35 protein-coding genes and 1 tRNA gene (1 of these 36 cut by a window edge) are annotated in these 47,521 nt (G+C 44.6%); 12 read left to right on the top strand and 24 right to left on the bottom strand.

Annotated elements, in window-relative coordinates:
- Positions 1–64 precede the first annotated feature (64 nt).
- Positions 65–1,873: a DUF3413 domain-containing protein gene (locus AB4384_RS01680; RefSeq protein WP_017063450.1), complete on the bottom strand. Its 1,809-nt coding sequence runs from the start codon at positions 1,871–1,873 to the stop codon at positions 65–67.
- 28 nt (positions 1,874–1,901) lie between these two features.
- Complete coding sequence (locus AB4384_RS01675; RefSeq protein ID WP_004734063.1) at positions 1,902–2,129, bottom strand: YejL family protein; 228 nt, start codon at positions 2,127–2,129, stop codon at positions 1,902–1,904.
- 84 nt (positions 2,130–2,213) lie between these two features.
- On the opposite strand from AB4384_RS01675, the gene yejK reads away from it, so the two are divergent.
- The 3 genes from yejK to AB4384_RS01660 all read left to right on the top strand — a co-directional run bounded on the left by yejK (position 2,214) and on the right by AB4384_RS01660 (position 5,982).
- Positions 2,214–3,218 (top strand): nucleoid-associated protein YejK, encoded by a 1,005-nt coding sequence (gene yejK, locus AB4384_RS01670; protein ID WP_017061190.1) that lies wholly within the window; start codon positions 2,214–2,216, stop codon positions 3,216–3,218.
- Positions 3,219–3,323: 105 nt separating this feature from the next.
- A complete protein-coding gene (locus AB4384_RS01665; protein ID WP_372128753.1) occupies positions 3,324–4,727 on the top strand; it encodes an Hpt domain-containing protein in 1,404 nt (467 codons plus the stop codon).
- Between the two features lie 76 nt (positions 4,728–4,803).
- Positions 4,804–5,982: a chemotaxis protein gene (locus AB4384_RS01660; RefSeq protein ID WP_372128752.1), complete on the top strand. Its 1,179-nt coding sequence runs from the start codon at positions 4,804–4,806 to the stop codon at positions 5,980–5,982.
- Positions 5,983–6,086: 104 nt separating this feature from the next.
- Here the strand turns inward: AB4384_RS01660 and nhaC are convergent, their stop codons facing one another.
- Positions 6,087–7,523: a Na+/H+ antiporter NhaC gene (gene nhaC / locus AB4384_RS01655; protein ID WP_017063453.1), complete on the bottom strand. Its 1,437-nt coding sequence runs from the start codon at positions 7,521–7,523 to the stop codon at positions 6,087–6,089.
- A gap of 500 nt (positions 7,524–8,023) precedes the next feature.
- Between nhaC and asd the strand changes: the two genes are divergently transcribed.
- Positions 8,024–9,142, top strand: coding sequence for an aspartate-semialdehyde dehydrogenase (gene asd, locus AB4384_RS01650; protein ID WP_017061186.1), 1,119 nt, complete (start codon positions 8,024–8,026; stop codon positions 9,140–9,142).
- 152 nt (positions 9,143–9,294) lie between these two features.
- Here asd and AB4384_RS01645 read toward each other — a convergent pair whose 3' ends face one another.
- Both AB4384_RS01645 and AB4384_RS01640 read right to left on the bottom strand, forming a co-directional pair.
- A complete protein-coding gene (locus AB4384_RS01645) occupies positions 9,295–10,137 on the bottom strand; it encodes an ion transporter (protein WP_029235134.1) in 843 nt (280 codons plus the stop codon).
- 149 nt (positions 10,138–10,286) lie between these two features.
- Positions 10,287–10,925, bottom strand: a complete 639-nt coding sequence (locus AB4384_RS01640) for a YchE family NAAT transporter (protein ID WP_017061184.1) — start codon at positions 10,923–10,925, stop codon at positions 10,287–10,289.
- 638 nt (positions 10,926–11,563) lie between these two features.
- Here AB4384_RS01640 and adhE point away from each other — a divergent pair.
- Positions 11,564–14,269 (top strand): bifunctional acetaldehyde-CoA/alcohol dehydrogenase, encoded by a 2,706-nt coding sequence (gene adhE, locus AB4384_RS01635; protein WP_017061183.1) that lies wholly within the window; start codon positions 11,564–11,566, stop codon positions 14,267–14,269.
- A 186-nt stretch (positions 14,270–14,455) separates the two neighbouring features.
- On the opposite strand, the gene AB4384_RS01630 is transcribed toward adhE, so the two are convergent.
- From AB4384_RS01630 to sodB, 3 genes are all read right to left on the bottom strand, one after another.
- The gene (locus AB4384_RS01630) at positions 14,456–15,139 is read right to left on the bottom strand and encodes an SDR family oxidoreductase (protein ID WP_017061182.1); all 684 of its coding nucleotides are present in this window, start codon (positions 15,137–15,139) and stop codon (positions 14,456–14,458) included.
- A 278-nt stretch (positions 15,140–15,417) separates the two neighbouring features.
- Positions 15,418–15,921: a VC2046/SO_2500 family protein gene (locus tag AB4384_RS01625; protein WP_276605511.1), complete on the bottom strand. Its 504-nt coding sequence runs from the start codon at positions 15,919–15,921 to the stop codon at positions 15,418–15,420.
- A gap of 247 nt (positions 15,922–16,168) precedes the next feature.
- Complete coding sequence (sodB, locus tag AB4384_RS01620) at positions 16,169–16,753, bottom strand: superoxide dismutase [Fe] (protein WP_004734050.1); 585 nt, start codon at positions 16,751–16,753, stop codon at positions 16,169–16,171.
- 269 nt (positions 16,754–17,022) lie between these two features.
- On the opposite strand from sodB, the gene AB4384_RS01615 reads away from it, so the two are divergent.
- Positions 17,023–17,361, top strand: coding sequence for a Grx4 family monothiol glutaredoxin (locus tag AB4384_RS01615; protein WP_004741702.1), 339 nt, complete (start codon positions 17,023–17,025; stop codon positions 17,359–17,361).
- 98 nt (positions 17,362–17,459) lie between these two features.
- Positions 17,460–18,089, top strand: coding sequence for a DsbA family protein (locus tag AB4384_RS01610; protein ID WP_017061180.1), 630 nt, complete (start codon positions 17,460–17,462; stop codon positions 18,087–18,089).
- Positions 18,090–18,279: 190 nt separating this feature from the next.
- On the opposite strand, the gene AB4384_RS01605 is transcribed toward AB4384_RS01610, so the two are convergent.
- Together AB4384_RS01605 and rnt are read right to left on the bottom strand one after the other, a co-directional pair.
- Positions 18,280–19,605 (bottom strand): Na+/H+ antiporter family protein, encoded by a 1,326-nt coding sequence (locus AB4384_RS01605; RefSeq protein ID WP_029235135.1) that lies wholly within the window; start codon positions 19,603–19,605, stop codon positions 18,280–18,282.
- Positions 19,606–19,670: 65 nt separating this feature from the next.
- Positions 19,671–20,315, bottom strand: coding sequence for a ribonuclease T (gene rnt / locus AB4384_RS01600; RefSeq protein WP_017061178.1), 645 nt, complete (start codon positions 20,313–20,315; stop codon positions 19,671–19,673).
- A 188-nt stretch (positions 20,316–20,503) separates the two neighbouring features.
- On the opposite strand from rnt, the gene motY reads away from it, so the two are divergent.
- A complete protein-coding gene (gene motY / locus AB4384_RS01595) occupies positions 20,504–21,385 on the top strand; it encodes a flagellar protein MotY (RefSeq protein ID WP_017063457.1) in 882 nt (293 codons plus the stop codon).
- Between the two features lie 95 nt (positions 21,386–21,480).
- Here the strand turns inward: motY and AB4384_RS01590 are convergent, their stop codons facing one another.
- Together AB4384_RS01590 and gloA are read right to left on the bottom strand one after the other, a co-directional pair.
- A complete protein-coding gene (locus tag AB4384_RS01590; RefSeq protein ID WP_004734047.1) occupies positions 21,481–21,915 on the bottom strand; it encodes a DUF2753 domain-containing protein in 435 nt (144 codons plus the stop codon).
- Between the two features lie 200 nt (positions 21,916–22,115).
- Entirely contained in the window at positions 22,116–22,532 is a 417-nt protein-coding gene (gene gloA, locus AB4384_RS01585; RefSeq protein ID WP_004734046.1) for a lactoylglutathione lyase, read from the bottom strand.
- A gap of 765 nt (positions 22,533–23,297) precedes the next feature.
- Here gloA and AB4384_RS01580 point away from each other — a divergent pair.
- Positions 23,298–26,051, top strand: a complete 2,754-nt coding sequence (locus AB4384_RS01580) for a cation-translocating P-type ATPase (RefSeq protein WP_372128751.1) — start codon at positions 23,298–23,300, stop codon at positions 26,049–26,051.
- 180 nt (positions 26,052–26,231) lie between these two features.
- On the opposite strand, the gene nth is transcribed toward AB4384_RS01580, so the two are convergent.
- From nth to AB4384_RS01525, 11 genes are all read right to left on the bottom strand, one after another.
- Complete coding sequence (gene nth, locus AB4384_RS01575) at positions 26,232–26,867, bottom strand: endonuclease III (RefSeq protein ID WP_017061172.1); 636 nt, start codon at positions 26,865–26,867, stop codon at positions 26,232–26,234.
- A 164-nt stretch (positions 26,868–27,031) separates the two neighbouring features.
- Positions 27,032–27,724, bottom strand: a complete 693-nt coding sequence (locus AB4384_RS01570) for an electron transport complex subunit E (RefSeq protein ID WP_012603531.1) — start codon at positions 27,722–27,724, stop codon at positions 27,032–27,034.
- Positions 27,724–28,353, bottom strand: a complete 630-nt coding sequence (rsxG, locus tag AB4384_RS01565; protein WP_017061171.1) for an electron transport complex subunit RsxG — start codon at positions 28,351–28,353, stop codon at positions 27,724–27,726. Before rsxG ends, AB4384_RS01570 begins: the two co-directional genes overlap by 1 nt.
- A gap of 13 nt (positions 28,354–28,366) precedes the next feature.
- Positions 28,367–29,413 carry an electron transport complex subunit RsxD gene (gene rsxD, locus AB4384_RS01560; RefSeq protein WP_017063459.1) on the bottom strand — a complete coding sequence of 349 codons (1,047 nt, stop codon included), beginning with the start codon at positions 29,411–29,413 and terminating at the stop codon, positions 28,367–28,369.
- A complete protein-coding gene (gene rsxC / locus AB4384_RS01555) occupies positions 29,413–31,995 on the bottom strand; it encodes an electron transport complex subunit RsxC (protein ID WP_372128750.1) in 2,583 nt (860 codons plus the stop codon). Before rsxC ends, rsxD begins: the two co-directional genes overlap by 1 nt.
- 7 nt (positions 31,996–32,002) lie before the next feature.
- Entirely contained in the window at positions 32,003–32,596 is a 594-nt protein-coding gene (gene rsxB / locus AB4384_RS01550) for an electron transport complex subunit RsxB (protein ID WP_004734040.1), read from the bottom strand.
- Between the two features lie 2 nt (positions 32,597–32,598).
- Complete coding sequence (rsxA, locus tag AB4384_RS01545) at positions 32,599–33,177, bottom strand: electron transport complex subunit RsxA (RefSeq protein WP_004734039.1); 579 nt, start codon at positions 33,175–33,177, stop codon at positions 32,599–32,601.
- Positions 33,178–33,445: 268 nt separating this feature from the next.
- Positions 33,446–34,450, bottom strand: a complete 1,005-nt coding sequence (locus AB4384_RS01540; RefSeq protein WP_086775400.1) for a substrate-binding domain-containing protein — start codon at positions 34,448–34,450, stop codon at positions 33,446–33,448.
- 299 nt (positions 34,451–34,749) lie between these two features.
- Complete coding sequence (locus tag AB4384_RS01535; RefSeq protein WP_372128749.1) at positions 34,750–37,851, bottom strand: beta-galactosidase; 3,102 nt, start codon at positions 37,849–37,851, stop codon at positions 34,750–34,752.
- 121 nt (positions 37,852–37,972) lie between these two features.
- Complete coding sequence (locus AB4384_RS01530) at positions 37,973–38,875, bottom strand: MalM family protein (RefSeq protein WP_372110616.1); 903 nt, start codon at positions 38,873–38,875, stop codon at positions 37,973–37,975.
- A 107-nt stretch (positions 38,876–38,982) separates the two neighbouring features.
- Entirely contained in the window at positions 38,983–40,227 is a 1,245-nt protein-coding gene (locus AB4384_RS01525; RefSeq protein ID WP_102321134.1) for a carbohydrate porin, read from the bottom strand.
- Between the two features lie 831 nt (positions 40,228–41,058).
- On the opposite strand from AB4384_RS01525, the gene AB4384_RS01520 reads away from it, so the two are divergent.
- The gene (locus tag AB4384_RS01520; RefSeq protein WP_372128747.1) at positions 41,059–43,176 is read left to right on the top strand and encodes an alpha-galactosidase; all 2,118 of its coding nucleotides are present in this window, start codon (positions 41,059–41,061) and stop codon (positions 43,174–43,176) included.
- Between the two features lie 475 nt (positions 43,177–43,651).
- Complete coding sequence (gene melB / locus AB4384_RS01515; RefSeq protein WP_102394332.1) at positions 43,652–45,025, top strand: melibiose:sodium transporter MelB; 1,374 nt, start codon at positions 43,652–43,654, stop codon at positions 45,023–45,025.
- 170 nt (positions 45,026–45,195) lie between these two features.
- Here melB and AB4384_RS01510 read toward each other — a convergent pair.
- Positions 45,196–45,271: transfer RNA gene (locus AB4384_RS01510), tRNA-Asn, on the bottom strand.
- 508 nt (positions 45,272–45,779) lie between these two features.
- On the opposite strand from AB4384_RS01510, the gene uvrB reads away from it, so the two are divergent.
- Positions 45,780–47,521 carry the 5' portion of an excinuclease ABC subunit UvrB gene (gene uvrB, locus AB4384_RS01505; RefSeq protein WP_017066592.1) on the top strand. 289 nt of this gene lie beyond the right edge of the window, so 1,742 of the gene's 2,031 nt are visible here — the first part of the coding sequence; it begins with the start codon at positions 45,780–45,782; its stop codon lies off the right edge, out of view.

The following is a 47,521-nucleotide window of genomic DNA, read 5'->3' as shown; positions in this document are numbered from 1 at the left end:
GCTAATCCGCGATGAACCATAAAAAAGGGAAGCCATTGGCTTCCCTTTGCTGTTTGCTGATTATTTAGTCATTTTTTGTGTAGAAACGCTGTAGCTCTGTCAGGCCTTGCATCAACACAGGTAAGCGAGGGCTTACGTTTTTCAGGCGCTTGTAATTTTGGTCGTACAATTTGTAGTTACCAAATTTATCCAACACCGTTGTTTGCTGGTCAGTAACAAGAGCAAGTTCACGAGAGTCGCCCGCGAGAATCCACTTTCTGTTACGTTCATTAAACAGGCTGCGACCACTACTGAAATCTGTTGGGTTCGAAGATACACCCAATAGCTCTTGCATCAGTGTTACTGACACGTCTAGATGACTAGAACGGTGGGTATATTCAGAAGCAGACTTGCCAGGCCAGCTGATAAACAGTGGTACTTGTAACTGATAACGACTGTAGTTGGAGTTTGCACCCCAGCTGTTGGTTTTGGTTTCGTTAAACTCAGTACCGTGGTTAGAGGTAATGATAACCACCGTGTTATCGGCAAGCTCTAAGCGTTCCAGTTCAGCGTAGATAGTTGCTAGCTGAGCATCGGCCGCTGTCGCCGACTTTTGATAGTCTGCTGCAAAACGCTCTGCTGTCGTTAGCGTAGAGTCCGACTCTGAACTTGAATCGTAGCTGGCGAAGTTATCCAGTGTGGTTAATTCAATAAAGTTAAACCAAGGGCGTTTAGCTTGCGGTGATTGAATCCAGTTAGACCAAGCTTTTATGGCACTCTGGTCATCATAAGTTGCTTGCTCTGGCATCACATCACGGCCTCGGAAGATGATATCCGAGTACAGTGCATCACTAAAGTTGTCGCCACTGAAAGCAGCGAACTTGTAATCGTGATTCTCTAAAACATCGAGCAATACTGCGCTTGACCCCTGAGCTTCAATGCTGCTTGCGTAGCTGCTCGGTAGGCCGTAGAACAAGCCAAAAATACCAAACATATCGTTACTTGAACTGTAGTGGTTGGTGAAGTTGATCGACTGTTGTGCGTAGGCATAGCTGTTTGGCATCGCTGTCGCATTAAGAGCGTCAGAGCGAAGGTTGTTCACACTCACCATCAGGATATTAAGATCATCACTGCGGCGGTTGTATTGAATTTTTTCTAGCGGGTAGCTAACTAGGTTTACATTCTCTTTGTTCGCTTCTAAACGCTCAAGGTACTCTTCACGGTCTAATAGGCCATGTTTTTCCATAAAGCTTTTCGCTGTCATAGGGTAAGACAGTGGGAAGTTCGCTTTCTGGCTAGTAATTGGGTTATAGAAGTACGCATCAGCCCACATGTAGGTCAAGTGGCTGCTGATGAAACACAAGAAGAAGACGGCAGTAATCGGACGGCCAATGTGTTTATGAGACAGTTTACGCTGCTTACGCCAAACCCACTCAGACAGACCAAGCTGTAGTAAGAAGATAAATGGCATAACAATGAAGAGGTGCTGCAAATCAGACGTGAATGCAGATTCCTCTCCACTGAATAAAACCTCCCACACGACAGGCGTCAGGTGGAGGTTTATATTTTGATACGTTTGGGTATCAATCAGTAGGACAGTTAAACCTATGGTCGCGAAGATAACGGCAACCAAACGTAATAACTTCCTCGACGGAAGAATAAAAGTGAGCGGGAACAGCACTAATAGATAGAGCGCGAACACTAAAAAGCCAAAATGACCAACCCACGATGCAGCCAAATAGAATTGGCCTAGCAAGGTTTCTGGCCAAGCAGATTGAGTAATATAACGAGTACCAATCAACATCGCAGCAATGATGTTGAAAAATGCAAACCAGTGACCCCAACCAACCAGTCGAGATACACGATCGCTATATGAGTTTGCGCTGTCTACCATTTATAATTCTTTTATCCGTCAATCAAATTTAGTGAGACTTTTTATCTTCAAGAGAAGAAATTAAAGCCTCGGCAAATTTTTCAGCAATTCCTTTGCGTTGTGAAGCAGCAACATTCTGATTTAAGACATTGGTTGCGATATTTCCAGCGATCATCAGTGAAAGTTCTGGCGAAGCTTTGTGCTTAGTTAGTACAGCACCTACTTCAGCTAGGATTTTTTCAACTTGATCATCTGTGTATTTAGATATAATCGGCATAAGGACTCTAATAATGATAGTAAAAGCGGCTTATGATAACCTACTATGCACGACAACTGAAACCTGAACGGTAATATTTTCACTATGAGCCTTCACCTTTCCAACGTAATTTTACACCAGCTGAGCAAGAACGATCAGGATGAGCTGATTGTTAACTATCGTGCTGAATCTCTAGAAAACGATGCTTCATCTGAAAGCCTAGTTGCTGAACTTCACCGTGTTTTTAATTCAAAAGCAGGCAAAGGGTTTGGTTCTTTCAAATCTGACAGCGAATTCCAGCAGTGGTTGCATCAACTTCGTGCTGGTGAGACAAACTTTTACGATTTTTCTCAAAAGAGTGCGCAACGTCTAAAAGACGAACTATCAAAGTACCCATTCGCTGACGAAGGTATCTTGGTAATGGCTGAATATCAGTCACTTGCAACAGATTACCTTTTCATTGGTTTATTGCCTTCAAACCAAAGCCTAAAGGTAACTGAAGGGCTTGATATTAGTGCGACTGACTACCTTGATATCTCAAAAATGGATATCGCGGCTCGTCTAGACCTTTCAACTTATGAGACTGATAAAGAGTCAAACCGTTACTTAACTTACATTAAAGGACGTGTTGGCCGTAAAGTCGCGGATTTCTTCTTAGATTTCTTACAAGCTGAAGTTGGTTTGGATGCGAAACAGCAGAACCAAGTACTGATGCAAGCGGTAGAAGACTTCGTTTCTGACTCTAAATTAGAGAAAGAAGAAGCGATCAGCTACAAAAAGCAGGTTGCGGATTACTGTAACGAGCAGCTTAAAGCGGGCGATGAAGTACAAGTTCGTGAACTTTCTGGTGAGTTGCCAGCAAGCACAGATGGCACAAGCTTCTTTGACTATACTAGTGAGCAAGGCTACGAGTTAGAAGACAGCTTCCCAGCCGATCGCGCAACTATGCGTAAACTAACAAAATTTGTTGGTGCTGGTGGCGGTTTGAATGTTAGTTTTGATAGTCTGCTTCTAGGCGAACGTATCTTTTACGATCCGGAGACAGACACGCTAACGATTAAAGGCACTCCACCGAACTTACGTGACCAACTGACTCGCAATAAGTCATAGTCCGAAGTTAACGGATAAAAGCGGCAGCAGGACGTTGTCGCTTATTTTGTGCTTAATCTTTTAGCTACGGTCATGGCTTCAAGTTAACACGCACAAGGAATATAGATGGAACAATCAGTAGCAAAGCCCAAACGCTTTAAAAAACCAGCCACCTTTTTGGTTGTGCTCTTGGCTCTGTGGTTACTTCCTTCATTGGCTCTTCTTAATCTAAGCCGTTCCTACACCAATTCTCTAGCTCAAATCGAAGAGCTCGGTATTCGAGTCAACGAATTGAGGCAATCGCTTTATTTCTCAGAACCGCTTCGAGTCTCTCGTATCAATGATCTCGCACTCGATGCTCAGTTGGTTTATTCGATCCGACTGCAGATTGAATCTGATTTCCAACACGCCTTGTTTCGTCCTGATGTCAACCAACTGTTGTACGTAGCTGATCAGTTCCTAGAAAAGTTCGATGAGTTCATTCCAATAGAAAGCCAAGTTCAAGACATCGTTGATAACATTAAGATCTTGCGTGCTGATAAAGAGCTTTCCCCTCAGCTAAAACCGCTCCTCAACGAATACGGTGTTGTGGTATTTGAAGCCATGTATTCTGAAAATCAAAGTTCGTCAGCGACTTATCGCGCCTTTGATTCCATTCTAGAAAAATCTTATTCCTTAGAAAACGAAGAACAAGATGCACTCCAACAACTACTGGCTGATGCGTCAGCATTGTTGAGTGATTACGCTCAGCTTAACTATTTGGTTGATAAGATTAAGAAAAACTCAGTAAATGAACAGATCATAAAACTCGAAGCTGAGTTCCATGATCGTCAATTCAACCTATTGTTGGTGATGCTAGGCTTAAGCTTGGTGGCGATGAGCGGGATAGTGTTTTGGGGCGTTAGGTCCACAAAAACGATGAAAGAAGCAGACCAAGAACTCAGCTCTGAACTAGAAATTAATTCAAGTAAGGAAGACGCTTCTTATAGCGATGTTGTTTCCTCAGCAGTGAAACAAGCAGATAGTGACGCTTATGTATCCGAGAACAGGCCAACGCGCCAGTCTTCCGACTCTCAACCTCCGCAGAGCGTTAACGTTACAAGCCAACCCGTTGTACCGCAATACTCTATTCAGCAAGTCCCTGAACAGGCGCCAGTAGTAGAGAAACACGTTGCCAGTGTCACAGATTCAAAGCCTGCGATTGATATCGAAGACATGTTAGAAACGCTCGATGGTGATGCTGAGTCTGTCGAACTCTTGCTTGGTGTGTTTGTACAAGACCACGCAGGTGACTACGAGAAGTTTAAGTCTTTGTTGACCAAAGATGAAACCTCCGCGGCTCGCATTGTACATAGCTTAAAAGGCGTGGCTGGCAGTATTAAAGCGTCTCGGTTAGCCATCATTGCCGCAACCATTGAAATGACAATGAAGCAGTCCAGAGCGATCAGTGAACATGATTTAGCTGAACTAGAGCAGGCTATAAAAGCCTCTGTGGATTCTGCTCATGAATATTTAGACAGTCAGCGTTAACTTTTACAGGATTTTTGACAATACTCTGACGAAGCGCTCATACAATCAGCGCCCTTAGTCTTTGTCAGAGGTTTATATGTTACGAGTTTCGAGTCGAAGTTGGATGGTGTTGGTGCTTAGCATTGTGCTAAGTGGTTGTTCTCTCTTAGAAGTTAAGTTAGATAGTCAAACGACGCCTCTCACTCAACAAGAGTTAAATGCTCGGCTCATGACGCGTGAATACGCCAAGATGTTTTTTACACGAGTAGAAGACTCGGCTGATTTAATCGCGCAATTTTATCCTGCTGATGACACTTTACATCAATCTTATGTGTTGCTTTGGAAGATCCATGCAGAGCAGGGATTACAACAAGCGGCTTACCAAACTTCCCCAATGTCTGCGTTAATTGACTCGTGGGTTTTCACTGCCCAAATGAATCGGTTTTATAGCCAAGGCGATGGCGCGGACCTATTCGCGACGGATGATGCGGTAGAGGCTGCTCGTTTTCTTGACCAAGAAGCAGATAAATTGGCAAAGGGTGTATTGAACTCCAGTGATTTCAAAAAAAGCAAAGCGTTCGTTGCTCAGTTTGCTGCTAGCCACCCATTTAAAGACCTCACATTCAGAAGCACACCAGCTTACCGTGAATGGCTAAGTTACCTTGGTAAAGACGAATCGCAAATCGTTCAGAGCTTAGGCACCATGCCAGAAGCCATGAGTGACGCATCTGATCGTTTAAGCCTTATGGCTGACCAGACACCGAAACTGATGTCGTGGAAGGCGGAGCTGGTTGCATTGAATAGCTCGCTAACGGGTGAAGACCTATCGATGACGCTGGAAAGCCTTCGTCAAACATCAGCAAGCATGCAAGACTTCATTGAGAACAACCCGGAGTACATGCAAACACTGGCTTCTATTATGTCGACAGAAATGCAACCATTGCTCAACGACCTCAGTGATAAAACCGACCAAAAATTAGCGATGCTGAGTGATGAACGTGTGGCATTAGAAAAAATGGTGACACGTGAGAGAGAAGCTCTAGTAGAGATGATTGCGAAAGAGCGCATCGAGATTGCCGGCATTGTGACTTCAGAAAGAGAACTGTTCACGCAAGACCTTGATCGCGTCTCTCAAGAGGTGGTGGTACTGGCGATTGATAAGCTAATGGAGTTAATCAAAGGTGTGATTATCTACTTCATCCTGTTTATCTTAGTAGTGTTCTTTGCACCGTTAGGCATCGGTTACTGGTTGGGTAAACGAACCGCCAATAAATAGATAAATAAGTAAATCAGCAGATCAAAAAAGAGCGCTCTAGGGCGCTCTTTTTGCATTTATCCATTAACGTTTTGAGTTACGTTCGAAAGCGTTAGCTCCTGAACTTAAGCTTGTTGCTTGCTTAACTCGGTCGCTTCTTCAGCTTCAAACGCTGGTGCTGTTGGTTCACACTTATCAACGAACCAACCCATGTAAGATGTCACGATAGTCACGATGATACAGATGAAGCTTAACCACATGAAGGGTGCGTAAGACAGCGTCGCAACACCAAGAATACTCGCCATGTAGATACCGTTATCACTCCAGGGAACCATACCCGACGTTAGCGTGCCACCAAACTCAGCATTACGAGATAGGTTCTTACGCTTGTAGCCTAAACGGTCGTAGTTTTTCGCACAGATTTTTGGCGTAAGGATTAACGATACGTACATTGCAGAACCGAACACGTTACCCATGAAGGCCGTACCAATTGTGCTCGTCGCTAGTGAGCCTGCGCTGTTTACGCGGCGCTCAAACACCTTAGCGATTGTCTCTAGTACGCCCACTTTATCCAGTAAGCCACCGAAACCTAGACCAAATACGATAACCGCAACTGAACCTAGCATTGAAGACATGCCGCCACGGTTAAGAATCGAATCAATAAACTCTACGCCAGATGAGATTGAGAACGGTGCCCAAGCAGTGTTGAATGCCGTTAGGAAGTCGATATCTTGGATCATGACTGCCCAGATAATACCCAGCAGAGAACCAAAACTGATGACCGGGAATGAAGGCATACGGAAAGCCAACAGACCAAGCACGATAAGTACCGGAACGAATGAGTAAGGCGTGATGTAGAACTGAACTTCCATTGCTTTGATTACAGAGTCTACTTGGCTCATGTCAACGTTGCCCGCGTAGTGGAAACCAAACGCAGTAAACATGATGCCTGTAATCACGTAGCTGATTAACGCAACTGGAAGCATGCCCTTGATGTGTTCAACCACTTCAACACCAGACATTGAAGAAGCCAGAATCACTGAATCAGAAAGAGGAGACATCTTGTCACCGAAGTAACAGCCTGACAGCACGGCACCTGCAGTAATCGGTGCTGGAACACCTAGGCCTTGGCCGATACCCATCATCGCGATACCTGCTGTACCCGCAGCACCCCAAGAAGTACCGGTCGCCAATGCAGTTAGAGAACAGATGATCATGGTCGCTAAAAGGAAGATAGAAGGGTGGATAGCTTTCAGACCATAGTAAATGATAGTAGGTACGATCCCGCCTGAGATCCAAGTACCAACAAGAGCGCCAACGGCTAAAAGTATTAAAACCGCGCCTAAGCCATTGGATATTCCTTTGAGTGCTGCTTTTTCTAAGTCTTTGTATTGGTGTCCAAGACGAATACCAAGAACCATGATAATGAACCAGCCAATATACAAGGCAAGTTGAATTGGAAGGTCAAGCTTTGCAGTAAAGGAAAAAGCAAGGGATAGAAATAGTCCTAACGCGATGAATACCTGCAATAGGTTCGGTAGGCGAGTTTTACTCTGCTTCATAAAAGCCTCTTGTGATTTCGAGCATTTATAGTGCTTCGTTATAGTGTGTGGTGCAAAACGGACACTACAGTAATTAGTTTATTATATCGAAAAAATACGCCTAAGTTGTGATATTTGACTGTTAACTCAATCAATTGTGGTTTCATAATCTAAATTTTTGTTACATTCATGATTGTTACATGTTGAAATCTGTCGCGCGTTGTTTTCGTTTTGTAAAATAAAACTCTGATTAACCTTGGTTTAAAAGAGGGATTTACTGTTTGTGATGAGCGTCGATTGAATCGACTTTGGCGATGTAAATGTTTGAATTTGACGATAATGGACGCTTAATCAATGAGGTGGAGATGGAATGTCGATACAGAGATAACTGCACGATTCATTACGTTCACTTAAAAGAAACGAAAAAGTTACACTTTTTGACAAAAAGCACTTGAGTTCTGTTTCTGAAAAACTTATAGATGGGGGAGAGCAATTTTTAATTTATACATGGAGAGTGAGCGATGAGAGTAGGTCTAGTTGGTTGGCGCGGTATGGTTGGTTCTGTACTGATGCAACGTATGGTTGAAGAGAAAGACTTCGACTTGATTGAGCCTGTTTATTACAGCACATCTCAGATTGGTATTCCTGCCCCTGTTTTAGGTGGTAAAGATGCGGGTCTACTTCAAGACGCTTTTGATATTGATAGCCTAAAACAGCTTGATGCTGTGATTACCTGTCAAGGCGGCGATTACACATCAAAAGTATACCCAGCACTGCGTCAAGCAGGTTGGAAAGGTTACTGGATTGATGCAGCATCTACTCTGCGTATGGATGCTGATTCAATCATCACTCTTGATCCTGTTAACTTGGCTCAAATCCAGCAAGGCATTCACAGCGGCACCAACACGTTCGTTGGCGGTAACTGTACTGTGAGCTTAATGCTTATGGCTCTAGGTGGTCTGTACGAGAAAGGCATGGTTGAGTGGATGAGTGCCATGACTTACCAAGCAGCTTCTGGTGCGGGTGCTAAGAACATGCGTGAGCTGATCTCACAAATGGGTGTGATCAACGACAGCGTAAGTTCTGAGTTAGCAAACCCTTCAAGCTCAATTCTTGATATCGATAAGAAAGTGGCTGATACGATTCGTTCATCTTCATTCCCAACAGACCAATTTGGTGCTCCGCTTGCAGGCTCACTGATTCCTTGGATCGATGTGAAGCGTGAAAACGGTCAGAGTAAAGAAGAGTGGAAAGCCGGTGTTGAAGCGAACAAGATTCTTGGTCTAGATGGTCAGCCAATCCCAATTGATGGTACTTGTGTACGAATCGGTGCAATGCGTTGTCACGCTCAAGCACTAACGATCAAGCTTAAGCAAGACGTGCCAATGGACGAGATCGAAGAGATCATCGCAACGCACAATGATTGGGTTAAAGTGATTCCTAATGACCGCGACATCACGGCACAGGAGCTAACACCAGCGAAAGTAACAGGCACAATGTCTGTACCTGTCGGTCGTCTGCGTAAGATGTCGATGGGTAACGACTTCCTAAACGCCTTCACGGTTGGTGACCAACTACTTTGGGGGGCTGCAGAACCACTACGTCGTACTCTACGCATTATCCTTGCTGAGAAATCGTAATAGGCAAGATTGCTTAAATTCTATTAGCTGATAAACCGAAAGGGTTGACGACAAACGTCAACCCTTTTTAGTTTATTGCTACCTCGTTATTCGGCCCTCGAAACTGCCCTTAAATCTCTTCGCATCTCGCTACTCGAATCTCGTGTCTGCTTTTATTTCTCGTCGGTGACGACACGCTTGTCTGGATCCGCTAATTCGCTAGCACAGTGCTTGCAATACATGGCGTCTGAATCATGACCCGCTCGGTTACAGTTCGGGCACTTAACCAATTCTTTGTGCGAGTTCATCTCATTACTGAGTTCTGCAGTAATGATCCCGGTTGGCACTGCTAAGATAGAGTAACCCAATAGCATGGTCAGTGATGCTATGGCTTTACCAAGCGCGGTCTGCGGCACCATGTCACCATAACCTACCGTAGTGATAGTCACGATGGCCCAATAGATACTGTGAGGAATACTGGTGAAGCCATTGTCAGGACCTTCAATAACAAAGATCAAGGCGCCAAAGATAACCACCAAGATGCCGACGGTGCTAAAGAAGATCAGTATCTTTCGTCGTGCCATTAATAGTGAGCGCAACAGAATATTGGAATCTTGCAGGTAGCGAACCAGCTTTAGAATTCGGAAGATACGCATCACACGCAGCAGTCTCACCACACCCATAAATGAAGCGCCTGGGAAGATGATTGCTAGGTAGGTCGGAAGAATCGCCAATAGGTCAACGACACCATAAAAACTGGTGGCGTAAGATTTTGGCTTTGGGGAGCAATAGAGCCTTAACAAATACTCAAGAGTGAAGAGTGCAGTGAAGGTGTATTCGATATAACGCAGCTGTTGTGACCATTCGGTCATCACATTAGGGATGGATTCTAAGATCAGAACCAACAGCGAAGCCAAGATTGCAACGATCAGAGTTATATCAAATGCACGTCCGGCTGGCGTGTGAGTACCAAAGATAATGACGTACAAATGATGCTTGAGTGGCTTGCGTGACATAAGGAGAGGTTCGTCTTCTGTTAAATGCATTAACAGTCATTATACAAGCTTCATAATAACGAGGCGAGTGAAAGCCCAATTGCTTTACTCGCCTCATCTATATTTCAATATTGTTGCCCTTTATAGAGCAACCGAAATGTTGTTAAACGTTATGCCAAGCCTGGGAACAGATTACGTAGGCCATTGGCGATGAACTCGATGCCCAATGCGCCAAGAATCAGACCCATGATACGAGTGATCACGTTGATACCCGTTTGACCTAAAAAGCGAACGATAACCGGCGCTGAACGGAACAAAAGCCAAGAGCACGTTGCGAATGCGATGATGCTAATGCCGATGCCGACCGTATCAATAGCAGCAGGGTAGCGAGAACCATAAACAATGGTCGAGCTGATTGCACCTGGGCCTGCCATTAGCGGCATAGCAAGTGGAACAACGCCGATCTGCTCTTTGCTGATGTATTCAGACTTCTCTTGTTTGTTCTGCTTATCTTCACCGAGCTTACCGCTCATCATCGAAAATGCGATGCTCAATAACAGTAAGCCACCAGCAACGCGGAATGAATCCAACGAGATGCTAAACATATCAAGAAGCATTTGCCCTGCAACAAGTGACATAATCAAGATCACGGCAACAGCAATATTTGCTTGTAAGGCTGTCCTGTTCCTCTCTTCTGGCGGCATATGAGCAGTAAGAGAAACAAAAACAGGCATGATGCCGATTGGGTTTACGGCAGCAACAAGCCCAAGGAAGAATTGCATAAAAATTGCGAGTTCTAAGCCTTGCATGAGAGCGATCTCCAGTTAGCGTACTTAAGGTTGAAGGGTTGATCTGTGAATAGTTTAGGCGCGTAATGTAAGGGACAAACTCAATTTACGCGAATGAAAAAAACTAACTTGAAATGGGTGATTCTTTTTAGAAAAACTAATTGAATCTCACTTTTGTTTCAAGCCTGTTGCAAGCTAGTTGGTAGTGTTTCATTTTGTAATTTATTATTGAATAACTGTTAACCGACGCACGAAATTAATAAAAATTATGTCAGAATCTAGCCCGTACAACGCTATGGATATACTCTCAGTAGCACGAATATAGCTGTATACATGTAATTTAACGGACTAAAAATGAAACTTTTTTACAGTTTATTACGCTATGTAGAAAAAAGTTGTCTGTTTGCTTGTTTTTTGCGCGAACGAAAAGTGTGAGTTTAATCTATATAAATCATGCTCTTAAGTTCATTTTTGCGATTGCCTTACTACTTTCTGGTTAATTCTTTTTGGGTAACTGATCTGGGTCAATTTTTTTCACACAGTGAAATAATATACTCAGCCCTGAAAGCAATTTACTAAGAACGCTGGTGTTTAAGGTTAACGGCAAGCAGCGAATTTAATAAAAAGTTTTTAATATTTATTATTTTAGGAGATCCACCATGCCTGTAACTAACTTAGCGGAACTTGATGCTCTAGTAGCTCGCGTTAAAGCAGCACAAGAAGAGTTTGCAACATTCTCTCAAGAGAAAGTAGACGCAATCTTCCGCGCAGCTTCTCTTGCTGCTAACCACGCTCGTATTCCACTTGCTCAACAAGCAGTTGCTGAATCTGGAATGGGTATTGTTGAAGATAAGGTTATCAAAAACCACTTTGCATCTGAATTTATCTACAACAAATACAAAGACGAAAAAACATGTGGCATCTTAGAAGAAGATGACAACCTAGGCACAATGACTATCGCTGAGCCTGTAGGTATCATCTGTGGTATCGTTCCAACAACGAACCCAACTTCTACAGCAATCTTCAAATCTCTAATTTCTCTTAAGACACGTAACGGCATCATCTTCTCGCCACACCCACGTGCAAAGAACTCAACTAACGACGCAGCGAAACTAGTTCTAGACGCAGCTGTTGCAGCGGGTGCTCCACGAGACATCATCGGTTGGATCGACCAACCATCTGTAGAGCTTTCTAACGCGCTTATGAAGCACGACGGTATCGCACTTATCCTTGCTACTGGTGGTCCAGGCATGGTTAAAGCAGCATACTCTTCTGGTAAGCCTGCTATCGGTGTTGGTGCTGGTAACGTTCCTGTCGTTATCGATGAAACAGCTGACATCAAACGTGCTGTAGCATCTATCCTTATGTCTAAGACTTTCGATAACGGCGTAGTATGTGCTTCTGAGCAAGCTGCAATCGTAGTTAGCGAAGTATATGACGAAGTTAAAGAGCGTTTCGCTTCTCACAAAGCTCACGTTCTATCTAAAGCTGACGCTGATAAAGTACGTAAAGTTCTGCTTATCGACGGCAACCTAAACGCTAAAATCGTAGGTCAACCTGCTCCAGCAATCGCTGAAATGGCTGGTGTTAAAGTTCCTGCTGATACAAAAGTACTTGTAGGTGAAGGTCTTGGTAAAGTTTCTTACGATGACGAATTCGCTCACGAGAAACTATCTCCAACTCTAGGTCTATTCCGCGCAGATGACTTCGAAGACGCAGTTGCTCAAGCGGTAACTATGGTTGAAATCGGTGGTATCGGTCACACATCTGGTCTTTACACTAACCAAGATACTAACGCAGACCGCATCCGTTACTTCGGTGACAAGATGAAGACTGCTCGTATCCTAATCAACATCCCGACTACTCACGGTGGTATCGGTGACCTGTACAACTTCAACGTTGCACCTTCTCTAACTCTAGGTTGTGGTTCATGGGGTGGTAACTCTATCTCTGAGAACGTAGGTCCTAAGCACCTTATCAACAAGAAAACTGTAGCGAAGCGAGCTGAAAACATGTTGTGGCACAAACTACCTAAGTCTATCTACTTCCGTCGTGGTAGCCTTCCAATCGCAATGAGCGACCTAGAAGGTAAGAAACGCGCATTCCTAGTAACTGACCGTTTCCTATTCAACAACGGTTACGCAGATGACGTAGTTAGCTTGCTTAAAGCACAAGGCATCGAAGTTCAAACTTTCTTCGACGTAGAAGCGGATCCAACGCTATCTGTTGTTGAGAAAGGCGCTGAAGCAATGAAGAGCTTCCAACCTGACGTAATCCTTGCTCTAGGTGGCGGTTCTCCAATGGATGCTGCTAAGATCATGTGGGTTATGTACGAGCACCCAGAAACTCACTTCGAAGAACTAGCAATGCGCTTTATGGACATCCGTAAACGTATCTACAAGTTCCCTAAAATGGGTCAAAAAGCTGAGCTTGTATGTATCACTACAACTTCAGGTACAGGTTCAGAGGTTACTCCATTCGCTGTTGTTACTGACGACAAGACTGGTGCTAAATACCCACTAGCTGATTACGAAATCACGCCAAACATGGCTATCGTTGATGCGAACCTAGTAATGAACATGCCTAAGTCTCTAACAGCGTTCGGTGGTTACGATGCAGTAACTCACGCTCTTGAAGCTTACGTATCTGTTCTAGCGAACGAGTACTCAGACGGTCAAGCTCTTCAAGCTCTTAAGATGCTTAAAGAATACCTACCATCAAGCTACAAAAATGGTGCGGCTGACCCAATAGCTCGTGAGAAAGTACACAACGCAGCAACTATCGCTGGTGTAGCATTTGCGAACGCATTCCTAGGTGTGTGTCACTCAATGGCTCACAAAATTGGTGCTGAGTTCCACCTACCACACGGTCTTGCTAACGCACTACTTATCTCAAACGTTGTACGTTACAACGCGAACGATAACCCAACTAAGCAGACTGCATTCTCTCAGTACGACCGTCCACAAGCACGTCGTCGTTACGCTGAAGTTGCTGACCACCTAGGCCTAAGCCAAGCTGGTGACCGTACAGCTCAGAAGATTGAACGTCTACTGACTTGGTTAGAAGAGCTTAAAGTTGACCTAGACATCCCACTATCTATCCAAGCTGCGGGTGTTAACGAGTCTGACTTCATCGCTAAACTAGACGAGCTAGCTGTTGAAGCGTTCGATGACCAGTGTACAGGTGCTAACCCACGTTACCCTCTAATCACTGAGCTAAAAGAAGTTCTAACAACTTCTTACTTCGGCCAACCATACGTTGAAGGCGAAACTTTCGAAGGTACTACAGTTATCCTTAAGAAAGCAGACCAAAAGCCAGCTGAAGCGAAAGCGCCAAAAGCTAAAAAAGAAAAAGCTAACGCATAATAAGTAAGCATTAGTTTTGAGATAAGTTTTCGCTAGCACGATACTTATCTATCGGGAAAAGATGAAAGCCCCAGTCGAGAGACCGGGGCTTTTTTTATGTTTGGTTCGTTTGTAAAACGGATTGAGAGGCAATAGCTCTGCTACTTAATATGAGCTGAGCCAGTCATGTTCAATTGGAATAGGGAGTTAAACCTCTGCCGCGACAACTCGCCCACTGAAGTAGTCATTCGAGACAATGTATTCGGTTGTTCTGGTCAGCTCGTCTTGCAGCTGCGCCCAGTGACATCGGTTGAGCTTGCCATCGGAGTTATGAACGGCGGGAACAACGCCACCGACTCGAATGCCAAAGGGAGTCAGCTCTTTCGCCCAACTATGGGTAAAGCCAGTGATCATTGAGTTTGCGCTCTCTAAGCCAGACACATCGTGAAAGTCATCATGAGATATCACATTCACAATCACGCCTTCCTTATCTTCCTCTCGCAATCTCTCAGCACTGATTTGCCCAAATGCGAACAGGGTCGATGCCATCGATGAGAGATCATTAATAAAGCTGCTCACAGGCTGATCGCCAATTAGGCTAGGCATTGGGGAGCTTATCCAGTTATTGACCAGCACATCGGGTGTCGTGTTGAAGGTGGTTTGAATAAAATCATATACGCTGAGAATCGCTTGGCTGTCATTGCCTTTGAGCGTGTAGTGGTAAACAGAGTCAGAAAACCGGGCACACTGTAGATACGTCGCTTTAAGTGCTTCCGTGTCTTTATCACAAAGGATGACGGTGGCTCCAAGGTTAACAAAGTGGTTCGCAATCGCCCCCCCCAGTCGCGAGCCGGCAGATGTCACCAATATGATTGAGCTTTTTATTTCCATCCCAGTACCTAAACAAATCGTCCATGTCGGATAAGGATGGGTTAAAATTTATACAGCGGGTGTGAATTGGTTCAAACTAAGGTGTGCCAATTAATAAGTTTTTATGAACTTAGTGGCACGTCACATTTTGTAGTAACTTCAAGCGGTAACCGACATCAGGTGTTTTTAGGTTGCCTAAGGCTAGTGGTTCATATCATTCGTGTGAATACTTTGAAGTGTGCGAGTTAGTCGAAGAAGAGCTATGGATAGACAGCGAAAAAGGGAAAGGTAGGCGACCGCTATACTTGAGCTTGAATTTGATACTGACGTTGCGCGGTGGTTAGCTCATTGTAGAGCGTGGCATGTGGCAAATCAGGTAAATGCTTGTTTGCGAGTTTGCGTCGGTCATGACCAGAAAGGTTTTGGTAAACCTCTTCGGGTAAGTCGGCTGTATCTTCAGGCATGAAGGCAAGCGCTTCAGGTTTCAAGTAATGGCTGAGCTTGGCGCTGGCAAGGCTAGCTTGATGAAAATGATTAGATTGCTGAGCTGAAATCTCATATGAAGACTGGTTTGAACGCAGTTGTTGAGGTTCTGCTACGCCAAATTGTTTGCGCAGGCGATCTTCATTTGTCTCTGTGATTTCAATGGTGTCAATTGGCGTGCAATCACGGACATCATTAGAAAACATAGATAACAGCAACGCGAAATCTGCACGGCGACCTTGCTCAACCGCTTGGCTGATCCCGATGCCGAACTTCAGTTCGTTGATGATTCCTGGTTTGTCTAAAGTATGTATTTGCATGTCGCCTCTCATTGGATACACCTTTAACGGCATGGAGTCGGCAAACTTTAGTGTTTAATTACAGGCAAATAGAGAATTTATGTAGGGTTGGGAAGAAGGCTATCAATAGTTCGAGAAGTAAGCGCTATTGGCGGGTTTATTACGAAATGTTTAGATTTTGTGGAACACGACAGATACAAAAAAGCTCACGCCGAGGCATGAGCTTTCAATAGATAACTCGCTATAAATAGCGCAGCGTAAGCAATAATTACTTAGCTAGGTTCTCTTCTACGAAAGACCAGTTTACTAGGTTCCAGAATGCAGCCATGTAGTCAGGGCGAACATTGCGGAAATCGATGTAGTAAGCGTGTTCCCATAGGTCAACAGTTAGAAGTGGAGTAACACCTTCTTCTGTTAGAGGAGTAGCAGCGTTAGAAGTGTTAACGATGTCTAGAGAACCGTCAGCTTTCTTAACTAACCAAGTCCAAGAAGAACCGAAGTTGTTGATTGCTGAATCAGTGAATTTCGCTTTGAATTCTTCGAAAGAACCGAATGCAGCGTTGATAGCTTCTGCAACAGCGCCAGTTGGTTCGCCGCCCGCTTTAGGAGCAAGACAGTGCCAGTAGAACGTGTGGTTCCAGATTTGAGCAGCGTTATTGAAAACACCACCAGTAGAAGTCTTAACGATCTCTTCTAGTGTTTTGCCTTCAAACTCAGTACCTGGGATAAGGCCGTTTAGCTTAACAACGTAAGTGTTGTGGTGCTTACCGTGGTGGAAATCTAGCGTTTCTGCTGAGATGTGTGGTTCTAGCGCGTCTTTCGCGTAAGGAAGAGCCGGTAGTTCAAATGCCATTGCTCAATTCTCCATTGATATGAAAGAGTTAACTCTTTCGATTGCTTCCAGTGATATTATTATTCATGGCTCGCTATACTGCCAACCATGGTCAATTTGCTGACTTGCGATATAGTTTAGCAAGTTTTTACTTTATTAAAAGCTTATTTCATTACTTTTGTGTGAATTGTTAGCTTAGCTTGTTAACCGCTTTTTTTATATGGTTTTTATTCTTTTAGTTTGGGGTAGAATAAAGGCAATAAAAGCCGTAATCCATTAACGAGGAAGCAATGGAAACTATCGATAAAATCAAACAGCAAATTGAAGAAAACACTATTCTACTGTACATGAAAGGTTCTCCTAAGCTACCTAGCTGTGGTTTCTCTTCTCAAGCGTCTCAAGCTCTAATGGCATGTGGCGAAAAATTTGCTTACGTAGATATCCTACAAAACCCTGATATCCGTGCAGAGCTTCCTGCTTACGCACAGTGGCCAACTTTCCCACAACTTTGGGTTGAAGGTGAGCTAATCGGTGGTTGTGACATCATTCTTGAGATGTTCCAAAAAGGCGAACTTCAGCCAATCATCAAAGAAGCAGCGGCTAAAGTTGCTGGCGATGACGCTGAATAAGTTCTAGCCTTTGCGCTGAATAGTTAAAATGAGGGGCCTTAATCAGGCTCCTTTTTTGTTTGAATTGATCGAATCATTGACTCGATAAGGAATGAACAATGAACGTAAAACTTCATTATGTGCATGATCCAATGTGCAGCTGGTGTTGGGGTTACAAGCCAACACTTGAGTTATTGAAACAACAATTGCCTGCGAGCATTGAGTTTAACTATGTAGTGGGTGGTTTGGCCCCGGATTCTGATGAGCCAATGTCAGAAGAGATGAAAGGCAAGCTGCAAGCGATTTGGAAGCAGATCGAAGCTAAGTTGGGTACTGAGTTTAACCATGATTTTTGGACAGAGTGCCAACCTGTTCGCAGTACTTACCCTGCGTGCCGTGCCGTGATTGCTGCAGGTTTTCAAGACCACTACGAAGCGATGCTTGAAGCGATTCAACATGCTTACTACCTTCGTGCGATGTTGCCACATAGCCAAGACACACATTTGCAGTTGGCTGAAGAGCTAGGTATGAATGTTCAACAGTTTGAAAATGACCTTTCTAGCAAGTTATTGGAAAGTGAGTTAGATGACCAGCTAGGCTTTAAAGAAGCGATGGGTGTATTTTCTTACCCGACCTTAATGCTTGAAGTGAACGGCATCTTTAGTGAAGTTGAATTGGATTATCATTCAACGGAAGCGACGCTTAAGTCTATTCGCGAAATTTTAGTGAGTAATGCTCCCGCTGCGTAATTCAGCGAGAGTCATCTGTATTCGCAATGATTTCTAAGGCTTACTCATCAGAGTAAGCCTTTTTTGTTTGGTGTCGCTAGTTCAATGAGAGTGAGCGGAAGGAAGAGTAGAATGAATCTCAGAGACAAAAAAGACCGCACGAGGCGGTCTTTATAAAAGTGAGTGTAGGGCTCTTTAACTACAAACCTAATTACAGAACCATGGCTGCAATCCAACCGAATACGATCAGTGGGATGTTGTAGTGCAGGAATGTTGGAACTACGGTTTCCCATACGTGCTCGTGTTGACCATCAGCATTTAGACCAGACGTTGGACCTAATGTTGAGTCAGAAGCCGGAGAGCCCGCATCACCAAGTGCAGCAGCTGTACCTACTAGAGCGATTGTTGCCATTGGCGAGAAGCCAAATGCTGCTGCTAATGGAACGTAGATAGTTGCAAGGATTGGAATCGTAGAGAACGAAGAACCAATGCCCATAGTAACCAATAGACCAACAATTAGCATAAGTAGTGCTGCTAGAGGCTTGTTGTCGCCAATGCTTGTTGAAAGTGCTTCAACCAGAGATTCAACGCCACCTGTTTGCTTCATAACTGCCGCGAAACCTGCTGCTGCAATCATGATGAAACCGATCATTGCCATCATGTGAACGCCCTTGGTGAAGACATCTTGTGTCTCTTTCCAAGCAATAACGCCACCGAAGGTAAATACCATGAAACCCGCTAGAGCACCGATGATCATAGAGCCAGTCGATAGTTGAACTGTTAGCGCTGCTACGATACCAGCTGCTGCTACTAGGATGTGCTTCTTGTTGATCTCTTTCACTTCTGTTGAAACAACAGTGTGAGAGGTTTCTTTGTATTGGCGAGGCTTACGGTAAGTAAAGAATACTGCAGTAAGAAGACCGAAGATCATGCCCGCAGCGGGTAACAACATCGCCATTGGCACTTGGCTTGCTACTACGTTTTCAAGACCATTGTCGTGAAGGTTTTTAAGCAGAATGTTGTTTAGGAAGATGCCACCAAAACCAATCGGTAGCACCATGTAAGGTGTAATCAGACCAAAAGTAAGTACACACGCAACTAGACGGCGGTCTAGGTTCATTTTTGCGAATACGCCTAGTAGAGGTGGGATTAAGATTGGGATGAAGGCGATATGTACTGGAATCACGTTTTGCGAAGACATGGTCACTAAGATCAACGACGCAAGCATGCCGTATTTAAGACCAGTCGATGCCGCACTGTTCTCTTTGCCGTGAATGCGTTTGATAACACTTTGAGCAAGGAGATCTGTGATACCAGAACGTGAGATAGCAACAGCGAATGTACCAAGCATAGCGTAGCTAAGTGCAATCGTTGCACCGCCGCCTAATCCACTTTCGAAAGCCGCGACTGCGTCGTTCAAGCTCATACCAGAGGCTACGCCACCGATAATTGCACTGAACGTCAGAGCAACGACTACGTTTACGCGCATCAAAGCTAAAACAAGCATGATGCAAACTGAAATTACAACAGGATTCATATTATTCTCGGGATGTTGTGTTTTTTATGAAGGCAATACGAAAAAACGTTTACCGACTCTATTTTTTATTCTTCGTCAACAAGAGGCCAACCACCAAGGGCTTTCCATTTGTTTACAATGCCGCAAAATAACTCTGTGGTTTTTTGCGTATCATACAAAGCAGAGTGTGCTTCTTTGTTGTCAAATTCCATCCCTGCAGTGCGGCAAGCTTTAGCCAAAACGGTTTGACCGTAGGCAAGACCACTAAGAGCTGCAGTGTCAAAAGTAGCAAATGGATGGAAAGGGACGCGTTTAAGCTTACAGCGCTCACTTGCCGCATTAACGAAGTTCAAATCGAATGTAGCGTTGTGAGCAACCATGATTGCGCGACTGCAATCTGAAGCTTTTTGTTCTTTTCTCACTAGCTTGTAGATTTCTTTAAGGGCTTCTTGTTCCGACACAGCACCACGTAATGGGCTAAATGGGTCTTTAATTCCGTTAAAGTCTAATGCTGCCTGCTCTATATTTGCGCCTTCAAAAGGCTCAATGTGAAAATGAAGCGTTGATGCAGGGTGCAGATCTCCGTTCTCATCCATTTTTAATGTAATGGCACAGATTTCTAATAATGCATCGGTTTCAGCGTTAAACCCTGCGGTTTCCACGTCGATGACCACTGGAAAATAGCCGCGAAAGCGTTTTTTTAGGGTCAGAGCTTCGTTTTCTACAGTCATGTTAGCCCAAATAAGTGTGATTAAGGCTGCATTATTGCAGATAATAGCAGTGATAAAAACTAGGGAAGGGCAATAAATCTTAAATTACCCAACCCATTACGGCTTGATAATTGCATATTTAAACGTGAGAGAAAAATGCGGCAATTGGCTGCATTGTTAAACGAATTGCTTAAGAGATACTCCACTTTATGAAGAAACAACTCATAACAGGTTCAATGCTATTTTCGCTACTTGTGTCGTCATCGGTCATGGCACAAGAAAAGCGTTACGGAGCATCTCCTCAACAGTCGACATGGGAGATGGTAGCCAACACGCCACTTGAATGTCGCTTGGTCCACCCAATTCCAAACTTTGGTGATGCTGAGTTCTCATCTCGCGCGAGTAAAAAAATCATTTTGGACTTTGAGCTTAAAATGCGCCGTCCAATGGGTGCGACGCGCAATGTAAGCTTGATCTCTATGCCGCCACCTTGGCGTCCGGGTGAAAGTGCTGATCGTATGACAACCATTAAGTTCTTCCAGCAATTTGACGGCTATGTCGGCGGTCAAACAGCTTGGGGCATCTTGAGTGAGTTGGAGAAAGGGCGTTATCCGACATTCAGCTACCAAGAGTGGCAGAGCCGAGATCAACGTATCGAAGTGTCGTTGTCGTCGGTGTTGTTCCAAGAAAAATACAATGTGTTCAGTGACTGTGTTGCTAACCTGCTGCCTTACAGCTTTGAAGATATCTCTTTCACTATTTTGCATTACGACCGCAACAGCGACCAGCTGAACAAGTCGTCGCGCAAAAGGCTGAGCCAGATTGCCGATTACGTTCGCTATAACCAAGACATCGACCTTGTGTTGGTGGCAACGTACACCGACTCTGTCGACAGCAAAGGGATTAGCCAAAACCTTTCAGAGCGCAGAGCAGAATCGTTAAGAGAGTACTTCAAATCTCTAGGCCTGCCAGAAGATCGTATCCAAGTGCAAGGCTATGGCAAGCGTCGTCCGATTGCGGACAATAACTCGCCAATTGGTAAAGATAAGAACCGACGTGTTGTGATCTCTTTAGGTCGCACACAGGTTTAAGCTAAACAACAGCTTGTTTTGAAATGACAAAGCCCGTCTAGATGACGGGCTTTTTTATGTTTTAAATTTGGAGTCGTTGTTTTAACGGAACTTGTTTAATTCAAGCGGAAGCGGGCGATCATTTCACAGTTGGTCGCGGTATCGATCTTTTCCACCATAGAGGCAATTTTAGGGTTTGGGTGGCGTTTCATGAAATCGATCAGCGCTTTCTTACAGCAACCAATAGAATCGATAAAGCTTGAACATTGAGTATTAGGGCACTGAGGGATCAGTGTGAGTACCTTTTCAGAAGCCAGTTGAAGATACTTGAGCTCGTATTCAGTGTCGCCAGCCCAACGCCAGAATTGAGCAAGATTGTGGCAAGAAATCACCGAGATCAGTAAGCGTTCATCGGCTTGAATATCGGTGCGTTCTGTAATTTCTTCACTTAAGTTCAAAGCCTGCTGATAATGAAGAATACTTCGTACAGGATCGTCGAGCTGCAATGCAGTATCGGCAAGTAACGTGTGTTTTTCCCATTCGCTAATCATTGTATTACCTCACTAATCAATAGGTGGTTAATTTAAATGATAATCATTATCATGTAAAGTTTCATCAATGAGATTGTTAAGAATAATTGGTAAAGAATATCGATTATGGTGAGAGTGATAAAAAAGAAGCGAGCATAGTGCTCGCTTCGTTTTTCATTTCTTCAGGCGTTCAAACCCAACTTCTCAAAGAGGTTAAGGAATTAACCTTCTAGACCTGCGCTTGCTTGTTTGTTCTGAATCAGCTCAATCATGTAGCCATCAGGATCTTTCACGAACGCAATGTGTGTAGAGCCGCCTTTAACCGGACCCGCTTCTCGCGTTACGTTGCCGCCAGCTGCTTTAATCGCATCACACGTTGTGTAGATGTCATCAACACCGATAGCAACGTGACCAAAAGCAGAGCCAAGATCGTATTCCGTGGTGCCCCAGTTGTAAGTCAGCTCAATCACTGCGCCTTGAGATTCGTCGCCAAAGCCAACGAAAGCCAGTGTGTATTCGTACTCTTTGTTTTCGTTCTTACGTAATAGCTGCATGCCCATTACATTGGTGTAGAACTCGATAGACTTGTCTAGATCACCCACGCGTAGCATGGTGTGTAAAATACGACCGTTTGACATGATTTGCTCCTAGCTTGTTATTGGTTGTTTCTTTTAAAGCACTATATATGAGCAAGCTCATAAGCAACACCAAAGAGATGATGAGTTTGGTCATATTTTCTTATTCTCATCATCTATCTTACTCTCCCCCTCTGCCTTTTTTCTTATTTGTATTACAATAAATTAAAGAGAGACGGCCTTATTAATTTGTCAGTCACTAGCGCTTAATTCGCAGTTTTGCATAAATAGTAAGTTTGAGTGTTGGTCTTTTTTGTAATGGCCAAGAATGGCCTTGGTTGTTGAATTGTGACTTATATCTCCATCTTGTTGCTGATTTCCTTTCGTTTTTACAATTGGCATCTAACTTTCCATTTTATCAATTTATGATTACGCCAACATATCCCTGTTTATAGAAAGGTTATTCCGATGTTTTACTTCGTTATTAAGGAATTTTCGATAAAATACGCCGATAACTAATGATTTTTACGAAAGTGAAAAGGGTGTCTATTTTTTGTGCTTATCTTTTTTAAACAATAGTTTGGGCTTGTATTGTTTGTTTTATGTTTGATGTTTGATGTGGTTGTGTTTTCAAAGTAGTTGTCAAGTGTGTATCAAGTGTATCTTTTGCGATCTTTGCTAAATAGACAATCCTTACTATATAGTTTTTCAAGCGCACCAAATCGACTAAATATTCACTTTTGATTTGTGCGATTTTTCTATCATATAAGAATAAGTGTTATTTTATTACATTAGCCTCGGCGTGAGGCATTGATGTGGAGTACTCAAATGACGAGTAAATGGTTTACACAACAAAGTTCAGATGTTTTAAACGAACTGAACGCAGATCAAACGACAGGTTTATCAACTTCTGAAGCGGATGCACGCTTAGAGAAGCACGGCACTAACGAACTGACTGCACAAGAGTCAGCTTCTGCGTGGGAACTGTATATTCATCAATATAAAAACCCACTGATTTTTATTCTAGCTGTTGGTGCAATCGTTTCTTGGTCTACTGGCCACGCGATTGATGCTATTGCTATTGCAGTGATTATCCTTATCAATACTGGTATCGCGTTCTGGCAAGAATTTAAAGCTCAGAAAGGGATGGAAGCGCTAAAAGAAATGGCAGCTCCAGAAGCCGAAGTGATGCGCGATGGTAAATGGATCAGTGTTCCAGCTAAAACCCTCGTTCCTGGTGACATCATCAAAATTAATACTGGCGATATTCTGCCTGCTGATGTTCGTATTCTTGAGTCAAACCGTCTGACGGTAGATGAGGCTGCACTGACCGGTGAATCTGAGCCAGTGAATAAGCAGTCTGAACGCCTTGAAGATGAGACCCTTGGTCTTGGCGATCAGAAAAACATGGGCTTCATGACAACAATCGTGACTACAGGTACAGGCCTTGCTGTGGTAACAAGCACAGGTATGCAAACTGAAGTTGGTCACATCGCTGATATGATGAACCAAACGGAAGAGACGAAAACACCAATGCAAGAGCGTATGGACACCATCGCACTCGCATTATTGGTTGTTGCTCTTGTGGTTGTTGCTATTGTTTGTGCTATCGGTGTTTACCACGGTATGCCATGGTTAGAAATCCTAACAACAGGTATCTCTTTATCGGTTGCCGCTATTCCTGAAGGTTTACCAACGGTGGTTACTATCGTATTAACGATGGGCTCGACTAAGATGGTTAAGAATAATGCTTTGGCTAAACAGCTAGCAGCAATCGAAACGCTTGGTTCTACAACCGTTATCTGTTCAGATAAAACCGGTACGCTAACACAAAACCAAATGCAGGTGATGAAAGCGTACGATGTGTCTGGTCGTTACTGGGATGTGTCAGGTAAAGGTTTTGATCCTAAGGGTGAATTCATTACCAAAGGTCACAATGTCGAAGCGACAAACAGCCCTGCAATGATGAAAGGTCTTGTTGTTGCAACGCTTTGTAACGATGCTGAATATGTAAATGCTGATGGTAAATGGACGGTTCGTGGCAACCCGACAGAAGGTGCACTAATTGTTGCAGCTGCAAAAGCAGGTCTTAAACAAGATGAAATGCTATCAACGGGTGGCTACTCAATCGTTAAGAAGTTCCCGTTCGATTCTGGTCGTAAGATGGCTTCTGTTATCGTTCGTGACCCACAAGGTAAGCACTTCCTAGCATTGAAAGGTGCGCCAGATGTTGTTCTTGGTAAATCAACCAGCTTCATGGTTGACGGTGGTTTCGTACCAACGGTTGGCTGTGAAGTTTCAGGCAACTTGGCTCTCGATACCGCACCGTCTCAAGAGCTTCATTTAAACTTTGAAGCGGCAATCCAAACCTTTGGTGGTGATGCTCTGCGTACACTTGCCGTTGGTTTCCGTGAATTAAAAGAAGAAGAGCTTGAGTTAGATTTCCCTGAGCTTGAAAAAGACGTCAGCATCCTGGGTATCTATGGCATCATGGATCCACCACGCCCAGAAGTACGCGATGCAGTAAATAGCTGTTATAGCGCTGGTGTTCGTACGGTAATGATTACCGGTGACCACGCAGTCACGGCAGCAGCGATTGCTCGTGAAATCGGAATCATCCGTAGCGAAGACGATCTAGTGGTAACGGGTGCTGAGCTTGACCAAATGGATGACGAGAAGCTGTTGTCTATCTGTTCTCAGGTTGCAGTATTTGCCCGTGTTACTCCAGAGCACAAGCTGCGTATCGTAAAAGCGCAGCAAGAGAACAATGAAGTTGTCTCTATGACCGGTGACGGCGTGAACGATGCGCCAGCACTGCGTCGTGCAGACATTGGTGTTGCGATGGGTATTACAGGTACGTCTGTTGCGAAAGACTCAGGTGACCTTATCCTGTTGGATGACAACTTCAGTACTATCGTGAAGGCGGTACGTCAGGGTCGTCAAATTTTCGATAACCTACGTAAGTTTATCCGCCAAGCACTTACAGCGAACGTGGGTGAGGTTTCGGTAATCCTATTTGCATTCCTACTCATGGGACCAGATGTAGTACTTCCGCTAACTCCACTAATGATTTTATGGGTTAACCTCGTTTCTGATGGTCTACCAGCACTCGCACTCGGTGTTGAGCCAGAAGAGAAAGATCTCATGGAGCGTAAGCCAGGCAAACGTGACCAAGGCTTCTTCTCTAATGGTCTAGGCGCTCGTATCCTAACTCGTGGTCTCGCATTAGGTGGTCTAAGCTTTGTGACATTCTCTTACGCACTCGACGGTGGTTACAGTGCTCAATACGCACAAACCGTTGCGTTTTTAACACTGATCTTTGCTCAACTTTGGAGCTTGTTCGATGCACGTACGTTTACAACGATTTATCGTAAGAATCCGTTCACTAACCACTACCTACTTGGTGCGGTGGCAGTATCGGCTATCTTGTCTTTAAGCGTTGTGTACACAAGCTTCGGTCAGTTGGTATTCAGCACAGAAGCGCTAGAGTTTAATCACTTAATATCGTTAATCTTCATTGCAGCAGTACCAACATTTGTTCTATCTGCTATCAAAGAAGTGACTAAAGTGGAGTTTATCTAAGACAGACTTCTTAGCTAAATAATTGAATCCCGCCATAAAAGGCGGGATTTTTTATGCCTGTTGTCTTGGGAACGCAGAATTAGAAGTGAAAACTTATGTAGAGGCGGATTCTAGAGAGTGGCAATAAAAAAGCAGCGCTTTAAGCGCTGCCGTATTGATTAATCGTTGTGAACGGAAAGACTAATCTTCGCTCTTTTCTTTGAATTCACAGAGGTCTTCAATGATACAGCTGCCACAGCGTGGTTTACGTGCGACACAGGTGTAACGTCCATGAAGAATGAGCCAATGGTGGACATCCAGTTTGAATTCTTTTGGGATAACTTTAAGTAGTTTTGCTTCGACATCGTCGACGGTTTTACCCATCGCTAGCTTAGTGCGGTTTGATACACGATAGATGTGAGTATCAACGGCAATGGTTGGCCAACCGAATGCGGTATTTAACACTACGTTTGCTGTTTTACGACCGACACCTGGAAGGGCTTCTAATGCAGCGCGATCTTCCGGTACTTCACCATTATGTAGGTCAAGCAGCATACGACACGTTTTGATGGTGTTTTCTGCTTTTGAGTTAAATAGGCCGATGGTCTTGATATACTCTTTTAAGCCATCAACACCTAGGTCGAAAATTGCTTGCGGAGTGTTGGCTAAAGGGTACAGCTTATCCGTCGCCTTGTTCACGCTGACATCGGTTGCTTGTGCAGACAATAGAACGGCAATCAGCAGCTCGAATGGGCTGTTCCAGTTAAGCTCAGTCTCTGGCTTTGGATTGTTTTCTCTTAAACGCTCAAGTATTTCTACTCGTTTTACATTGTTCATAGCGACATTACTTTCAAATAGTTAGGGCATGAAGCTTGGATTGCTTCTGCTTTATCATCGGTTACGCGCTCTTATGAGCGTCATTATTATATGTACTGTTTAGATCTGATTTCCCCCGCTGAGTGGTTGAGCTAACTCAGCGAGGTTTAAGCTAATTTAACTTATTAGGCATTGGTAACGCGAGCGCGTTCAATGACTGGTTTTTCTTGTTTTGGTTGTCTAGATTTTGCTTGGTTATCGATGATATTTTTCAAAGCAATTAAGAAACCAACACCAATGAAGGCACCCGGTGGAAGCAGGGCTAACAAGAAGCTGTTATCAAATTGGAATATCTGGATTCGTAACACCGAAGCCCAGTCACCAAGCAGCAGGTCTGCGCCATCAAATAGGGTCCCGTTACCAATAATCTCACGCATCGCACCTAACACGACCAATACTGATGTCATGCCTAGACCCATCCAGAAACCATCTTGAGCCGCTGGTAGCACTTCATTTTTTGAAGCGAAGGCTTCCGCACGACCAATGATGATGCAGTTGGTTACGATCAGCGGGATGAAGATACCCAAAGAGAGGTAAAGCCCATAGGCGTAAGCGTTCATCAGCAATTGAACACAGGTTACTAGCGAGGCAATGATCATTACGAATACTGGGATACGTACTTCTTTTGGCACATGATTACGAACCAAAGAAACAGAAACGTTTGAGCCGACCAGTACAAGCAAGGTAGCAATGCCTAGCCCAAGTGCGTTAGTGACTGTTGACGATACAGCCAGCAGCGGACATAACCCAAGAAGTTGCACTAGGGCAGGGTTATTGGCCCACATGCCATTTTTGATCAATGTTTTATGGTCACTCATTATTCACCACCACAATTTAGAGGTTGAGCAAGCAATGCTTGGTTGTTTTGGTTAACGTACTGGACCGCTTGTTTGACTGACTTCACGACTGCTCTTGGCGTGATAGTAGCGCCAGTAAACTGGTCAAAATCACCACCGTCTTTACGAACCTTCCAACGGTCTAGATTAGAATCCGTCACTTGCTTACCTGCAAACGAAAGAATCCAATCACTCACACGCAGATCAATCTTATCACCCAAGCCCGGAGTCTCTTGGTGAGAAAGCACGCGAGTACCTAAAATAGTACCGTCAGTTTTCATTCCAACAATGACTTTAATCGCGCCATTGTAGCCGTCTGGTGCAATCGCTTCGATCGCAATCGCGCTTGGCTCACCATTAAGCTTAGCAATGTAAGCCGGCATCGCTTGCTCAGTACCAAGCTCTTCTGCTTGAACCAAAGTACAAGACGAAAACAGCTCGTTGTCGTGCTGATCGTGTGGGATCACTTGGTTAAGAACAGACAGTAACTGAGCCTGTTCTTGTTGTTTGATCTGATCTTTGGTCAGGTAGTGAGTTACCGCGACCAAACCCGTCGAAGCACACGCAAAAATCGCGAGTACAAGGCCGTTTTTCTTAATTGCATTTAGCATGGTATCCGCTCCCTTAGTGACCGTATGTGCGAGGTTTGGTGTAGTAGTCAATCAGTGGAACACACATGTTGGCTAACAATACAGCAAACGCCACGCCATCAGGGAAACCACCCCAACTGCGGATGATAAAGACTAAACCGCCGATCAGAGCGCCAAACACTAAGCGACCTTTGACTGTCGTGGATGCTGAAACTGGGTCGGTTGCAATAAAGAATGCACCAAGCATAGTCGCGCCAGACAGAAGGTGAATGGTTGGAGAAGCGGTTTCACCAGGAGTGAGCACTAAGAACACTAAGCTAAACAGAGTAAGACTGCCGATGAAAGCCACAGGGATATACCATTGAATAACACGTTGCTTAATCAGCACTAAACCGCCGATTAGGTAAGCAAGGTTTACCCACTCCCAGCCTACGCCAGCTAACCAACTAAATTGAGGTTGAGATAGTGCTTCTGAGGCAGTATTGCCTGCCGTTAATGCCGTTTTGAATGCATCAAGCGGCGTCGCCATTGTGGTGCCATCAATGCCAAGGCGTGCTTGTTGCAGAGACAAACCTTCGTTATTGAAGCCAGTAAAGATCATCAAGAATGAGTCAATAAAGCTTGTTGCTTCTGCTGTCAGGCTCGCGGGAGCATTCCAACTGGTCATTTGAACTGGGAATGAAATCAGCAAAACAACGTAAGCGACCATCGCAGGGTTAAATGGGTTCTGCCCTAGGCCGCCGTATAAGTGTTTCGCGATAATAATAGCGAAGAACATACCAATGACGAGGATCCACCACGGAGAGTGTGGGGGAATCGCGACACTCAGTAGCCAAGCGGTTACAACAGCACTGTAATCACGCAGTGCCATTACTGGCGGGCGTTTTCTCAATAGCATGACGGCTGCTTCAAAGGTAACAGCAAGTGCAATAGCAAATACTAACTGGATGAGGGTACCCCATCCAAAGAAGTAGGTTTGAGCTAGTAGACCTGGCAATGCACAAATAGCCACCCATTTCATTAGATCTGGGGTGCTTCTACGGCTATGCGCGTGCGGTGAGCTGGCGATAAAGAAGGCCACTACTCTTTCTCCTCATTGTTCTTTTTATCTAGCTCTTGCTGTGCTTTTCTTGCTTTAGCACGAGCAATAGCGGCAGCAACGGCTGCTTTTTTAGGGTCAACAGCTTCAGATTGAGTTTCAGCTGCCACTTCGAGCACTGGCTCTGGCGTTTCTACTGTTTCGTCTTGTTTCGCTTGCTGGGCTTTTTTCGCTTTAGCACGAGCGATAGCTGCAGCAACAGCAGCTTTCTTCGGATCGACCTGTTCAGATTGAGTATCAGTTTCTACTTCAACTACTGGTTCAGATGTTTCTGCTTGCTTAGCTTGCTTAGCTTGCTGTGCTTTTTTTGCTTTAGCACGGGCTATAGCGGCAGCAACGGCGTCTTTCTTAGCATCGCCAGAACTTCCAGATTCAGTTTCAACTGCAGGTTCAGGAGCTTCGGTTGTTTCTTGTGTCGCTTGCTGTGCTTTCTTAGCCTTAGCGCGAGCGATGGCCGCAGCAACAGCAGCTTTCTTAGGGTCGACTTGCTCCGATTGAGTCTCGGTTTCAACTTCAACCACTGGTTCAGATGTTTCTGCTTGCTTCGCTTGCTGGGCTTTTTTGGCTTTAGCACGAGCGATAGCGGCAGTAACAGCATCTTTCTTGGCATCGCCGGATTTTTCAGCAGGAGCTTCAGCAGCAGATTCAGCTTGTTGAGCTTTCTTGGCTTTAGCACGAGCAATGGCCGCAGCGACAGCATCTTTCTTAGCATCGCCAGAGCTTTCAACAGGAGCATCCGAAGCAGATTCCGCTTGCTGTGCTTTCTTCGCTTTAGCGCGAGCAATCGCAGCAGCAACGGCGTCTTTCTTCGTATCGCCTGAGCTTTCTGCAGGAGTATCGGCTGCTGCTTGTTGTGCCTTGCGCTCTCTCGCTTGACGCTTGCGCTCTTCACGCAGTTTAGACATTTCAGAGTTGTCTGGTTCAGCGCCTTCCGCTTTTTGAGCTGCAGCTTGTTTCGCTTTTGCCTTCGCAATAGCGGCAGCAACCGCAGGTTTCACTGCTGGTTCTTCATTCGGAGCCTGATCCGCAGCGGCTTTTTGTGCTTTAACACGAGCAATCGCAGCAGCAATAGCATCATCACCGCCGGATGTTTTCATATCTTTACGGCGGTTATCTGCGGCTTTTTTAAAGCGGTTTTCACGTTCGGCTTTATCACGCTCCATACGAGCGTTCTTCTCTTCAAAACGAATCTTGGCGCGTTCTGCAGCAGCGGCTTCATCTTTTCGAGTTTTGATTTCAGCTTTTGCTTGGCGATAGTACTGAACAAGAGGGATTTCGCTTGGGCAGACAAATGCACATGCACCACATTCAATACAGTCTTTAATATTTAGCTCTTCACACTTATCCAACTCGTTGGCTTTGGCGTGCCATTGCAGTTGTTGAGGAAGTAGAGACGCAGGGCAAGCTTCAGCACATGCGCTGCAACGGATACATTCCATCTCGTAAGTGCTTGGTGAGATCTCACGACGCGTTGGCGCCAAAATACAGTTCGACGTTTTGGTGATTGGCACATTGGCATGCGGCAAGGTAAAGCCCATCATCGGGCCGCCCAAAATTAAACGCGGCAGTTTTTTATCTGCTTTGTAGCCAAACTCTTCAAGTAACTCATGTACTGGTGTGCCTAATAGCGCCCAAACGTTACGAGGTTGCTTAAAGGTTTTACCGGTTAATGTCACAACGCGGTTAACCACAGGTTCGCCGTCAATTACCGCTCGCTTAATCGAGTAAAGAGAGCCGACGTTCTGAACCAAAACACCAATGTCTGCAGGAATGCCGCCAGCTGGAACCTCTTTGTTGGTGAGGATCTTGATAAGTTGCTTCTCACCACCAGAAGGGTATTTGGTTGGGATAACGCGAATGACGATATCTTTGTCTTTCGCTGCAATCTCAAGTGCTTTTATCGCATCTGGTTTGTTGTCTTCAATGCCGATAACCGTCAGCTTTGGTTGAAGAATGTGTTCAACCACTTCGATGCCTTTTAATACTTCGTCGGCATGTTCTTGAAGCAACTTGTCATCAGAGGTGATGTAAGGTTCACATTCCGCAGCGTTGACGATCAAAATGTCGGTACGACCTAAGCCTGATTGAAGCTTCTTAGCCGTAGGGAAACCTGCGCCGCCCATGCCTGAAATACCAGCTTGGCGAATCACATCAAGCAGTTCGTCAGAAGTCTTTGTCGAAAAATCTTCAACTGGATTTTTTTCAATCCAAGTGTCTAGGCCATCAGGTTTAATAACCACGCATATTTCGCTCAAGCCTGAAGGGTGAGCGGTCGTTCGCGGTTCGATAGCGGTAATCACACCCGATGTTGGTGCGTGTACTGGCAAAGTAAAACCTGTGTCTAAGGCCGTAAGTTGCTGACCTTTTAACACAGTGTCGCCAGCAGCAACCAATAGGTTCCCCGGCTTACCGATGTGCTGTTTCACCGGAAGAACGATTTCTTCTGGAAGCCTTGCATGGACGATATCAGTAGTATTCGACTGTTTCTTGTTTTCAGCAGGGTGCACACCGCCCGGGAAGTTCCAAATTGAGCCCGTGCGAATTTGTTCAATTAAAGAGATCATACTAACCCTATGCCTTAGGCTCTGACGCGGTCGCATCAGTTGCTTGGTTAGTGATATCAGTAACAGGGATGATGTTCATCTGCCATTTCCAATTTTCAGTCGTTGTTGCCACTGGAATCATTTCGATACAGTCAGTAGGGCACGGTGCGACACATAGATCACAACCTGTACATTCATCTTTGATTACTGTGTGAAGTGCCTTGGTGCCACCAACAATGGCGTCGACAGGGCAGGCTTGAATGCATTTGGTGCAGCCAATACACATATCTTCATGAATGAAGGCAACGGTTTTTACTTTGTTATCTAAGTCATGAGCGGAGTCTTCAACTTCTACGCCCATTAAATCTGCTAGCTTTTCAATAGTTGCTTGGCCGCCAGGAGGACATTTGTTGATCTTGTCTCCGTTAGCGATCGCCTCTGCGTATGGGCGACAACCAGGGTAACCACACTGGCCACATTGAGTTTGCGGCAATATAGTATCGATTTGATCAACGATCGGATCGGCTTCTACTTTAAAGCGGATAGAAGCAAAGCCCAAAATAGCGCCAAAAACAGCGGCTAAAACGGCGAGTGCAATGATTGCAATTAAGATGGTACTCATTCTTACTTCACCAACCCAGTAAAGCCCATAAATGCCAGAGACATTAGGCCTGCTGTGATCATCGCAATCGAGGCGCCTTTGAATGGCATAGGAACATCAGCAACCGCAATACGCTCACGCATCGCAGCAAATAGGATCAGAACAAGAGAGAAACCAACAGCCGCGCCGAAACCATAGATGATCGACTGAATGAAGTTGTGGTTTTCATTGATGTTCAAAAGTGCCACACCTAACACCGCGCAGTTGGTGGTGATAAGAGGCAAGAAGATACCCAACAGGCGATATAGAGTCGGGCTGGTTTTGTGAACGACCATTTCCGTAAATTGAACAACCACCGCGATAACCAAGATGAAGCTCATGGTACGCAGGTATTCAATACCCAGAGGGGTAAGGATGTAGGTTTCTACTAGGTATGCAGACACCGACGCTAACGTCAGAACGAAAGTCGTCGCGAGGCCCATGCCTATCGCAGTCTCCAGTTTCTTGGAGACTCCCATGAAAGGACATAGCCCTAAAAACTTCACTAGCACAAAGTTATTGACTAGCACTGTGCCAACCAACAACAAAAGGTATTCGGTCATAATGGATTAATTCTTGAGATTCCGATCCCGATATTATCCTGCTTTGCTCACCTAATAACAACCAAGGATCACTAGGGATTTAGACACTTGGTGAAAAAATCAACGGGTAACCGTTTGATTAAGATGGATCAGGTTAAGTATAGGTGGGTATTTGCGGGGAATGAAAAATAAGATTAACTCAATGATAACTCATCGAATCAATCCTATTTTCTTTGTTGTAAAAATGTCGATGAACGAAATGACTTAGTTTTTATGAACCTGAGCTTTCTCAATTAATGTTTCGAACAGAGGCTCTGCGCACCAAGATTGGCATAAATAGCTTATGTTCCGGGTGCTCTTTTGGCTCGTCACTTGCGAGTTGCAGAGAGAGCTTAACCGCTTGATTAGCCATGACTTGAATTGGGTAACGAATGGTGGTCAATCGAGGGTAGATGAAGCGAGCAATGTGGCCGTCATCAAACCCAATAACTGACATATCTTCTGGAATACGAACGCCATTTTCTTGTAATAACGCCAAACAGCCTGCTGCCATGTAGTCGTTATACGTGGCAATGGCAGTGATATCTGTGTTTTTTGCCATTAAGTTAACCATGGCTTGCTCACCGCCTAGCTCGTCAGGTTCACCATATTCGATGTACTCATCGTTCGATTCAATACCGTGATCTTTCAATGCATCCAAATAGCCACCTAAGCGGTCATGAGCATCTTCAATATCGTGACTCGAGCAGATGTAACCAATGTGTTTGTGGCCGTTTTTAATTAAATACTCAGTCGCGATGTAAGAGCCGCGGCGGTTGTCGAGAGCAATACAGCGGTTTTCGATATCGGGAACAATACGATTGATCAGTACCAAGCCGGGCACTTCATTCGCTAGCTTAACCAATTCTTCGTCGCTAATGCCTTTGCTATGAACGACGAGTGATTCGCAGCGGCTGTTGATCAGCAAGTTAATCGCATTACGCTCTTTGGTGGCGTCATGGTAGCCGCTGCCAATCAGTAACTGCTTTTCTTGTTCACTTGCCACGGTATCAATGGCTTTGATCATCGAGCCGAAGAACGGGGCAGAAACATCATTAACCAGTACACCAATCGCGTTTGAAGATTTGCTGACCAATGCACGGGCGTTGGCATTTGGGCGATAGCCGAGTTTTTCCATAGCGGCTTTTACCGCCGCAATTGCGGTTTCACTGGTGTGAGGTGCATTGTTGATTACTCGAGAGGTGGTCGCGATTGATACGCCTGCTTCCTTCGCAACATCTTTAATGGTAGCCATTCCGCTCTCTTATTCTGAATATAATGCTGTGTGCTGATGGTTGGACATTTAACAACGGATAGTTAGGCAATTCAAATACTAAACATCAAATATGACGAGGTTTGATGGTTTATTTTTGGTTGGCTGATTAGTTTAAAAATAAAAAGCCAAGCTCTAGATTTGAGCTTGGCTTTTGAGTCACATTGGCGTGTGAACTGTTGTCATGTGAGCTGTTGTCGCGTGAAGTAAGGTAATCACAGGTAACCTAAAGTAATAGGGAACCAAGTGGCTTTAGAGCAAGCCACTTGGCCCGAATCTACTTACGATGCGCTTGTTAGCGTAACCTGATAACGGTATTGATTGTCTGTGAGTTGAAACTCTTGGTGAACACTTGGACTCCAAGAATCATCACCACCAACGCCCATATGTTGGTGATCAACGCGTACATAGATTTTCTCTTCACGAGTCAGGTCATTGGTATGCTTAGCATCCGTTAATTGTTGCTGGCTGTACTGACTTACACTGAATGAAAAATCGCCTTCGATCCCGATATTTCCCACATTCAAGTTTTTGGTTTCGCAACGTAACCCGCTATCAGTTGGGAATATATACGGCGTGTGCATCTGATCCAGTGTCTGTTTATGTAAACCGAATCGCGCAGCAGCCAAACGGTCTGGATAGTTTTCAAAAGGACCTAATCCCTGCCACGATACTGGAGTTTCATTGGCAGTTTCGAGTGGTAAAGGCAGCTCCATTTCAAGGCCAATGCGTGGCATCGGCGGTAAGTGATCAGCTAAAGTGACATCAACCGCGATATTCATTTCGCCTAGGTTATTTAAGGTGTATTGCCATTTTGTAATCGCTTGGATTTGGCCATTAAATTGGTAGGTGAATACTGACGTCACTTGTACTGAGTCTGCGAGTGCTTGCACGACACAACTTGTACACTGACGTTCCCATTGACCAATGCCTGCAAGTTCCCAGCGACAAGCCCATGCATTTGGGTCGATGTTGTCTATCTCACTGATACCAATATCGTTATCAAGTGGCGCGCGATAGAAGTTATCGACAGGTGCCTTGATAACTTGCGGTTGCCCATCAACGATCCAGTGGGTCAACAATCCACTCTCTGTATCCCATTGCCATTGATGTGTTTCATCTAGGCTAGACACGACCACTTTATTGTCTTGCTGATGTAACTGGGGAGCCAAAGCATTTGCCGTGATCGGGAGTTGCAAGCCAGCATGGTTACGTAAAGCAAATTGCTCCGTCGCACAAACATGGCCTTCTTCTGCCCACTTGGTTGAATGAGTCAGAGTAATATCGGTGTTGAGATGATATTCGGCTTGTGCTTTTGGTGTGAAAGCGAGGTCAATTACCAGCTCTTGTTTACTATCTTCAGCAACGGATAAGACTTGTTGCCCTGATTGAATCACGATGCCATTTTCGAGCAATTGCCAGCGTAAGATTTCATTGTCAGTCGCTCGGAACAGGTTTTCATTGGTTACCGTTAGGCGGCATTGATCTTCAGTTTGCTCTGCTAACGTCACATTGATCATTCTCTGGCAGTATTTCGCCTCTTCCAAGGTCGGGTGTACGCTGCGATCTGGGAAGATCAAACCGTTGATGCAGAACTGACGGTCGTTGATGACATCGCCAAAGTCTCCACCGTAGGCCCAGAAGTGTTCACCGTTTTCATCCCATTGGCTTAGTCCTTGGTCAACCCAATCCCAGATGAAACCGCCTTGTAGGCGAGGATATTCTCGGAATGCATCCCAGTAATCATTAAAGCTACCCAAACTGTTACCCATTGCGTGTGCGTATTCACAAAGAATAAGCGGGCGTTGCTCGTTAGGCAGAGAAACCCATTTCTTGATAGACCATTTTGGAACGGCATCGTCTTCGATAGTGCTGTTAACGCGTGCGTACATTGGCGCAATGATATCGGTCGCTGTGGTATTTGAACCACCGCCTTCATACTGTACCGGGCGAGAAGGGTCGTACTGTTTCGACCAAGCATACATCGCATTGTGGCTGCTGCCGTGCCCTGACTCGTTGCCCAAAGACCAGATGATGATAGAAGGGTGGTTCTTATCACGCATGACCATTTGCGTATAGCGACTCATATAAGCGTGTGCCCATTGCGGATCCGCAGACAAGCGATTCATAGGCTGCATGCCATGGGTCTCGATGTTCGCTTCATCACACACATATAAACCGTATTCGTCACACAGCTCGTACCATCGTGGGTGGTTAGGGTAGTGAGCGGTGCGCACAGCATTGAAGTTGTACTGCTTCATTAGACAGATATCGCGGATCATGTCTTCTTCTGTCATCACATGCCCCAACTCTGGGTGATGCTCATGACGGTTGACGCCGCGAATCAATAGCGGTTTGCCGTTTAGCTTTAGCTGACCGTCTGTCATTTCGACTTTACGGAATCCAACTTGATAAGCTTCACTTTCTATGTGGTTACCTTGCCTATCAAGCAATGACACGACAATTCGGTAAAGGTTAGGAACTTCTGCGCTCCATTTCTTCGGATCTCGAACATGAAGAGTTTGGAATACCACATCATCGTAGGTGCCACGCTCGTCAATTCGTCGATTATGAGGGCGATCGATAAGCGGTTCAGTCACCGCGTTTTCACCGTCAAACAGTTGAACCTGAACTTGGTAAGTGTCTGGTGCCGTAATTTTGGTGACAATAGACAGTGAACCATCGCGATAGCATGCGTCTAAGTCCGGCGTAACGAACACATCTTCAATGCACTGCTTTGGTTTAGCTAGTAAGGTCACATCACGGAAAATACCGCTTAGCCACCACATATCTTGGTCTTCTAAATAGCTACCATCACACCAACGTATCACCATGACAGAAAGCGTATTGTCGCCAACAGTTAGATACTGAGTTAAGTCGAACTCGGCAGGTAAGCGGCTATCTTGGCTGTAACCAACCCAATTGCCATTACACCAAAGATGAAAAGCGGAATTGACGCCATCAAAGATAATACGTTGGGTGTTCTTTAGGTCATTTTTAGTCAACGTAATTTGAGTGCGGTAACAACCGGTTGGGTTTTCTGCCGGTACAAACGGTGGGTTCACTTCAAATGGGTATTTTACGTTGGCGTAGATAGGTTTATCGTAGCCTTGCATTTGCCAGTTCGATGGTACGGTAATCTCGTCCCATTGTGAGTCATTGAAACTTGTTTCGATAAATTCACCGTCAACTTGTTCAGGTGCATCAAAGTATTTGAACTTCCATTGTCCATTAAGAGATTTACGTTGTGACTCAATGCCGTCTCGAGCGTGCTTAAGGTTGCGGTAGCTTGATAATGGGCTGTGCGCATTAAGGCAGTGGATATTCACAGACTGTGGGTTTTCCCAATCGCGTCTTTGGATGATGTTTGAAAATGCCTTCATGGTATTCCTACTCTTAAAGTGTTCAATATGGGTAATAATTCTATTAAGTCATCGGTCGTTTAAGCCGTGATGACCGTTATCAAATCGTTGGTTATGCGTATTGTTCTGTTGGCTTATTCAGCTATTCAGCGAGCTGTTTTAATAAATAATCTTTTGCTTCGGGTATGCCCTGTTCGGCCGCTTGATTAGCAATAAATGCAGCTTGTTTGATGTCATTGTTGTTTAGGGCTTGGTCAATGTCTTTTTGGATATTCAGCCATTGCGCCTTTTGATTGGTTTCAATTGTCTGATTTGATGGTTGAGAAACTTGCTTTGAACCTAAGGTTTCGGGTTCATTGTCGGATGAAACACCAAGCTCAGCCAATAGAGTCAAAACCGCACTGTTTGTTGATTTGCTCGCCGTAACATCAATGACACCTACGTAGCTCAACGTCGCAGTCAACGGCAGTTGCTTATTGCCAATAACCTGCTGAGATTCTGAATACAGATCTTCAGGATGAATTCGATTGATGGCGCTATCTAACTTAGTGCTATCGGCGCTGACCACAATAAATTGCGCGTTGTCTCGTTGAGGTTCGAGTGCAATTGATGCTTCAATTCTTTCTAACCCTTGCATCGTTGTCGGGTAGTAAGTGAAGTCGTTAGTACTGTATTGACCAAGCAGTCGCCATTGTTTGTCAAAGACATAAATAGACGGTGCGAATAGCGCATCATTTTTAATGTATGAACGAATGAGCAAGGACAGCGATTCTGTCGTGTCACTGATTTGGTACGCGATGGTCGGAAAGCGTTGGCTATCCGCTTGTGTATTGTCATTTAACAATGAAGAGGAAAGGGTCGGTAAATGACCGTCCATAATCACTTGTTGGTGGAATGGAACAGACAATTGCGTCATTGGCAGCGCACTTAGCTGAGAGCAGCATGCACTCTCATTGAAATCAGTATTAAGTTCCTTTTCAGGTATTCCGCTGCATGCGCTAACTGTGAGTGCCGCGACAATGATCACCAATGATTTTAATTTCATCTGATTGCTACCTTAGTAAAGGGGAAAACATCGGCTTTCCCCGTTAAATTGCTATTCCAGTGTTGAGCGTCAATTCGTTGATTGAACAGACGCTCGGGTGTGGTGGTTTACCACCAAGTCTCTACGTTGAAACCAAAGGTAATCTCGTCAACAGTCTCGGCATTGATGCTTGTTGCCGTTCCATAAGTCTCGTTACCACGATCCCATTCGTTGTTGGATTCAGAGTACGTCGCAAAAATACGAATAGATGGACGAGCCCATACCCCTTTTCCAGCTTGGAACATTTGAGCCACGGTCACTTTATACATATCGTTGGTGCCCGAGCCGTTTTGAGCTTCTACCGTTTCGTAACCCACCTCTAATGCTGTCGACATGTAATCTGTCCAAGCATATTGAGGACGAGCTCCGACACTGAACCACTTCTCACCATCGTTGTTATCTAGGTTTTTGTCTTGATAAGCGATGGAGTACATCACTTGAACATCTTCACTGATATTCAAGTCACCGTGGTTAAATAGGCGCCAGCTAGAACCATCGTGTTCCACACCCGTGCTGTATTTTCTGTTTGATCCACCTTCAGCACTCATTAATCCACCTGCCAACGCATCGGTACCATATTGGAAGGCCAAGGTGTTTGAACCGTAGTTCCAAGCTTGACGGTAAAGAGCAGAGAGCATTGCGCCAGAAGTAGTAATGTCTTTATCGTCGTAGCTTGAGTTCTGCGTGGTTACGTAGTTTAGGCCGAGTGTTAGGTCTGCTGTTTCACTTAGCTCAATGCCACTTAAGCGGGCATCGATGTTATGAAGGCTGCGTCCATCGTCACTTGAAGAGTTTGGTGCCATCCAAGCTAAGTGAGCATCAGCAAAGCCGAGATCCCAATCTTCAATACCAAGACCGGTGCTGGATGTATCCCAGTACTTCACATCTATCATGTGGACTTCGTGGCGACGGTAAAAACGTTCACCTGCCCAAATTTTTGCGTTGGGTTGGCCGTCGATAAGCCCATGGCCTGCTGACCAAAGCTGAATCGTACTCACGTCTCCCCAGCTATCTCCACTGCCTAGATAAATCGTGGTGTCAAAATAGGCGTCATTGTCACGCCATACATCGGCTTTCACTCCCGCTTCCCACCAATTTAGTTCATTACCTAAACGGTAGTTACCGTAACCTTGGCCCGCTCGAATAACGTCGTTGCGTTCTCCTTTGCCGTCGTTATGTTGGTCATTATCGGTGTAGATGTTGCCCCATTTTGCATAACCAAAATACGTTACGTTCTCCACTGCAGCGAAGCTGACTAATGGGGCGAGGGACAGAGTGAATCCTAATGCTTTGACTAGCATTTTTTGTTTCATGAAGTGTCTCCATTATTTTTTATTTATGGATATTTTTATGTTTGAGTCCTAACTCGAGCGAGAGTGTAAATAAACTTTGGAAACGTTTTCATGATGAAGTTGGCATTTTTATGCTATTGATGGGTTTGTGATTATTTTGTGTGATTTTGATCTGATTATTGGGCTTGTATAGGTGTTTTTACGCTAGGTTTTGTGATTTTAAAGTGGAATCGTTTTCTTTACTCAGTGCTATGCGGTGGTTTAGAGGGAGTGATTATGCTGTTGGTTGTCTTGGAGTTTGAGGTGAAGCGGGTTTGAGGTACTTTGAGTGTCGGGTTGTTCGAGGGCTTTGAGGAAAAGCAGCCCAGTTAATGATAACTGGGCTCGTGAGACAAGGAAGTAAGTATCAAAGCAAATGCAGCAGCAAGGCTACAAGCATCGTGTTCTGTACCGTCAAGCTGGAATGTAAAAGTTAGGACCCAGAGAGACACTTCATAGATGTACTCGAAGATCTAAGAATACGAGTGTGATGTGATCAGTTCAAGAGGAAATGTATTTTAGCCTATGTGTTAATGGGAACTTTGATTTAATGTACTGAATTTAAAAGATTAAATTGCCATTAATTATCGTTTTATATTGCTTTATTTAGAGTGGAAAGTTCAATTCTACCTAGAGGTAGGCAATATGAGATGGAATGGTGGTCAATCTAAATCTTTGAATTAGGAGCTATTTACCAAAGTTATCAGTCTTGAATATTTACTGGAAACGTTTTCATGATTTCGAGTTTGATCACAGAAACTCTGGGCTTAATAATTATGATACGGGGTAATTAAACGCGTTAAGGTTAAAAAAATGACGAATAAATCCCTAATTGATATTACCGGTCAACACTCGCAACTGATTGTAGAACTTGGCGATTTTGCCGAAATTCTTCATTGGGGAGCTCCCGTTCGTGGTGATTTAGCTAGCTTCCGTGTTTCTCTTGAAAGACCGGTTCCATACGGCCGCCTTGATAATGATGTTGCTATGTCTCTGAGCCCAGAGCTCGGGCGCGGTGTTTTCAGCAGTCCGGCATTAGAAGGGCACCGAGACGGATTGGACTGGGCGCCTGTTTTCTCTATTACGGATGTTCAACAAACACCATCTAGCCTAATCATTGAGAGTGAAGATATACGTGCAGGCTTACGTTTAACAACCGAGTTATGCCTCGATAAACATGATGTTGTGAAATCTCGTCACACCTTAACCAACGTTAAAGCCGGCCTTTATCAGGTGAACCGTCTCGCCAATACTTTGCCATTACCAGCAAGAGCTAATGAGTTGATGACGTACTACGGCCGCTGGGTACATGAGTTCCAAACGGTGCGTCAACCCTTACAGCAAGGGGGCTATCAGCAAGAAAATCGTCGCGGAAGAACGTCTCATGAACATTATCCAGCGATGGTTGTCGGTACCGCTAACTTTAATGAAATGGCAGGTGATGTGTGGGGGATTCACTTCGCTTGGAGTGGTAACCACAGACTGCGCGCGGATGTAAAAGCAGACGGTCGTCGCTACGTGCAAGCGGAAGTTATTTATCTACCGGGTGAGATTACATTGGATGAAGGTGAAAGCTTAACGACACCTTGGTTATATGCCAGTTTCAGTTCGGAAGGCTTAAATGGAATGAGCCATCAGTTCCACTCCCATGTGCGTTGTTCCATCTTGCCGGAGTCTTTCGCACAAAAGCCTCGACCTATCCATCTTAATACTTGGGAAGGCATCTATTTTGACCATGATCCTGATTATATTATGTCGATGGCTAGCCAAGCCGCGGATATGGGAGTAGAGCGTTTTATCATTGACGATGGCTGGTTCAAAGGGCGCTGCGGAGACAAGGCTGCGCTAGGGGATTGGTTCTTAGATGAAGAAAAATACCCAAATGGTTTAGATCCGATAGTTGAGCACGTTAATCAGTTGGGTATGGAGTTTGGATTGTGGTTCGAACCTGAGATGATCAATAAGGATTCTGACTTATACCGAGCCCATCCAGACTGGTTGCTTGCGGTTGACGGCTATGACCAACCAACGGGTCGTAATCAATATGTTATCGATCTTCAGAATCAACAAGCATTCGACTTTTTGTTTGAGCGTCTTGACCACTTCTTAAGTCAGTACAACATTGCTTACATTAAGTGGGATATGAACCGAGAAGTTGTACAACCTGCGCATCTAGGCAGGGCTGCGGCTCATCAACAAACCACTCGTTATTATGAGTTGGTCGATAAAGTCCGAGAGAAGCACCCAATGGTTGATATTGAATCGTGTGCGGCTGGTGGTGGTCGTATCGATTTTGAGGTTCTTAAGCGTACGCAACGTTTTTGGGCGTCTGATAACAATGACGCGCTGGAAAGACAAACGATTCAGCGTGGGATGAGTTACTTCTTCCCCCCTGAGGTAATGGGAAGCCATATTGGTGCGAGCCACTGCCACAGCACTCGTCGTCGTCATAGTATTGAGTTTCGTGGTCTAACAGCACTGTTTGGTCATATGGGGATTGAATTAGATCCTGTGAAAGAAGTGCAAGAAGAGAAGCAGGGCTTTGAACACTACATCAAGCTACATAAGATGCTGCGCCCGTTACTGCATAGCGGGAGAACTTGGCGAGTTCCAACGGACGATAGTGCCCATCAAATCCATGCGGTCGTCTCCGAAGATGTGTCAGAAGCTGTGGTGATGATTGCACAGCTTGCGATGCCAACCAATTCATTGAGTGGTCATTTGCGTATACCTGGGCTAGATCCACAAAGTTTATACAAGGTATCTGTGATTGATAAACCGTCAAATTACGATGATATTGTGAATTATCAACCGCCATGGACAGAGTCTTGCTGTGAATTATCAGGTGCTTGGTGTGCCGAGGTGGGGCTGACGATGCCAATACTTGACGCAGAAACAGCGATGCTGATTAAGTTTGAACGTATCGAGTAAGTTTTAGCATAGGCTTTATATTTGATGAACCGCGTAGGTGAAATTACGCGGTTTTTTATTGCCTTTAATAAGCCGTCATGAACTATCAAATCAATTTGATGTGCCCGTATAGATTGGAGAACTGTAGGTATTCCCAGCGTGATACTGTACTTATGTAATCGTTCTCATGCGTTACTTCACACAATGAACTGTTTTGAGCACTTTAATTAGCGATATTCTCTATCAATTCGAGGGTTTTATTGTTCGATCTCTCACTTTGGATATTTGACTGAAAACGTTTCCATGGAGTGGTTGTTGATCACAGTATCTGTTCGTTGGAATGGTTACATTAGCATCGGACTTGATACTTGAGTGTTTTAAGAAGCGACCACAGAGTGGCTCTAAAACAGAACTTGAGTGGATAAATTATTATAAATAAAAGGTAAGCGTTTCAACGTCTGTTAGGAGATGAAGTTACGCGCCTGAAGGAAATACTATGTCTGATCAAATTACTCTACAAACCAAATTATCGTATGGACTTGGGGCTTTAGGTAAAGACTTTGCCTGTGCTCCAATCTACATCTTCTTAATGTTTTACTTCACCGATGTTGCTGGGCTGTCAGCGGCATTTGTGGGTACTATCTTTTTGGCCGCGCGCATTGTCGACGCGGTGACCGACCCAATGATGGGCGTTATCGTTGATAACACACGCTCTAAGTTTGGTAAATTCCGTCCTTGGATAGTGATTGGAACCCTGTTAAATGCTGTAGTGCTTGTTGGTCTTTTTAGTACGCATATGTTTGAAGGCACTACGTTATACATTTATGCAGCGGCTGCTTATATTCTGTGGGGCCTTACGTACACTATTATGGACATTCCATATTGGTCTTTGATTCCTGCACTATCGAGCTCTCGTCAAGAACGTGAAAAGCTGGTTGTTTGGCCACGATTATTTGCTAGCTTGGCGTGGTTTATTACGGGTACTTACGGGCTACATATTGTCGGTAAACTGGGTGACGGCGACCAAGGACAAGGTTTCTTCAACGTTGCTATGTTGATTGCTGTGCTGTTCGTGATGAGTGCATTCTTGATTGCTCGCAACGTAAAAGAAAAATCGGCACCAGCAAATGCGAAACCAGCTGAGCGTTTCAGCTTTAAAGATGTAATGGTTATCATTGGTAAGAATGACCAACTAAAAGCACTTATTGGTACCGTATTGTCGTTCCAAATAGCAAACTTGTTGGTGGGTGGTTTTGCGATTTACTACTTCTCTTACGCTTTAGGCAACGCTGACTTGTTCCCCGTTTATATGATGGTGGCAGGTATCGCTGAAGTTGCAGGCGTATTCTTGTTCCCTCGTATTGCATCAGTGTTACCACGCAAACACCTATGGGTTATCGCTTGTGGCTTCCCAGTGCTGTCTTGTACCACTCTACTTATCATGGGCTTTATCGCTCCAGGTAACGCGATTCTAATCGGTATCGCAGGTGCTGCTATCAAGTTTGGTGTGGGTATCGCTAACGCACTGCAAACTGTAATGCTTGCCGATGTTGTTGATTACGGTGAACACAAAACGGGTCGTCGCAGTGAGAGTGTTATCTTCTCTGTTCAAACGATGCTTGTTAAGTTTGCAGGCGCGGCTGGTGGTTTTATTGTTGGTATGGGCTTGTCTGTGGTGGGTTATGTACCAAACGTGGAACAGTCTGACAGCACTATCATGGGACTGCAGTTTATGATGGTAGGTTTACCAGCGATTCTAATGACGGTAAGTGCTCTTGTTTATAAGCGCTACTACCACCTGCATGAAGGATTTGATCAAGACCAAGCCGGTAAAGAGACTCAGACAAATGTTGTTACAGCAGAAGCATAACCGCTAAACGACGTCTAATCTAGAATAAAGCTCAGTTTAGTCACTAAGCCCAAACGCCTCCTTGTGAGGCGTTTTTTTATGGATGTGAGTTAATCAAAGCTGTGCCTGTAGGGCTTTTGTTTCGACTAAAACGCAAAAAGCCGCATCGAATGATGCGGCTTCTTTAAATTTGGCTCCCCTTGCAAGACTTGAACTTGCGACATACGGATTAACAGTCCGCCGTTCTACCAACTGAACTAAAGGGGAATTGCTTGTTAGCGACGCGAATTCTAATAATTGTCCGGATTTCTGTCAATAAAAAATATCAGAAAAAAGTAAGATAAAAAACTTTACTTTCTTGAACGCCTTATAGGATTTAGCTTTGCTTTAGTTATCCACCAAAATTGTGGATAAGTGTGTGTGTGAAACTTTAACAACAATAATCGGGATAAATCGAAAAATGTAAAAACCTTATCTAACGTAATGTATTTAAAGGATTTATAGCAAAATGTCGCAATTGTATAACTTTTGTAGATTATAAAACGAACAGTAAAACAAGCGGTATTTTTAGGTTTTTTGGGGAAAAGTAGTGGATTAAAATTCGAGTAATTTAGCTGGGGAAACTTTGCAGGGCACGAATAATACCAAGTTCTAAAAATAAAAGCTATAACTGATCTCTGATCTTAAGATGCATTTCTCTAGATAATTGTTGCAACGACACTCCTCCTAGAGTGACAATGACCTGATTAAAAAAACAGTATGGAAATGGCGACCTATGAGTAAACTCTTTGACTTGGTATCGGACTACAGCCCGTCCGGTGATCAGCCGACAGCGATAACCAAATTACTAGACGGATTAGATTCTGGTTTGGCACATCAAACTCTACTAGGGGTAACGGGCTCAGGTAAAACCTTTACCCTTGCCAACGTCATTTCCCAATCTCAAAGACCTGCGATTCTGTTAGCGCCTAACAAGACATTGGCGGCTCAACTTTACGGTGAGATGAAATCTTTCTTTCCAAACAATGCCGTTGAGTATTTCGTTTCTTACTACGATTACTACCAACCTGAAGCCTACGTTCCAACCACGGACACGTTCATCGAGAAAGATGCGTCTGTGAACGCTCATATCGAACAAATGAGGCTTTCGGCAACCAAAGCCTTATTAGAACGAAAAGACGCCATCATTGTGGCTTCTGTGTCGGCTATCTACGGTCTGGGTGATCCTAAGTCTTATTTGAAGATGATGCTTCATTTGAGTCGTGGCGAGGTGATGGATCAGCGAGACATCCTGCGTCGATTGGCTGAGCTGCAATATTCAAGAAACGATGTCGCCTTTGAACGTGGTCAGTTCCGTGTTCGTGGTGAGGTGATTGATATCTTTCCGGCTGAATCTGACCAAGATGCGGTTCGAATTGAGATGTTCGATGACGAAGTGGACTGCATTAGTATTTTTGATCCTCTGACTGGTGCGGTGAAACAAAGAGACTTGCCGCGCTTTACGGTTTATCCAAAAACTCACTATGTAACGCCAAGAGAAAAAATCCTTGAGGCGATTGAGAACATCAAGGACGAACTGCGCGATCGTGCTCAATACTTAAAAGACAACAATAAGCTTTTGGAAGAGCAGCGTATCTCTCAAAGAACTCAGTTTGATATTGAGATGATGACTGAGCTTGGCTTCTGTTCCGGTATCGAAAACTATTCACGATACTTGAGCGGCCGTGCGGAAGGGGAAGCGCCGCCAACGTTATTTGACTACCTGCCTGATGATGGTTTGCTGATCATCGATGAGTCACACGTGACTGTGCCGCAAATTGGTGCGATGTATAAAGGTGACCGTTCTCGTAAAGAAACCTTGGTCGAGTTTGGTTTTAGACTGCCTTCTGCATTGGATAACCGTCCAATGAAGTTTGAAGAATTTGAGTCTATAGCCCCACAAACGATTTTTGTGTCGGCAACACCAGGTAATTACGAGATTGAAAAATCAGATGGCGAGATTGCTGATCAAGTGGTACGTCCTACTGGTCTGTTAGACCCAATCATCGAAGTAAGACCTGTCGCGACGCAGGTGGATGACTTGCTGTCTGAAATCAGAATCCGTTCAGTGAAAGAAGAGCGTGTTTTGGTTACCACGTTGACCAAGAGAATGGCAGAAGACTTAACCGAATACCTAAGTGAGCACGGCGTTAAAGTGCGTTACTTGCACTCGGATATCGATACCGTTGAGCGTGTAGAGATCATCCGAGACCTACGTTTGGGCAAGTTCGATGTGTTAGTGGGCATTAACTTACTTCGTGAAGGTTTGGATATGCCTGAAGTGTCGCTGGTGGCGATTCTTGATGCAGATAAAGAGGGCTTCTTGCGTTCTGAGCGTTCTCTGATTCAAACCATTGGTCGTGCTGCTCGTAACTTGGAAGGTCGAGCAATCCTTTATGGTGATTCGATTACTAAGTCGATGAGAAAAGCGATTGATGAAACCGATCGTCGTCGCGAGAAACAGCAAGCCTACAACGA

The sequence above is a fragment of the Vibrio sp. 10N.261.51.A4 genome (assembly GCF_041471945.1).
GTDB lineage: Bacteria > Pseudomonadota > Gammaproteobacteria > Enterobacterales > Vibrionaceae > Vibrio > Vibrio crassostreae_C.
Note: the sequence above shows the minus strand (reverse complement) of the source record. Positions and strands in the feature narration are given on the sequence as shown.

Excerpts from the sequence above, each read along its gene's own strand:
- AB4384_RS01680 (WP_017063450.1), bottom strand. The coding sequence starts at position 1,873 with ATGGTAGACAGCGCAAACTCATATAGCGATCGTGTATCTCGACTGGTT.
- AB4384_RS01675 (WP_004734063.1), bottom strand. The coding sequence starts at position 2,129 with ATGCCGATTATATCTAAATACACAGATGATCAAGTTGAAAAAATCCTA.
- yejK (WP_017061190.1), top strand. The coding sequence starts at position 2,214 with ATGAGCCTTCACCTTTCCAACGTAATTTTACACCAGCTGAGCAAGAAC.
- AB4384_RS01665 (WP_372128753.1), top strand. The coding sequence starts at position 3,324 with ATGGAACAATCAGTAGCAAAGCCCAAACGCTTTAAAAAACCAGCCACC.
- AB4384_RS01660 (WP_372128752.1), top strand. The coding sequence starts at position 4,804 with ATGTTACGAGTTTCGAGTCGAAGTTGGATGGTGTTGGTGCTTAGCATT.
- nhaC (WP_017063453.1), bottom strand. The coding sequence starts at position 7,523 with ATGAAGCAGAGTAAAACTCGCCTACCGAACCTATTGCAGGTATTCATC.
- asd (WP_017061186.1), top strand. The coding sequence starts at position 8,024 with ATGAGAGTAGGTCTAGTTGGTTGGCGCGGTATGGTTGGTTCTGTACTG.
- AB4384_RS01645 (WP_029235134.1), bottom strand. The coding sequence starts at position 10,137 with ATGTCACGCAAGCCACTCAAGCATCATTTGTACGTCATTATCTTTGGT.
- AB4384_RS01640 (WP_017061184.1), bottom strand. The coding sequence starts at position 10,925 with ATGCAAGGCTTAGAACTCGCAATTTTTATGCAATTCTTCCTTGGGCTT.
- adhE (WP_017061183.1), top strand. The coding sequence starts at position 11,564 with ATGCCTGTAACTAACTTAGCGGAACTTGATGCTCTAGTAGCTCGCGTT.
- AB4384_RS01630 (WP_017061182.1), bottom strand. The coding sequence starts at position 15,139 with ATGGAAATAAAAAGCTCAATCATATTGGTGACATCTGCCGGCTCGCGA.
- AB4384_RS01625 (WP_276605511.1), bottom strand. The coding sequence starts at position 15,921 with ATGCAAATACATACTTTAGACAAACCAGGAATCATCAACGAACTGAAG.
- sodB (WP_004734050.1), bottom strand. The coding sequence starts at position 16,753 with ATGGCATTTGAACTACCGGCTCTTCCTTACGCGAAAGACGCGCTAGAA.
- AB4384_RS01615 (WP_004741702.1), top strand. The coding sequence starts at position 17,023 with ATGGAAACTATCGATAAAATCAAACAGCAAATTGAAGAAAACACTATT.
- AB4384_RS01610 (WP_017061180.1), top strand. The coding sequence starts at position 17,460 with ATGAACGTAAAACTTCATTATGTGCATGATCCAATGTGCAGCTGGTGT.
- AB4384_RS01605 (WP_029235135.1), bottom strand. The coding sequence starts at position 19,605 with ATGAATCCTGTTGTAATTTCAGTTTGCATCATGCTTGTTTTAGCTTTG.
- rnt (WP_017061178.1), bottom strand. The coding sequence starts at position 20,315 with ATGACTGTAGAAAACGAAGCTCTGACCCTAAAAAAACGCTTTCGCGGC.
- motY (WP_017063457.1), top strand. The coding sequence starts at position 20,504 with ATGAAGAAACAACTCATAACAGGTTCAATGCTATTTTCGCTACTTGTG.
- AB4384_RS01590 (WP_004734047.1), bottom strand. The coding sequence starts at position 21,915 with ATGATTAGCGAATGGGAAAAACACACGTTACTTGCCGATACTGCATTG.
- gloA (WP_004734046.1), bottom strand. The coding sequence starts at position 22,532 with ATGTCAAACGGTCGTATTTTACACACCATGCTACGCGTGGGTGATCTA.
- AB4384_RS01580 (WP_372128751.1), top strand. The coding sequence starts at position 23,298 with ATGACGAGTAAATGGTTTACACAACAAAGTTCAGATGTTTTAAACGAA.
- nth (WP_017061172.1), bottom strand. The coding sequence starts at position 26,867 with ATGAACAATGTAAAACGAGTAGAAATACTTGAGCGTTTAAGAGAAAAC.
- AB4384_RS01570 (WP_012603531.1), bottom strand. The coding sequence starts at position 27,724 with ATGAGTGACCATAAAACATTGATCAAAAATGGCATGTGGGCCAATAAC.
- rsxG (WP_017061171.1), bottom strand. The coding sequence starts at position 28,353 with ATGCTAAATGCAATTAAGAAAAACGGCCTTGTACTCGCGATTTTTGCG.
- rsxC (WP_372128750.1), bottom strand. The coding sequence starts at position 31,995 with ATGATCTCTTTAATTGAACAAATTCGCACGGGCTCAATTTGGAACTTC.
- rsxB (WP_004734040.1), bottom strand. The coding sequence starts at position 32,596 with ATGAGTACCATCTTAATTGCAATCATTGCACTCGCCGTTTTAGCCGCT.
- rsxA (WP_004734039.1), bottom strand. The coding sequence starts at position 33,177 with ATGACCGAATACCTTTTGTTGTTGGTTGGCACAGTGCTAGTCAATAAC.
- AB4384_RS01540 (WP_086775400.1), bottom strand. The coding sequence starts at position 34,450 with ATGGCTACCATTAAAGATGTTGCGAAGGAAGCAGGCGTATCAATCGCG.
- AB4384_RS01535 (WP_372128749.1), bottom strand. The coding sequence starts at position 37,851 with ATGAAGGCATTTTCAAACATCATCCAAAGACGCGATTGGGAAAACCCA.
- AB4384_RS01530 (WP_372110616.1), bottom strand. The coding sequence starts at position 38,875 with ATGAAATTAAAATCATTGGTGATCATTGTCGCGGCACTCACAGTTAGC.
- AB4384_RS01525 (WP_102321134.1), bottom strand. The coding sequence starts at position 40,227 with ATGAAACAAAAAATGCTAGTCAAAGCATTAGGATTCACTCTGTCCCTC.
- AB4384_RS01520 (WP_372128747.1), top strand. The coding sequence starts at position 41,059 with ATGACGAATAAATCCCTAATTGATATTACCGGTCAACACTCGCAACTG.
- melB (WP_102394332.1), top strand. The coding sequence starts at position 43,652 with ATGTCTGATCAAATTACTCTACAAACCAAATTATCGTATGGACTTGGG.